The organism is Pleomorphochaeta sp. DL1XJH-081, from assembly GCF_049310885.1.
Taxonomy (GTDB): domain Bacteria; phylum Spirochaetota; class Spirochaetia; order Sphaerochaetales; family Sphaerochaetaceae; genus CAYZJV01.
The window spans coordinates 38511-96181 of the sequence record NZ_JBMDYO010000005.1 but is presented as its reverse complement, the minus strand read 5'-3'; the positions used below and the strand labels follow the sequence as shown (position 1 = coordinate 96181).

At 46.4% G+C, this 57671-nt stretch carries 56 protein-coding genes and 2 pseudogenes (1 of these 58 only partly in view); 39 read left to right on the top strand and 19 right to left on the bottom strand.

The window, feature by feature from the left end; translation table 11 throughout:
* Both ACODJP_RS09965 and ACODJP_RS09960 read left to right on the top strand, forming a co-directional pair.
* A protein-coding gene (locus tag ACODJP_RS09965) for a PTS sugar transporter subunit IIA (protein ID WP_422481042.1) crosses the window boundary here: on the top strand, window positions 1-17 show its final stretch. Its footprint begins 430 nt before the window's first position; only the last 17 of its 447 coding nucleotides appear in the window; its start codon lies beyond the left edge, outside the window; its stop codon occupies window positions 15-17.
* Between the two features lie 15 nt (window positions 18-32).
* Window positions 33-1655 (top strand): cation:proton antiporter, encoded by a 1623-nt coding sequence (locus ACODJP_RS09960; protein WP_422481040.1) that lies wholly within the window; start codon window positions 33-35, stop codon window positions 1653-1655.
* Here the strand turns inward: ACODJP_RS09960 and ACODJP_RS09955 are convergent.
* Window positions 1644-2633, bottom strand: coding sequence for a DUF2156 domain-containing protein (locus tag ACODJP_RS09955; protein WP_422481038.1), 990 nt, complete (start codon window positions 2631-2633; stop codon window positions 1644-1646). The two genes, ACODJP_RS09960 and ACODJP_RS09955, sit on opposite strands and share 12 nt — an antisense overlap.
* Here ACODJP_RS09955 and ACODJP_RS09950 point away from each other — a divergent pair.
* The 6 genes from ACODJP_RS09950 to ACODJP_RS09925 all read left to right on the top strand — a co-directional run bounded on the left by ACODJP_RS09950 (window position 2632) and on the right by ACODJP_RS09925 (window position 8478).
* Window positions 2632-3141: a hypothetical protein gene (locus ACODJP_RS09950; RefSeq protein WP_422481036.1), complete on the top strand. Its 510-nt coding sequence runs from the start codon at window positions 2632-2634 to the stop codon at window positions 3139-3141. The two genes, ACODJP_RS09955 and ACODJP_RS09950, sit on opposite strands and share 2 nt — an antisense overlap.
* 65 nt (window positions 3142-3206) lie before the next feature.
* On the top strand, window positions 3207-3755 hold the full coding sequence (locus tag ACODJP_RS09945; RefSeq protein ID WP_422481035.1) for a hypothetical protein: 549 nt from the start codon (window positions 3207-3209) through the stop codon (window positions 3753-3755).
* A gap of 14 nt (window positions 3756-3769) precedes the next feature.
* Window positions 3770-4633, top strand: coding sequence for a hypothetical protein (locus ACODJP_RS09940; protein ID WP_422481033.1), 864 nt, complete (start codon window positions 3770-3772; stop codon window positions 4631-4633).
* A 90-nt stretch (window positions 4634-4723) separates the two neighbouring features.
* Window positions 4724-5977, top strand: coding sequence for a peptidase T (pepT, locus tag ACODJP_RS09935; protein WP_422481031.1), 1254 nt, complete (start codon window positions 4724-4726; stop codon window positions 5975-5977).
* Between the two features lie 107 nt (window positions 5978-6084).
* On the top strand, window positions 6085-7071 hold the full coding sequence (locus ACODJP_RS09930) for a hypothetical protein (RefSeq protein ID WP_422481029.1): 987 nt from the start codon (window positions 6085-6087) through the stop codon (window positions 7069-7071).
* 12 nt (window positions 7072-7083) lie between these two features.
* Window positions 7084-8478: a hypothetical protein gene (locus ACODJP_RS09925; protein WP_422481027.1), complete on the top strand. Its 1395-nt coding sequence runs from the start codon at window positions 7084-7086 to the stop codon at window positions 8476-8478.
* On the opposite strand, the gene ACODJP_RS09920 is transcribed toward ACODJP_RS09925, so the two are convergent.
* Together ACODJP_RS09920 and nfo are read right to left on the bottom strand one after the other, a co-directional pair.
* Window positions 8452-9234 (bottom strand): glycerophosphodiester phosphodiesterase, encoded by a 783-nt coding sequence (locus ACODJP_RS09920; protein ID WP_422481026.1) that lies wholly within the window; start codon window positions 9232-9234, stop codon window positions 8452-8454. The two genes, ACODJP_RS09925 and ACODJP_RS09920, sit on opposite strands and share 27 nt — an antisense overlap.
* A complete protein-coding gene (gene nfo, locus ACODJP_RS09915) occupies window positions 9224-10075 on the bottom strand; it encodes a deoxyribonuclease IV (RefSeq protein WP_422481024.1) in 852 nt (283 codons plus the stop codon). Before nfo ends, ACODJP_RS09920 begins: the two co-directional genes overlap by 11 nt.
* 100 nt (window positions 10076-10175) lie before the next feature.
* Between nfo and ACODJP_RS09910 the strand changes: the two genes are divergently transcribed.
* Window positions 10176-13175, top strand: a complete 3000-nt coding sequence (locus tag ACODJP_RS09910; protein WP_422481022.1) for an insulinase family protein — start codon at window positions 10176-10178, stop codon at window positions 13173-13175.
* On the opposite strand, the gene ACODJP_RS09905 is transcribed toward ACODJP_RS09910, so the two are convergent.
* From ACODJP_RS09905 to ACODJP_RS09895, 3 genes are read right to left on the bottom strand one after another with little or no spacing between them, the layout of a single operon-like run.
* Window positions 13159-14508, bottom strand: a complete 1350-nt coding sequence (locus ACODJP_RS09905) for a [Fe-Fe] hydrogenase large subunit C-terminal domain-containing protein (RefSeq protein WP_422481020.1) — start codon at window positions 14506-14508, stop codon at window positions 13159-13161. The genes ACODJP_RS09910 and ACODJP_RS09905 overlap by 17 nt on opposite strands.
* A complete protein-coding gene (locus ACODJP_RS09900) occupies window positions 14501-14932 on the bottom strand; it encodes an ATP-binding protein (RefSeq protein WP_422481019.1) in 432 nt (143 codons plus the stop codon). Before ACODJP_RS09900 ends, ACODJP_RS09905 begins: the two co-directional genes overlap by 8 nt.
* Before the next feature lie 13 nt (window positions 14933-14945).
* On the bottom strand, window positions 14946-15290 hold the full coding sequence (locus tag ACODJP_RS09895) for a DRTGG domain-containing protein (protein ID WP_422481017.1): 345 nt from the start codon (window positions 15288-15290) through the stop codon (window positions 14946-14948).
* 103 nt (window positions 15291-15393) lie between these two features.
* On the opposite strand from ACODJP_RS09895, the gene glpK reads away from it, so the two are divergent.
* The 15 genes from glpK to ACODJP_RS09820 all read left to right on the top strand — a co-directional run bounded on the left by glpK (window position 15394) and on the right by ACODJP_RS09820 (window position 29856).
* Window positions 15394-16908, top strand: coding sequence for a glycerol kinase GlpK (gene glpK / locus ACODJP_RS09890; RefSeq protein ID WP_422481015.1), 1515 nt, complete (start codon window positions 15394-15396; stop codon window positions 16906-16908).
* An 18-nt stretch (window positions 16909-16926) separates the two neighbouring features.
* Window positions 16927-17742, top strand: coding sequence for a diadenylate cyclase CdaA (gene cdaA, locus ACODJP_RS09885; RefSeq protein ID WP_422481013.1), 816 nt, complete (start codon window positions 16927-16929; stop codon window positions 17740-17742).
* Entirely contained in the window at window positions 17729-18169 is a 441-nt protein-coding gene (locus ACODJP_RS09880) for a hypothetical protein (RefSeq protein WP_422481011.1), read from the top strand. The genes cdaA and ACODJP_RS09880 overlap by 14 nt, the downstream gene beginning before the upstream one ends.
* Before the next feature lie 5 nt (window positions 18170-18174).
* Window positions 18175-18567: a holo-ACP synthase gene (acpS, locus tag ACODJP_RS09875; RefSeq protein WP_422481009.1), complete on the top strand. Its 393-nt coding sequence runs from the start codon at window positions 18175-18177 to the stop codon at window positions 18565-18567.
* Window positions 18554-19369, top strand: a complete 816-nt coding sequence (truA, locus tag ACODJP_RS09870) for a tRNA pseudouridine(38-40) synthase TruA (RefSeq protein ID WP_422481007.1) — start codon at window positions 18554-18556, stop codon at window positions 19367-19369. The genes acpS and truA overlap by 14 nt, the downstream gene beginning before the upstream one ends.
* Complete coding sequence (locus ACODJP_RS09865; RefSeq protein ID WP_422481005.1) at window positions 19353-20147, top strand: uracil-DNA glycosylase; 795 nt, start codon at window positions 19353-19355, stop codon at window positions 20145-20147. Before truA ends, ACODJP_RS09865 begins: the two co-directional genes overlap by 17 nt.
* A 2-nt stretch (window positions 20148-20149) precedes the next feature.
* Window positions 20150-22153, top strand: coding sequence for a replication restart helicase PriA (gene priA, locus ACODJP_RS09860; RefSeq protein WP_422481003.1), 2004 nt, complete (start codon window positions 20150-20152; stop codon window positions 22151-22153).
* A 38-nt stretch (window positions 22154-22191) separates the two neighbouring features.
* Window positions 22192-22698 (top strand): peptide deformylase, encoded by a 507-nt coding sequence (def, locus tag ACODJP_RS09855; RefSeq protein WP_422481001.1) that lies wholly within the window; start codon window positions 22192-22194, stop codon window positions 22696-22698.
* A gap of 2 nt (window positions 22699-22700) precedes the next feature.
* Complete coding sequence (gene fmt, locus ACODJP_RS09850; RefSeq protein ID WP_422480999.1) at window positions 22701-23696, top strand: methionyl-tRNA formyltransferase; 996 nt, start codon at window positions 22701-22703, stop codon at window positions 23694-23696.
* Window positions 23686-26067, top strand: coding sequence for a patatin-like phospholipase family protein (locus ACODJP_RS09845; RefSeq protein ID WP_422480997.1), 2382 nt, complete (start codon window positions 23686-23688; stop codon window positions 26065-26067). The genes fmt and ACODJP_RS09845 overlap by 11 nt, the downstream gene beginning before the upstream one ends.
* On the top strand, window positions 26067-27065 hold the full coding sequence (locus tag ACODJP_RS09840) for a TIGR01212 family radical SAM protein (RefSeq protein WP_422480995.1): 999 nt from the start codon (window positions 26067-26069) through the stop codon (window positions 27063-27065). Before ACODJP_RS09845 ends, ACODJP_RS09840 begins: the two co-directional genes overlap by 1 nt.
* Window positions 27062-27502, top strand: coding sequence for a VanZ family protein (locus ACODJP_RS09835; RefSeq protein ID WP_422480993.1), 441 nt, complete (start codon window positions 27062-27064; stop codon window positions 27500-27502). The genes ACODJP_RS09840 and ACODJP_RS09835 overlap by 4 nt, the downstream gene beginning before the upstream one ends.
* Complete coding sequence (locus ACODJP_RS09830) at window positions 27499-28404, top strand: fumarate hydratase (protein ID WP_422480991.1); 906 nt, start codon at window positions 27499-27501, stop codon at window positions 28402-28404. The genes ACODJP_RS09835 and ACODJP_RS09830 overlap by 4 nt, the downstream gene beginning before the upstream one ends.
* Window positions 28397-28918 carry a FumA C-terminus/TtdB family hydratase beta subunit gene (locus tag ACODJP_RS09825; RefSeq protein WP_422480989.1) on the top strand — a complete coding sequence of 174 codons (522 nt, stop codon included), beginning with the start codon at window positions 28397-28399 and terminating at the stop codon, window positions 28916-28918. The genes ACODJP_RS09830 and ACODJP_RS09825 overlap by 8 nt, the downstream gene beginning before the upstream one ends.
* 71 nt (window positions 28919-28989) lie before the next feature.
* On the top strand, window positions 28990-29856 hold the full coding sequence (locus ACODJP_RS09820; protein ID WP_422480987.1) for an FKBP-type peptidyl-prolyl cis-trans isomerase: 867 nt from the start codon (window positions 28990-28992) through the stop codon (window positions 29854-29856).
* Here ACODJP_RS09820 and ACODJP_RS09815 read toward each other — a convergent pair.
* Window positions 29836-30534, bottom strand: a complete 699-nt coding sequence (locus ACODJP_RS09815; protein WP_422480985.1) for a YjjG family noncanonical pyrimidine nucleotidase — start codon at window positions 30532-30534, stop codon at window positions 29836-29838. The two genes, ACODJP_RS09820 and ACODJP_RS09815, sit on opposite strands and share 21 nt — an antisense overlap.
* 98 nt (window positions 30535-30632) lie before the next feature.
* Between ACODJP_RS09815 and ACODJP_RS09810 the strand changes: the two genes are divergently transcribed.
* From ACODJP_RS09810 to ACODJP_RS09765, 10 genes are all read left to right on the top strand, one after another.
* The gene (locus tag ACODJP_RS09810) at window positions 30633-31211 is read left to right on the top strand and encodes a DUF308 domain-containing protein (protein ID WP_422480983.1); all 579 of its coding nucleotides are present in this window, start codon (window positions 30633-30635) and stop codon (window positions 31209-31211) included.
* 224 nt (window positions 31212-31435) lie between these two features.
* Complete coding sequence (gene hisG / locus ACODJP_RS09805) at window positions 31436-32296, top strand: ATP phosphoribosyltransferase (protein ID WP_422480981.1); 861 nt, start codon at window positions 31436-31438, stop codon at window positions 32294-32296.
* A 13-nt stretch (window positions 32297-32309) separates the two neighbouring features.
* Window positions 32310-33632 carry a histidinol dehydrogenase gene (gene hisD / locus ACODJP_RS09800; protein ID WP_422480979.1) on the top strand — a complete coding sequence of 441 codons (1323 nt, stop codon included), beginning with the start codon at window positions 32310-32312 and terminating at the stop codon, window positions 33630-33632.
* Window positions 33629-34711, top strand: coding sequence for a histidinol-phosphate transaminase (gene hisC / locus ACODJP_RS09795; protein WP_422480977.1), 1083 nt, complete (start codon window positions 33629-33631; stop codon window positions 34709-34711). The genes hisD and hisC overlap by 4 nt, the downstream gene beginning before the upstream one ends.
* A 442-nt stretch (window positions 34712-35153) precedes the next feature.
* Complete coding sequence (gene hisB, locus ACODJP_RS09790) at window positions 35154-35738, top strand: imidazoleglycerol-phosphate dehydratase HisB (RefSeq protein ID WP_422481184.1); 585 nt, start codon at window positions 35154-35156, stop codon at window positions 35736-35738.
* A 1-nt stretch (window position 35739) separates the two neighbouring features.
* Window positions 35740-36348 (top strand): imidazole glycerol phosphate synthase subunit HisH, encoded by a 609-nt coding sequence (gene hisH / locus ACODJP_RS09785; RefSeq protein ID WP_422480975.1) that lies wholly within the window; start codon window positions 35740-35742, stop codon window positions 36346-36348.
* Window positions 36345-37136, top strand: coding sequence for a HisA/HisF-related TIM barrel protein (locus ACODJP_RS09780; protein ID WP_422480973.1), 792 nt, complete (start codon window positions 36345-36347; stop codon window positions 37134-37136). Before hisH ends, ACODJP_RS09780 begins: the two co-directional genes overlap by 4 nt.
* Before the next feature lies 1 nt (window position 37137).
* Window positions 37138-37920, top strand: a complete 783-nt coding sequence (gene hisF, locus ACODJP_RS09775) for an imidazole glycerol phosphate synthase subunit HisF (protein ID WP_422480971.1) — start codon at window positions 37138-37140, stop codon at window positions 37918-37920.
* A gap of 15 nt (window positions 37921-37935) precedes the next feature.
* Window positions 37936-38544, top strand: a complete 609-nt coding sequence (hisIE, locus tag ACODJP_RS09770) for a bifunctional phosphoribosyl-AMP cyclohydrolase/phosphoribosyl-ATP diphosphatase HisIE (protein WP_422480969.1) — start codon at window positions 37936-37938, stop codon at window positions 38542-38544.
* Between the two features lie 12 nt (window positions 38545-38556).
* Entirely contained in the window at window positions 38557-39477 is a 921-nt protein-coding gene (locus ACODJP_RS09765; RefSeq protein ID WP_422480967.1) for a cation diffusion facilitator family transporter, read from the top strand.
* 8 nt (window positions 39478-39485) lie between these two features.
* Here the strand turns inward: ACODJP_RS09765 and ACODJP_RS09760 are convergent, their stop codons facing one another.
* Genes ACODJP_RS09760 through ACODJP_RS09750 form a run of 3 tightly spaced genes read right to left on the bottom strand, consistent with a single transcriptional unit; the run spans window position 39486 to window position 42491 of the window.
* Window positions 39486-41102: a phytoene desaturase family protein gene (locus ACODJP_RS09760; RefSeq protein WP_422480965.1), complete on the bottom strand. Its 1617-nt coding sequence runs from the start codon at window positions 41100-41102 to the stop codon at window positions 39486-39488.
* Entirely contained in the window at window positions 41099-42037 is a 939-nt protein-coding gene (locus tag ACODJP_RS09755) for an SDR family NAD(P)-dependent oxidoreductase (RefSeq protein WP_422480963.1), read from the bottom strand. The genes ACODJP_RS09760 and ACODJP_RS09755 overlap by 4 nt, the downstream gene beginning before the upstream one ends.
* Before the next feature lie 13 nt (window positions 42038-42050).
* Entirely contained in the window at window positions 42051-42491 is a 441-nt protein-coding gene (locus tag ACODJP_RS09750) for a nuclear transport factor 2 family protein (RefSeq protein WP_422480961.1), read from the bottom strand.
* Between the two features lie 131 nt (window positions 42492-42622).
* Here ACODJP_RS09750 and ACODJP_RS09745 point away from each other — a divergent pair, with 131 nt between their 5' ends.
* Window positions 42623-42856 (top strand): single-stranded DNA-binding protein, encoded by a 234-nt coding sequence (locus tag ACODJP_RS09745; RefSeq protein WP_422480959.1) that lies wholly within the window; start codon window positions 42623-42625, stop codon window positions 42854-42856.
* A gap of 56 nt (window positions 42857-42912) precedes the next feature.
* Here the strand turns inward: ACODJP_RS09745 and ACODJP_RS09740 are convergent, their stop codons facing one another.
* The 3 genes from ACODJP_RS09740 to ACODJP_RS09730 all read right to left on the bottom strand — a co-directional run bounded on the left by ACODJP_RS09740 (window position 42913) and on the right by ACODJP_RS09730 (window position 45675).
* Complete coding sequence (locus ACODJP_RS09740; RefSeq protein ID WP_422480957.1) at window positions 42913-43302, bottom strand: hypothetical protein; 390 nt, start codon at window positions 43300-43302, stop codon at window positions 42913-42915.
* A gap of 214 nt (window positions 43303-43516) precedes the next feature.
* Window positions 43517-44626, bottom strand: a complete 1110-nt coding sequence (locus ACODJP_RS09735; RefSeq protein ID WP_422480955.1) for an alpha/beta hydrolase — start codon at window positions 44624-44626, stop codon at window positions 43517-43519.
* 116 nt (window positions 44627-44742) lie between these two features.
* The gene (locus tag ACODJP_RS09730; RefSeq protein WP_422480953.1) at window positions 44743-45675 is read right to left on the bottom strand and encodes a helix-turn-helix domain-containing protein; all 933 of its coding nucleotides are present in this window, start codon (window positions 45673-45675) and stop codon (window positions 44743-44745) included.
* Between the two features lie 125 nt (window positions 45676-45800).
* Between ACODJP_RS09730 and ACODJP_RS09725 the strand changes: the two genes are divergently transcribed.
* The 3 genes from ACODJP_RS09725 (at window position 45801) to ACODJP_RS09715 (ending at window position 47756) form a co-directional block, all read left to right on the top strand.
* Window positions 45801-46316 carry a hypothetical protein gene (locus tag ACODJP_RS09725; protein ID WP_422480951.1) on the top strand — a complete coding sequence of 172 codons (516 nt, stop codon included), beginning with the start codon at window positions 45801-45803 and terminating at the stop codon, window positions 46314-46316.
* A gap of 103 nt (window positions 46317-46419) precedes the next feature.
* Window positions 46420-46839 carry a GFA family protein gene (locus tag ACODJP_RS09720; RefSeq protein WP_422480949.1) on the top strand — a complete coding sequence of 140 codons (420 nt, stop codon included), beginning with the start codon at window positions 46420-46422 and terminating at the stop codon, window positions 46837-46839.
* Between the two features lie 86 nt (window positions 46840-46925).
* A complete protein-coding gene (locus tag ACODJP_RS09715) occupies window positions 46926-47756 on the top strand; it encodes an alpha/beta hydrolase (protein WP_422480947.1) in 831 nt (276 codons plus the stop codon).
* A gap of 50 nt (window positions 47757-47806) precedes the next feature.
* Here the strand turns inward: ACODJP_RS09715 and ACODJP_RS09710 are convergent.
* The 6 genes and pseudogenes from ACODJP_RS09710 to ACODJP_RS09685 form a co-directional block, all read right to left on the bottom strand.
* A pseudogene (locus ACODJP_RS09710) lies at window positions 47807-47992 on the bottom strand (JAB domain-containing protein); the annotation flags it as partial.
* 304 nt (window positions 47993-48296) lie between these two features.
* Window positions 48297-49637 (bottom strand): ATP-binding protein, encoded by a 1341-nt coding sequence (locus ACODJP_RS09705; RefSeq protein ID WP_422480945.1) that lies wholly within the window; start codon window positions 49635-49637, stop codon window positions 48297-48299.
* Window positions 49638-49950: 313 nt separating this feature from the next.
* The gene (locus tag ACODJP_RS09700; RefSeq protein WP_422480943.1) at window positions 49951-50199 is read right to left on the bottom strand and encodes a JAB domain-containing protein; all 249 of its coding nucleotides are present in this window, start codon (window positions 50197-50199) and stop codon (window positions 49951-49953) included.
* Window positions 50200-50359: 160 nt separating this feature from the next.
* Window positions 50360-51652 carry an ATP-binding protein gene (locus ACODJP_RS09695; protein ID WP_422480941.1) on the bottom strand — a complete coding sequence of 431 codons (1293 nt, stop codon included), beginning with the start codon at window positions 51650-51652 and terminating at the stop codon, window positions 50360-50362.
* 311 nt (window positions 51653-51963) lie between these two features.
* A pseudogene (locus ACODJP_RS09690) lies at window positions 51964-52170 on the bottom strand (JAB domain-containing protein); the annotation flags it as partial.
* A gap of 133 nt (window positions 52171-52303) precedes the next feature.
* The gene (locus ACODJP_RS09685; RefSeq protein WP_422480939.1) at window positions 52304-53314 is read right to left on the bottom strand and encodes a recombinase family protein; all 1011 of its coding nucleotides are present in this window, start codon (window positions 53312-53314) and stop codon (window positions 52304-52306) included.
* A 357-nt stretch (window positions 53315-53671) separates the two neighbouring features.
* On the opposite strand from ACODJP_RS09685, the gene ACODJP_RS09680 reads away from it, so the two are divergent.
* A partial coding sequence (locus ACODJP_RS09680; protein ID WP_422480937.1) for a BspA family leucine-rich repeat surface protein occupies window positions 53672-57671 on the top strand: 4000 nt, incomplete at its 3' end.

The window sequence follows — 57671 nt, the reverse complement described above, 5'->3', positions numbered from 1 at the left end:
CGGTATTCGGATTGTAAAGGCAGGTAGGTAACATGGCTCATGAAATGATGTTGTTGGCTCTCCAATTGGGAGTCATTCTGGTCGCGACAAAATTGTCGGGATGGTTCTTTTCCCGTAAATTAAAACAACCGAAGGTCCTCGGAGAATTAGTAGCCGGTATGGTCATCGGACCCTATGTACTTGGTGCAATTCCCCTAGGAACCTTGGGACCTCTTTTTCCTCCAGTTGCAGGAACAATTCCTGTTTCTCCTGAACTCTATGGAATAGCAACAGTCGGTTCGATACTGTTGCTCTTTTCCAGTGGACTTGAGACCGATCTGCCAACATTCCTCAGGTTCAGTGGAAAAGCTTCTGTTGTTGGTCTCGGTGGTGTAATCGTCTCATTCTTGCTTGGCGCTGGTGTGACTGTGCTGTTGCACCCTGAGGTCCATTCTCTCATGGATCCCGAAGCTCTTTTCCTTGGTACCATCTGTACTGCGACTTCGATCGGAATAACAGCACGTATCTTGGGAGAATCGCGGAAGATTTCTTCACCTGAAGGTGTCACCATTCTAGCTGCCGCAGTTTTGGACGATGTCATCAGTATTGTACTGCTTTCGGTCGTGGTTGGTATTTCTACAGTAGCGATGGGTGGTGGAACAGTCGCATGGTCCCAAATCGGTTCCGTCGCCCTTAAAGCAGTTGGTTTCTGGGCAATTTGTATGGTCGTTGGTATTGTGGCTGCTCCACATATCACCAAGAGGATGAAACGGCTTGAGTCTCTAGGAATCGTGGCCGAGATATCCTTTGGTATCGCCTTGCTCCTAGCCGGATTTTCAGAGATGGCTGGACTTGCGATGATCATTGGTGCCTATATTACAGGTCTTTCTTTCAGCCAGACAGATGTTTCCTCGGAAATCACCGAGCGGATCAAGGCTGTAGGCGATTATTTTATTCCAGTGTTCTTTGCCGTCATGGGAATGATGGTCGACTTTAAAGCTGTCGGTTCCGTGTTAGGTTTTGGTATCCTCTTCTCTTTGATTGCCTTCGCGGGAAAGCTCTTTGGGTGTGGATTCCCGGCACTGTTCGTTGGATTCAATATGAAGGGAGCTTTCAGAATTGGTGCAGGTATGTTGCCAAGAGGCGAGGTAACCCTCATTGTAGCTGGGATAGGCCTTGCAAGTGGTGCCATTGGACCCGATATGTTCGGTGTCGCAGTAATGACCATGTTGCTAGCCTCTGTGGCTGCACCTCCATTATTGGTACAATCCTTTAAAGGTGGTTCTGGGTACAAGAAGGAACTACAGACTTCCGAAGATGGAGATATGGTGACTTTGGAGCTGGAGTTCCCATCAGAGCGGGCTGCGGATTTTTTGAGAAGATCGATTTCCGATGCCTTCCGATCGGAGGGGTTCTTCATCCGGACGATTGAAGGTTCGGTCAGATCTTGGCAGATCAGGAAAGACGAACTGGTTTTCATTCTTAAACGACAAGGTGCGAAACTTGAACTGCAGAGCAAGCAACAGGATGAAGCATTCGTTCGGCTCATGCTTATGGAGACTTTGGTGGATTTCCAAGAGTTTGTAGATAGTCTCAAGAGTATGGAACAACCCGAAATGATGGGTGCCGGACTGTTGATGAATATGTTCGCGCAACAGTCCAAGTCAGAGAGTTGATGTCTTCCTGATCTTATATTTCATAAGTAATCGGGACGGACTATAGGTCTTCTTCGCTTGTCTAAGTCCAGGAATGCCGAGGTCTTGTTCCCGATTGATCTCAATAATTTTCTCCGGTAGCTCAGTTGCAAAAGCACGATTTATATATTGGTAGACTCCACGTAATCCTCCAACAGCTTTCTCAACGTGGATGATGAAACGAGAATACCCATCCTCTTCTCCCAGTGTGAAAGCTACCGGATCGTTTCCCGTATAGAGGACCACTCCCTTTAAACCCAATTCATTGCGGCACTCGATGGCAAGCAAAGTGGCTTTGTAGTCCTCTACCAAATCCTTTCCTTCCGCCCATTTGTCCAAGACTGCTATCATATCGGAGCTTTTGGCGATTTGGGATGGGATCAGAATCCTATCTGGATGATCCTCAACGAAATGGTGGGCATGCACGAGTTTTTTATGAAGATCTTTCCCATTCAACTCAATGAGATTTTTTCTGAGGTAGATATAATCGGCATTGTCACGATCTTCTTCCATGCTCAGATCGAGGTTGCTTTCTGATAATCCCTGCTCCCAATTCAGTTTCAGGTCTTCACTGATAGCATTAATCTCAGAAACACAAGTGAAAAGATCCGCGAGAAGGTCCTTATCGGGAAAACCGGCAGGCAACATCGCAAAAATCTCTTCCTTTTCCCCATATTGTTGGAGACCACGGAAGAGATAACCGGGTTTGCCATCCCGCTGGGTGTAGGTACTAATGGTATAGTGCCTTTTTTTGGTAAATGGGTAGAGCGATGCCATTGAGAATTCACTCACCCCATGGCGATTGTCGAGTAAGAACGGTTGTACAATATCAAGATGCCCAAGTTCCAAGGGCGTTTCAGCAGGATACGTCGGAATGGTTTGCATGATACCAAGATAACTGAAACCCCAATGAGGGGCAAGTATACACAATTCTTTACTTTTCACGTATAGTGGAATCATGAAAGCCCTACTGAAGATCCTATTGCTCGTACTTTTTGCTATCGTCATATTCATGCCGATGAACAAGATCACCCAGGGAGCCTATTGGTCGCTCTTTTTACTTATGTTTTTCGTGCTATACCTCTATTATCGATTCTCCTACTGGGTTGGAGAAGGAGATATCGCTTCAGTGGACAACCGAGAAATAAGATTTTCCGCATTTTCCGGTAAGGTTCCTCCCATGTCCAGTGAAGATCTTGTGCGTGGCCGACTTGTAGTCTTTGATGATGAAATAGCACTCTATCAACGCTCTCGTAATCCGCAGACGGGTGAGAAGGCCAAGAAAGTCTGGTCAGTTGCCATTGACGATTTAAGTGGATTTTCGATTGGTAAGGTCATCGGTATTCGTGGTGGATTGATACTCTCGCTAGTGGATGGAGATGAGGCTCGGTTCGCTATATTCTTTATGAAGAATAAGAAGATACCATTGATGGATGCCTTAGGCTGGTCCGGAGGGCAATCCGAATAAGGTAACCTAAAGAGGCGATTGTGGCTTCATTGTGGCAATGGTAGCTTGCTCCTACAGGAGCTACCATGAATCGCTATGTCCGACTCTTATGCATATGCATTCTCTCATGTATATTGATTCCCCTTCCTGCAGAAGGAGAGTCCGTCGAATTATATACGACGACCGATCTTGCTGCAGTAGATGCCCTTTGGCAGGATCATATCTCCTTCCGTGCATCCGTTGGTTGCATACTCACCGATGGTGTAGGCCTTGAACTGCCAATAGTATATACGGTTGACCGTAGCGGGGGAGAGGAAATCCTCATGGACATCGCGCTCAAACTTATGGTGTTCCCTTGGGGTTCTGGTCCTTTTATAAGCTTGTCTCTGACTCAAGCCTGTATATTCATGGGTCCCTTCATTCCGGAGGACAGAGTCCATTACTTGAATGAGATTGCTATCGGATATACCTGGAATGTGATTCCAAGGTGGTTTATAAGGCCATCAGTCATCTATCGGGATCCCTCGAACAATTATGGAGAGGACTTTGCCTACATTGAGGCTTTAGTACCTACCCGTAAGAAAGTTCGCTTCTGCTTAGAGGTCGGATGGCTGTTCGCATCACTTACACAATGAAGGAGGAGCGGAAAATGAAGGGAAGAATTCGCATCGTCATGTCCCATGCTTTGATCGTATGGACTATCATCAGTTTTCTTGGTTGTTCACTGGCAATAGAACCTGCGCAGAATCCATCGCTTTCTGATGAACAGATGGTTCCATTGGTAGCACGGGTATTAGATGAACAGTTGTCTATCGTCCAACCCATATTGGAGGAACATGGAGAGTTGTCACAGCAGACTAGGCAATTGATGCGGGATGCTGATGGAGAAAGTATCATTCTCCAGATGCTAGAGGAGGACCATGGAGCCGATTATCTACAGTTCTGTCATGCGGTGGCTTCAGGAGCCGAATCTTCAGATGTCTTGGAATCGGCGCAGTCTTTGATTTCTGACGAAGAGTTTGAAGAACTGTCAGGTAGAGTAGCAGAGGTGAGACGTTCATTTGTTACCTATGCAGAATCCCAGATGAGAGCAATTCCCCCGAACCAAAGACCAGCTTTCATGCGTGACTTGCAGAAATTGGTTACCAAGACTCTTGTACTCATGATAGCCGGCATTGTCTATGCATGTATCCCAAAAGTGATGTTCTGGGGGAAAGTAACTGCAGCAGCAGCGATATCGGTTGCTGCAGGAGTTACCGCAACAACAATTCTTTCTATTTATCGATATTACAAGTATGGAGAGGACTCGGCATCGATCTCATTCCAAGAATGGATTGTAGATGTGACAACTGATCCATCAGCATCCTATGCTGTAGCGACCTCAATGATAACGGTGGGAAGAACCATGAGCAATGGACCTGTGGTAACGGGTCTTATTCTGGTTGTGTTTGCGATTTATCAGGTCATGGACATGGTCAAGCCGATGTTGAAAAAATATAATTTCGACGCTTGAGAGTACTCATGGGTGGAGGGGATTATCTTGCTTGGTTAATGCAAATATGGAATAATGGAATTGATACATGCCATCAGGAGAAGTACAATCATGAATCGATCCCCTCTTTCCCAAACTCTTTTGGACCGTCTGCTCACCTATGTTGCTGTAGATACCATGAGCGATCCCCATATCATCGATAAAAGACCCACTACCGACGGTCAGTTGGAGCTGTTGCAGATGTTGCAACACGAACTAAATGAGATGGGTTTAGACGATATTACATTCGATCCGAATGGTTATTTGATAGCTCGGATTCCAGCGAACGCCCCGAAAGGGAGTAACATACCAACCATTGGATTCATGGCCCATGTTGATGTAGCGGATGATGTGATGGGAAATGGTGTCAAGCCTCGAGTGATTGATTCATATGATGGCAAAGACATCACACTGAATGCAGAATATGGAATTTTAGTTACCGATAATCCTGAATTGTCCAAGTATATCGGAGAGACGTTGGTTGTTACCGATGGTACTACACTCTTAGGTGGCGATGATAAGGCCGGAGTTGCTATCCTCATGTCGTTGGCGGAACGGTTGGTCAAGAGTGATTCTATGGTTCATGGTGAAGTGGAATTGATCTTCACTTCAGATGAAGAGACAGGTGGAGGCATGGATGCTTTCGATGTAAGTCTTTTGAGATCGCGTTGTTGTTATACTGTCGATGGTAATAAACAGGGTGAGGTTGAGGCTGAGTGTTTCAATGCAGCGACTGTTGAGGTAGATTTTATGGGTATTCCCTATCATTTGGGAGCAGCAAGAGGTCGTATGGTCAACAGTGTCTCAATGGCAGTATCTTTCATCGCGTCCCTTCCGAGGAACGAGAGTCCCGAAGCGACAGACGGTCGCTATGGATATTATTGTGCTGAGGAGATCGAAGGGACCAGTGCCCATACGCATCTGACCATATATGTGCGCGATTTCGAATTGGATGGGCTGAATCGTCGTATCGGTACTTTGGAAAGCCTTGCGACAACCACAGAGAAGCTATTTCCAGGTGGATCAGTTAAGGTTTCTCATAAGATCGTCTATCAGAACATGTATGAGGCCATAAAGAAGGATCCGAAAATCATGGATGCGATTTGGGCTGCTGCTGATAAACTTGGCCTGAAATTGGAGGAGAAGATCATACGCGGCGGTACCGATGGTGCCCGGCTTGCCCAAATGGGAATTCCGGCTCCCAACTTGTTCACCGGTTCCCATAATTTGCATTCACGATTTGAGTGGGTCGCACTCCCTGCAATGGAGCGTTCAGCACTTCTTGTAGAACAGATAGTCGCTTTCTGGGCGGGAGCCGTTTCTTGACACCACGTTCGATTGTTCGGTTACTAGCTATACTGGTCTTCTTATGTCCAGCGTCCAACCTTTGGTCAAACGACGGAATCTCATCCGCACGGCTGGAGGAACTCTCCATGCAGGTCATCGAAGAAGAGTTTGATTGGCGGTTCGATTTCTCTAAAGCAGAGGATGTGCTTGAGTTTTCCCTATTGGATTTCCGACAGGATAGCGAAACCTTCTCTCCCAGATTGGTTTTGGAAGTGGATATCGAGCTATGGTGGAGAGAGAATCGATTCCTTCGAACTGTAGCTGTATTGATAGATTCCCCAGAGGACTGGGAGTATTGGTATGCACAACGCCTACGATCGTTACTTCGAGCCAACAGCGGTCTGTTGCTCTTAAACGAAGGTATGGAAGCTATCACCGATTCCCATGATTGTGGTTATTGGATCGCTAACGATGGGGAAGGGCGAGAGAAGGGGGATGTGGTTTGGATCAAGAATCATCGTAAAGAACCTATTGCCCGTCTGCTGGTAGTGGATACCTTTCCTTTTACTGAGAAGGATGAAACTATTGGGATTGTCGAGCTTGCTCCTCTATGGACTACCCGTCCGATCGTTGCAGGAATGGAGACGGTCTCCCAAAAGGATATTTCAATCCGTATCGGATTTCCCCTCTCTCTTTCCCGAGCCGGGGTAGATATGAGTGTGGAATTGCCTTTGCCAAACACACTATTTCGCCTCACAACCCAAATTGGAGCCGAAAAACACCTCTCAGATGATCACTATGTAATCACTAGTGGTATTGGAATATCCAGAACGGTTTCCTTTGGCTATTTTGCCCAAAATTCTGCATCATTGGGTAGCTGGTGGACAAATCTACAATTATCGGTAGGAATGAGAATGCATGTAGGAACGGTTATCCAGGATACCGATCCGTTTCGGTTTCTCTACGGTGGAGAGGTGTATCTTGAACTAGGACACCAATCGACCGCCCACTTATATTGGGGACTTTCTGCAGGTTACCGCTACCGCGCCATGATCGATAATGGGATCGCATCCAGTATCCAGAGTAATGAAAATGGAATTACCCTATCGCCGACTCTACAGTGGGTGTGGTAGAGTGTTACCGATATGAAGAAAACTGTTTCCACGCTGATAGTAATTCTACTCCTCCTATTTTCTGGCTGTTCATCCCTCAGCACTTGGGTTCGCTCAAACTTCGAGGGAGTTCCTGTATGGGTATATGAGCCGCAGGTTTCGCGGGATCAGACAGCATTTGTTGGAAGTGGCACGGCAGACAGCCAAACCAGGGCTCGGGTGCTTGCGTATGAATCGGTTTTGCGCCAAATTTCGGATTCCATTGGTGAGGACGTCGTTGGGACCTATATAGCGGAACTTTCAACACGTGATTCTATTGAAGCTTATCGTCTCAGAATCACACAAGAGTTCGTGAAGCAAGAAGAGAATTCGACAACTGTCTACTTCCTGGCTATCGCCGATAAAGAGGTACTTGAAAGAGCCCGTACCGATGCGGAGGTGCAACTGTTAGAGAGTCAAAGAGAGATGAACCGTCTTTCCCAAGAGGCAGCCCAAGCCTTTCGGGAGAATAGGGATCTCGAGGCTGCTGGGAAATACTTGCAGATTGCGATTATCGCTAAAGCTCTTCCTGTCGATAGGGGGAGACAACGGTACGATGATGCGATAGAGAGAGTGAGGAAGATCCTATTGGCTTTACGGTTGACTGTTTCTGAGGGAGATCCAACTATCCCTACAACTGTGGTTACTCTCAGGCGCGGCAGTCGATCATTATCGCCAAGAGTTGAGCAAGCTGCCGTGATGGCTTTCTCAATGGCTCGCGATGGTATGGGAAACAGTTATCAGGACACCCAGCGTTTCGTCACCGATTCTTCTGGACAGTTCACCTTCACATCCAACAATCCTACCCTTGTCGGCCGGGGAACTATTGGATTCGAGGTGGATTTCTCTCCATCCTTGGAACAATTGGAAAAACTGGATGGCGTTCTATTCAACGAGTTCTCACAAATTGTAGCTGATACAAGAATTGAGTACCCATATGCAAGGATTTCGATACTTGGAGGACAATCCCTGTTGGTAGCCATGTCCGAATATTCGCTACAGGGAACGAGATTGGGCAGTACGTCAGCTGGTAGGGCACTTGCCGGTGATTTGTCCAAAGATGGATTGCGTGTTGTCTTGACCCAAGGTCCGCAGCCTGAGGATGATGAAGATATCTTGGATGTCTTGAAAAATACATTTGGAGATTACCGTGCTGTAGTCTATGGAAATGTCGGAATTTCCCATATTAAGGAGACCGGCGCCTCCTTCGCTGTGACTGTCACGGGAGAGAGCTTATTCGCCGATATTGCCGGTGGGAGGATCATAGGCCGAACAGGGAGTGTAAACGCAAACGCCGTTGCTACAACGTTACAGGATGCCACACAAGAGGCTTTTGCTCGGTATGGAAATATTTCAGCATCCCTACTTATGCGATACCTCTTCAAATAAGCTTGGATTATTGGAAATCAATCCATCTACTCCAAGGGAGAGGAGATTGGTTCCTGCATTACGGTCATCTACCGTCCATGCAAGAATCGGGAACCCTTTCCTCTTGGAAAATTTTGCCATCATCTTCGTATTCACGAGCAGAGAGTCTGGCTTCAAGACAGTCGCATGCGCTATATGGCGTCCCCAACCATGTTGTAATGCCTTTGGGACCTCCTCGGCTTCACTGAATATTACCGCAGAGGGAAGGGTATGATTACTTTCACGATTGAAATATCTAATTGCAAATGGGTTGAAGCTGGAGACAAGGACAGCTGACTCCATCTGTAATTCTTTTATCAATTGCCATGTCTTGCTTGCAATTCCGGTATCTCTTGTTCCTCCAACCTTCAATTCGATGTCGTAATAAAAAGCACTCCCATAGGTTTCAAACACCTGTCTGAGGGTAGGAATCCGTTCTCCAGCAAATTTTGGGTCTTTATGTGATCCAACATCAAGTCGCTGCAATTCTTGTAGTGTCAGCTCTTCGACACGAGCTGAAACACCTGCTAAGCGTTGGAGGTTATGGTCATGGATCACCACCAATTCTCCACTTTTACAGAGGTGGATATCGAGCTCAATACCGCCAATGCCCTTCTTTAAACATAGGTCGAATGCCTTCATCGTGTTCTCAGGCGCCAATGACGAGAAACCACGATGACCAAAAATCAACGGTCGTCCAGCCTCCGGGAATAGGGAGGGCATCCGATCATGCCTCATGATTGGCGAATCCACGTAACATCTCTACCTCGGCTTTCCATAGCTCAGGATCGGTGGTTTCCAGAATTAGTGGAATATTCAAGAATCTTGGATCAACCATCATAGCCTTGAAGGGTTCCAAACCTAAGTTTCCCTTTCCCAAAGGAGAGTGGCGGTCCACATGACTATCATAATCGCTTTTAGCGTCATTGAGATGCATTCCCATCAATCGGTTGAAACCGATGATCCTATCATATTCCTCCATTACCGATGAAAAGGATTCTTGGGTCCTGATGTCGTATCCGGCAGCGAAGATATGACAGGTATCTATACATACACCGACTCGATCTTTATGTTTGACCTTCTCGATAATCCGGGCGACCTCTTCGAACGTCCTTCCCAGAGCCGACCCTTGCCCTGCCGTAGTCTCTATTACGGCATATACTCCCTCGGTTTCTTGGAGAGCTTCATCTATACCCTCAGCTATCAAAGTCATACAATCATCGGGATCGATTTGCTTTAAATGGGCACCAGGGTGGAAGTTAAGCCGATCGAGACCCAATTGCTGGACTCTCTTCATCTCATCCACAAAGGCCTGTACACTGATCCTCCGTTTCTGTGGATCGGGGTTGCCCAGGTTTATAAGATAGCCGTCATGAGGCAATACCTGCTCAGCGATGAAACCTCCATCTGCCATAGCCTGCTTGAACAGCTCAATCTGCTCTTCCGTCAGAGGGGGAACCTTCCACTGTTTCTGGTTCTTGGTGAAAAGGGCGAAAGCATTAGCCCCAATTGACAGTGCGTTCTCAACAGCGTTATGTACACCACCGGCAGCGCTCACATGTGCTCCAATATAATGCATGCATACACCTCTCTTCTTGAAGGTACGGAAGAAGCGAAGGGTTGTCAATCGAAACAGCTCGTGTTAACTTCTCACAGTGTCATGCCGACAGGAGGTTTTTGTGAGTGTAGCATTAATGCCAGGTGATGAGATCCACGGTTTTGTTCTGGAATCGATCGATGTACTCGATGATTATCACGGCTATGGCTACTTTTTCCGCCATCGTATGTCGGGAATGGAGGTCTACCATGTCGCAAACGATGATACTGAAAATTTATTCGCTTTCATTTTCAAAACACCACCAGTAAACGATTGCGGCACTCCACATATCATAGAACACTGTATACTCGCTGGTTCCAAACGTTATCCGGTCCGGGATCCCTTCATGTCCCTTCTCAAGGGAAGCGCCAATACATTCATGAATGCAATGACATATCCGGATTATACCGTGTATCCCGCTGCGTCACCTTTGAAAAAGGATTTCGAGAACCTCTTCTCTGTCTACGCCGATGCCGTATTCAATCCCCTCCTACGTGAGGAGACTTTCTGGCAAGAGGGAATCAGAATCGACGCAACTGAGGATGGGTCGTTGAATTTCGGTGGTGTAGTCTTCAATGAGATGTTAGGAGAATTGAGCGACCATGACTCGATCGTAGGTCGTCAGAGTATCAGGAGCCTCTTTCCTGATACTCCCTATTTCTACGAGTCCGGAGGCGATCCCCAGGACATAATCAAACTCGATTATCGTCAATTCGTCGGTTATTACGCCTCCCATTACCATCCCTCCAATTGTCGCCTCTTCCTCTACGGAAACCAAGATATCGACGAACGTCTATCATTTCTAGATGAACAGTATCTTGCTGATATCTCCTCAATGAACGCGAGTGGACCCACTTCTTTAGCTAAGCCTTGGACCAAACCCAAAACAGTAGTTACTACAAGCCCCGCTGACGGAGATTCTGTACTACAGGAAGATGCTACGGTAGCGATTAGTTGGTCCACTTCGGTAGTAGAGGACCCGCTGGAGGTCCTGACCTTGTCTGTACTTACCGATATTCTATTGGGAAATCCTGGGGCTCCACTATATAAGGCGATAATCGACTCCCAACTGGCAAAGGATATCTCTCAGGTGAGTGGCATGGATACCAGCTTTAGACAATTGCCGTTCACAGTAGGATTCAAGGGAATCGACCCAGACAAAGCCCAACAGGCACAACAGCTGGTTCTCGATACATTGAAAGCAATCGTAGATGAGGGGATTCCGAAATCCCTGGTCCTCAATGCCATCAAACGACAGGAATTTCTTCTGCAAGAGCCGAATGGAGATATTCCGATGGGGCTACGTGCTATGAATAGGGCAGTACGGGGGTGGCTGCAGGGACAGAAACCCCATGTAACGATATCCGTTGCACCCTCATTGGAAAAGCTGAAAGAGTTGGTAGGGGCAACGAGTTCCCCAGAGGGAACGTTATTCTCTTCCGATGGATATTTCGAACAATGGATTGAGAAACACCTATTGGATAATCCCCATCGTTGCCTTTTAGTGGTAAAGCCCGATGCCAACCATAAAAAGCGTTTGGAGGCGGCGATCGAACAGCGGTTGGACGAGGTAAAGGAAAAACTTGGTAAGGATGGAATGGAAATCCTTCGACAGCAGTCAGAACGTTTTTCAAGATTTGAAGAACAGCGTGACACACCAGAGGATCTGGCTACCATACCGAAGCTTTTAAAAGAGGATTTGCCTGAAACAATCCGCAATTTGCCACAACAATTGGTCCAAGCTTCCACGGTACCTCTATACCTCCAGAGTATGGAAACCAATGGTATCGTCTATCTTGATGGTATGTTTTCTGTGGGCGATCTTGATGAAGAGGAGCAGCTTCTTCTTCCATTGTTCACGCGACTTCTCCATATGAGTGGAGTGGACGATTTATCTTATGACCAGGTAGCCGTCAAGTTGCGACAATCGACCGGAGGTCTCCATCTATTCTTGGAAAACTCCTCTATGGCACAGAGCACTAAAACAACCAGAAGCGGACTTGCCTTTCGGCTGAAATGCTTGCAACGGGACCAAGAATCTGCGTTCTCGATACTTTCCGATATTCTCCAGAGAGCCAATGTCGACGATCCAGAAAGAATAGGAGCGGTGTTAAATGATCTGATTAGCGACTATGAATCGAACGTTTCAAGTTCTGGCCAGATGTACGCATCCCAACGGGCTTCTGCTAATTTCTCCAGTATCCTTAAACAGAATGAGATGTGGAATGGATTGGACCAGTGGTTGCACCTTGTGGGAATCGAGAGGAACCATGGCGAAGTAGTAAAGGCTATCGGAATATCACTGAAAGCCTTGCAAAGACGTGTCGTTGATAGAGGAAGATTGGCATTGCACCTGTGTGCCTCCCCTGATGACCTGCATGAGAGTGAGATTTCTGTGCAAAGATTCGTCGAAAGTTTTCCCGAATCACAGACCGTGGTCATGCCAGTGATGGAAATTCATGATACTCAGGAAGACTTTGGGCAATCACTTGAAGTATTCCGTATTCCCTCATCTGTTAGTTTCAGTGCGTTGGTCTGTAGGGCAGCCGATCCTTTTTCCCCAATCCAAAGCCATCAGGCAGTGCTTGCTCATATCCTCACGACAAACCATCTGTGGGAACAAGTAAGGGGCGTTGGCGGGGCATATGGAGTAAGTGCCCATATCGACATGTTGGAACGACTCTGTGTCTTTTCTAGCTATCGTGATCCTAGGGTCGATGGAACCTTGCAGGATTTCCGTTCTGTACTTGAGCGTATTGCACAAGATGGGGTAGATCAAGAATTGGTTGATCTAGCAATCATTTCTATTATAAGCCGAGAGTTGCGCCCCCTTTATCCGAAACAGGCCTCAATGATAGCCTTCAGAAGGGCGTTGTACGGAATTACCGATGCTTTCCGAGCCGAACGACGTGCGTGGACTTTGGAGACTACCGTAGATGATGTGAAGGTAGCAGCCGCTGAGCTTCTGCGTTCAATGGATCAAAAGACCAGTGCCGTGGTGATCGCGGGACAAGAGATCCTGGAACGGGAGGCTGCAATGAGTGAGCGGATGCGTGTTGAGGCGATTAAGCTTCCGTTGTAGGACTTTGTTGTTGAGGGACTGCTTCCCCCCATATTTTGGCAAGATTGTTCAATCCATGGGGATCTTTCATTTTCAACACGAGACAACGGCGTATGCTGGCATTGCTTCTTGCGATATCCTCTGCCAAAGCCTTGCAGGTCGGACTGCCGCACAGGCCACAGTCAATACCAGGTAATACTTCTGTAATACGGCGTATCTTCTCCATCTTCTTAATTGCCAAAGAGACATCTACATCAAGCTGGAGTGATTTCTTAGCCACAATCCGATCAACCTTCAAGTTATGAATCAATTGACTCGATAGGGAGAGGATCTTGTCCTTTGTCGCATTATCAAGTTCGTTTGCAAGTGTTTGTGCGTGGTGTTTAATTCTCTCTGTAGCCAAGAAACGGTTCCTCGCGGTCAATATGCCTCCCGTACATCCAGTATCGCAGGCACGAAGCTCCAGGAAATCGATATTCTCGTGCCTTTCATCCTCTACCAATTCTAGGAATTCGATCACATTGTGGATCTCATCGATAGAGAGTGTTCTACCTTGCATGCTGGAACTTTCACCTTTCGTAAGACTCCAGAGAAAGGCCGGACCGGTGATGGTGGGGCTTTCCCAAATCTTTTTCGTACCATGGACCCTGTCGGAACGTTGGGCTAGATATCCTTGCATGAGATTGAACACAGAATCGAGGTTCAGGCCACCTTGGATAAGACCTTCGGTCGCTGATCCGGGTGTCTTAATTTGTGCATACTTGGCAGCACAGGGAGTTATGTAGAAAATTCCGATATCAGAACTGGCGATTCCCTGTTCTTCCAAGTCTGCCCTGGCATACAGGGCTGTGATTTGCGCTGGAGTACGCATGAGGTTCACATGTGGAAGCAGCGTCGGATACCGTAACTGTATGAGTCGTACAACTGCTGGACAGTAGGATGAAACCACAGGATGATCATCGGCATAGACACTTATTCGGTTTCCCAAGGTCTTCAGGATATCGACACCAAATTCGGCATAATGGACATGGGTGAACCCAATCTTGTGCAACGCCTCTATCATATCCGATTCAGATACAGAGTCTTCGAATTGTCCAATCATGAGAGAAGGTATGATTGCTACCCGATGGGTGTACTGGTAGATCTGGTTGAAATCGTTCTGTTCGATCACAATTGCGTCATGGGGGCATGCGTCCATACATTGTCCACAATCAACACAGCGCTCGGGATCGACCTTGGCCTTGCCTCCTGTAATACGGATTGCCTCAGTAGGGCACCGTTTCATGCAATGGGTGCAGCCCCGGCAGAGATCCTCACGGACCATGAGCGTATGGTGGAAAGGTTGGTCATGCATGTGCAGCCTCCCGATCAAGGAAGAACTGCATGAAAATCGACGTAGGACGATCGGCTCCGGTATCGATTCTGAGCTTGTCGGCATTCTTTCGGATATTCGAAAGTCCCATACCTGCACCGAATCCCATTTCCCTCACCTCTGGCGTAGCAGTAGACCAGCCTTCGGTCATGGCAAGTTCGAGATTGGGGATGCCGGGACCTCTATCGCTTACTGTAATATGAACGATATCAGGTTCAATCTCACACGTGATCTCCCCACCGAATGAGTGGGCGACCACATTGACCTCCGCCTCGTAGAGAGCGACGATTATCCGTTTGGTATGTGCTGGATCGATATTCAGTTGTTTCAGAAGTCCTTTTACTGTGCTAGAGACATTTCCGGCATTCGAAAAATCGCCAGCTTGAACCGCGTATGAGACATGCATGCGTGGCTCCTTTTCAGTAGACGGGTTGCAAGCCTTTGCCAAAGAGCAAACCGCTTGTACGGAACATGGAATATGGTGTTGTGATGATTGTTATGCCGTGTTCCTTTGCCAGGTCGATCATCGTTTTTGTCGGTTTCTTGTTTCTTACGAATAGGATTTGCAGGATATCGGACATTTCTGCAGTCCTGATAGCCTGGTTGTTCGATAGTCCTGTAATGAGGAGGATGTCATCTGCTAATAAGGTTAAAACATCGCTCATCAGATCGGATGCGAAACCGAGTTGCACTTCCCTATCTAACGACTCCTCACCACACAGGACCTCCCCGTGCACGATATCAACCACTTCCCTCAACGTCATAAAAGCTCCTTCCTTGCAAGTATACCATGCCAAATTACCTGTGGCGAGTTTTTCCGTTTCCAGCTATACTGTAGCATGATGTCCACGAGATGAGGAGGCCCTTGTGAAGTACGTTGGAGCGTTGGACCAGGGAACGACAAGTACACGATTCATCCTATTTGATCAGTCGGGAGCACCGAAAGCCTCCCACCAAATTGAGCATACCCAGATTTTCCCAAAACCCGGTTGGGTAGAACACGATCCACAGGAGATATGGAAAAATTGTGTCCAAGTAATAGAACAGACTTTGCTCAAAGTACGGGCTACCAATAAGGATTTGTCTGGCATAGGTATAACCAACCAACGTGAAACGGTCATAGCGTGGGAGCCGGAGACCGGAACGATCCGATATAATGCGATTGTATGGCAGGATCTGCGCGGTTCTGAATTCATAGAGAAATTGAAGACAACGGCAGATGTTCAAAAGCTGCAGGCCAAGTCGGGTTTGATTCCCAGCCCCTATTTTGCAGCATCTAAGATTGTGTGGATGCTCGATCATGTTGAAGGGCTAAGGGAGGATGCCGAAAGTGGGAAGGTCGTTTTCGGTACCGTCGATACCTTTTTGGTCTGGAATCTCACTGGAGGAGCAGGTAAGGGTGTGGTGGTTACCGATGTGACCAATGCATCACGATACATGTTTATGGATATCGAATCCCTTCAGTGGGATGATTGGCTTTTGGGGATATTCAATGTACCCAAACAGAGTTTACCTCGTATTGTGAACTCTTTTGGGGAAGTGTATGGTAACACGGTCCCCGACGGTCCTTTCAAGGGTCAGGTACCGGTTTGTGGTATCCTTGGAGACCAACAGGCAGCTCTTTTCGGTCAAGCCTGTTTCTCTGCAGGACAGGGTAAGAGTACCTACGGGACAGGTTGCTTCCTCCTGGTGAATACGGGAGAGAAACCGACCGTATCGAGCAGGGGATTGTTGACTACTGTAGCATATCGGGAAGCCGGAAAGCCGGCCATGTATGCATTGGAGGGATCTATCGCTGTTGCAGGATCATTGGTACAATGGGTGAGAGATAATCTCAAGATTGTAAAGAGTGCACCAGAGGTGGATTCACTTGCCGAATCTGTTCCCGATTGTGGAGGAGTCTATATCGTCCCAGCTTTCAGTGGTTTATTCGCTCCCTATTGGCGTAGCGATGCGCGTGGAGTCATTGCAGGACTTACCGGATATGCGACCGCCGCCCATATCTGCCGGGCAGCCCTCGAGTCGACAGCTTTCCAGACGAAGGATATATTCGATGCCATGGAGGCCGATTCCAAGATCAAGATGGAGGTCCTTAAGGTCGATGGGGGACTTACCAATAGTAGACCACTTATGGAGTTCCAAGCCGATCTACTGGGAATTCCGGTAATCCGACCCCAAGTGGTGGAAACCACAGCTCTTGGAGCGGCATACGCAGCTGGATTGTCTAGCAAGTTTTGGCAATCATTCGAAGAGGTCGCGAAACACTGGAAAGAGAAGTCCCGATGGGTACCGGCAATGGAAGAATCTGTACGTAAGGAGAAAATCCTATTTTGGAATAAAGCAGTCCAACGGACATTGGATTGGGTCTCCGATGAAGAATAAAAGAGGCAAGGGGTTTAGATGTTTGCCAATATAATGAACAGCATATGGAGCGTACTTGGTCCTATCTTAGAGATAGGGACGCTTACCTATATTTTCTATCGTTTCCATAAGGCTGTAGCGCAGACAAAAGCTCAACAGATTGCAAGGATCGTCTTTGTGCTGATAGCGGTCTATAGTCTTTCTCGCTTGCTTCACCTAGAGACCTTCCTTTGGATCTACAGATATTTAACAATTCCGGCTGTCATATTCATCTGTGTAGTCTACCAACCCGAATTGAGAAGAGCCTTTACCCAATTGTTCAGCGGTCGTAGCAGGCTGTTCAGGATGGGTACTCAGACGACTGCAGAGCAGATCGATATCATTCTCAACGCCTGCAATGTATTGGTATCTAAAAATCGTGGTGCACTTATTGTCTTTACCCGCCATCTGGGTATCAAGAACGTCCTCGATTCCGGAACCCGTTTGAATGCCGACCTTTCATCGGCACTCATCCTTACCGTGTTCGATCATGATACGCCATTGCATGATGGCGCTATGGTGGTCCAAGGGGGGAAGATTCTCTCAGCAGGTTGTTATTTACCTTTGAGTGAACAGACCGATATCAAAAAAAGCTTCGGTACCCGTCACCGGGCTGCCTTGGGTTTGGCGGAGGAATCAGATGCCATCGTTCTCGTGGTTTCGGAAGAGACCGGAGCCATAAGTCTTACCTATAATGCGAATCTTTATTATGATCTGGATAGTCCCACAGTAAAGAGGATGCTATTGGCTTTATTCAGTTATCACGATATCACTCCACAAGACATGACGGAGGTACCTGCAGATGAAGCTGAATAAGATGTGGAGGTCCCTGCTTGAGGATTGGCCGATTAAAGTATTCTCTCTCCTTATGGCAATATCGGTCTTTGTAGTGGTCAACTATGCCACTCTTGATAGTAGAACGGTGGAGATCCCTCTTCATGTTACGATGCCTGATGGCTATGAAGCCACCAGCACGATTCCTGAGTCAGTTTCCCTGCTGATTCGTGCCGATGAACGGTATATCGGGATGATCGATCCTACAGCAATCAAAGCTATCGCAGACTTCTCTGTTGTTTCCGAGGATGGAGTTACTGGCGTCCCTGTACTTCTTGAAGCTCATACATCCTATGTCGATATCGAAGTATCCTTCTCCACCGATCCCGATATCGTGCGGGTCTTCTTCCAAAAAAAGGGGCAATCGGATAGTGTAGGCGAAGAAGTGAATGCAGGTGGTACGAATTAGTGATCGTGGGAAAAATACGTGGTATCGGAATCGATGCTGTAGCAATCAATAGAATGGATTCTCAGCGGATGACCCTCCATGTGCTGAAAAGGATGTTCAGTGCAACCGAGGTAACGGAAGCTTTGGAGTTGGAAGGTCTGCTGAGAAGTGAATACCTTGCCTCCCGCTTTGCGGCAAAAGAGGCTTTTGTTAAGGCTTTGGGAACAGGTTTCAGAGGAATTTCTCCCAGCGAAATCTCTGTTACTGTCGATTCCGTAGGAAAACCTTCCCTGGTAGTTTTACAAGAGGTGAAGGATAGGCTCTGCCTCGACTCCTGTTCGGTCCATCTATCGCTTACCCATGAGAAGGATCTTGCCATTGCATTCGTGGTTTTGGAGGATTTTGATGGCTCGCTCTGATTGGAGAAGGCCTACCGAATTTTCCCTTTCGCCAGGTTACCGAAGAATCAAGTTGCTGGTAACCTATGATGGGGCTCAGTTCGCAGGTTGGCAAAGGCAGAAGGTTGATAGGACCGTCCAACAGGAAATTGAGACGGCTCTTGCAAAAATAATTGGAGTGAGAATCCATGTCCAAGGTTCTGGGAGGACAGATTCGGGAGTACATGCTCTGGGACAGGTAGCCCATTTCGATACCCCTAACCAAAGCATACCAGCTGACATATTCGCATTGGCCTTGAACAAACTGCTCCCACAAGATGTACGCATTCTCTCCAGTAGTGAGGTGAGTGATACATTCCATGCCCGGTTTACCGCAATACGACGAGAATACCGGTATTACTGTAAGGAATACCACGACTATAGCCCATTCGATCGAAATCGAGTCTATCGGTTGCGGAAATTCCCCCCCTTGGATCTGCTCAATGGATATGCCCAGACTCTTGTGGGAACCCATGATTTCAGGACTTTCGGTGCGGTCGCCGACCAGAGCCACAGTAAGGTCCGGGATCTATACACCAGTGACTTCCATCTTGAGCAATCTCGCTGGGGAGGACAACTTTTAGTATACACGGTAAGTGGCAATGCATTTTTGATGCACCAGGTACGATCCATGGTTGGAACCATGATAGAATTAGGAGAGAGGGGAGATCCAGTTGAAGAGTTTGTTAGGAGACTGGCATCGAAAGACCGTCGTCAAGCCGGAAAGACCGCGCCCCCTGACGGATTATATCTCTATAGGATAGATTATGATGAGCCAACATGAAGAGGTATCTGTGGAAGATCGCAGGGAGACAGTAAAAACGGTACTCGAAGAGGTGTGGACGCTTTTTGATGAAGTGCAAGATTTCATCACACCTAATCCTAAAGAGGCTGATGGAGCATTCCAGAAAAAAGCCAAGCCCGATTTTTTACAGCGTGCTGAGCAGTTAGTTATCCATACTGAAAATTCCTCAACAGATCCTCTGGTGCATGCTACGCTCCCTCAAATTGTCCGCATGGTGGAATCCTGTTCGCTCTGCCCATTAAGTGAAACCAGAAATCATGCAGTTCCTGGAGTTGGCATGGCCAATGCTCGCCTTATGGTGATAGGAGAAGGCCCTGGAGCAGATGAAGATGCTTCGGGGGAACCATTTGTCGGAAAGGCTGGAAAGTATCTCGATTCTTGGCTTAATGCAATACATTTGAACCGTGCACAAGATGTCTTCATCACTAATATCGTCAAATGTCGTCCACCACAAAACAGGAATCCCCATCCAGCGGAGGCAAATGCCTGCATCCCATACCTTAAAAGACAGATTTCCTTGGTCAAACCCGATGTAATCCTCTGTGTGGGAAAAGTCGCGGCGAATTATCTTCTCCAATGTGACCATGCTCTCCATACCATGCGTTCCACAATCTATCGGCATGAGGGGATTCCCGTAGTGGTGACCTACCATCCGGCTGCAGTTTTGAGAAACCTCGATTTGAGGAAGCCTGTCTGGGAGGATCTTAAGCGGGTAGCACAGTTGATCGATATCCCCATCGCAACAACGAAGGCATAGGCATGGATACCAAGGCCATGTTTGCCCAAGTGGTTCTGAGCAACCCACTCGAACAGCGATTTACCTATGCGATATCGGAAGATATGGTCTGTGAGGTTGGTATGCGGGCTGTAGTTCCTTTTGGTAATCGTGAAGTTACCGCATATGTGGTGGCATGTCTCGATAGAATCGAAGAGACTCGCTATACCATTAAACCCATAAAGCGAATGATCGATAAAGAACCACTCTATGGGGAGCGGGAAATTCTCCTCGCCCAGTGGATGGCTCGATTCTATCTCTGCTCGGAGGGAGAAGCACTCAGCGGAATGATACCGGGAGGCCGACGTGATGTCGATCCTCCGCTTATGCCAATCGACGGGCAGGAACTTGCTGTAGCTGCTGAACACTTATCGGAGGAGCAACGGGAGGCTATAACGTCTATCCTATCTAGCAAAGAACAGCTACATTATCTTTACGGGATTACCGGATCGGGGAAGAGCGAAGTGTTTCTCCAGGTTGCTGAACAGGTTATTCAGCAGGGAAAACAGGTAATCTATCTTGTTCCCGAAATAACTTTGACCCATCAGTTGGCTAGACAGGTTTCCAAACGGTTCGAGAATCGAGTCGCTATCCTCCATTCGGGTATGACACCCTCACAACGACTGACAGCCTGGAGGAAAATTAAAAGAGGCGAGGTGGAGATGGCTATAGGTGCTAGAAGTGCTGTATTCGCCCCTTTCGAGAATCTAGGTCTTATAATAATCGATGAGGAGCACGAGAATTCCTACAAGGCGGGAAACTCCCCCCGCTACCATGCTCGTCAGATCGCACAAAAACGGGCTTCAGACAGCAATGCTCTCCTTCTCATGGGTAGTGCCACCCCATCTCTTGAAGCATGGCACATGATGGAGGAGGGCCGGATATGCAAGCATGTCCTTTCACAACGAGTTGGGGGAGGCTCTCCACCTAAGATTACTGTAGTGAATATGTTGGGTGAACAGCGTCTACTCTCTCGAAAATTATTGGAGATGATGAAACAAACGCTGGATATGAAACGACAAGTGATCCTCTTCCTTAATAGACGGGGGTTTTCCCATTTCTTCCACTGTAATTCCTGTGGTTATGAGATGACTTGTCCCCATTGTAGTATCTCTCTCACTTACCATAAAAAGGAAAACCGGATGGTCTGCCATTATTGTGGATACTCACGAAAACCGATTTCTGTCTGTCCTGAGTGTAATTCGGTCGATGTCGGTTATGGTACATTCGGAACAGAGATGGTAGAGAACGAGGTCAAGCAATTCTTTCCGCTCGCCCATATAGCAAGATTGGATACCGATTCCGCAAAAGACAAGCAGCGGGTAGCCCAAGTTCTTTCCGAGTTCAAGAATGGCTCTATTGATATCCTTTTGGGTACACAGATGGTTGCGAAGGGATTAAATTTTCCTTTAGTCGATCTGGTTGGTATCGTGCTTGCCGACAGTTCCCTGAATCTCCCCGATTTCAGATCTCAGGAAAGAACCTTCTCCCTCATTCTGCAAGTCAGTGGACGTGCTGGGCGATACAATAATGCAGGTAAAGTGGTCGTACAGACCTACCATCCCGATAATAGGGCGATTATGTGTGCGACTCAGAACGATCTTCAAACTTTCTATAGTGAGGAACTGTCAGCTCGAAAGGACACCGCATTTCCTCCCTTTACCCGGTTGGTCAATTTTGTTGTCCGGGGAAGGAGCAAGGAGAAGACTGTAAAGGCTATGGTAGACTTACATAGCATGATTGAATCATTATTGCAGGAAATGGGATCTGCATATGTGGATAATGGGGATAAAAAGGATATTCCCGATATCTTAGGCAGTGCGCCGTGTCCCATCGAGAAGATTGCCGGAAATTGGCGTCACCATCTGGTATTGCGTTCTACGAATCCAGCTCGTCTATTGCAAGTGGCTACAGCTGTCCATCAGCAATACAAGACTCCTTCTTCTATCTATCTGGAGATCGATTTGGATCCATTGCAGATGCTGTAACATTGACGGTACCATGCTTTTGTCGGTATTATTGGAGCATGTTGGATATCTATACGTTAGGTGAAGAAGTATTGCGTGAGAAGGCAGAAAGGATATCTACCTTCGACAACGCTCTGGCGATATTCGTCGATGCCATGTTCGAGACCATGGAAGAGTCGGACGGTATCGGTTTGGCGGCGCCCCAAGTAGGTGTGCCCAGTCGACTGTTCGTTGTTGACACGAGAAAACCGGGTGAGCGAATGGTTTTCATAAACCCCGAAATCATTGAAACCAGTCAAGAACAGGGTGCTTATGAAGAGGGATGCTTGAGCATTCCCGGTATGTACTATGATATTGTAAGGCCGATAAAGATCTCTGTCCAAGCCCAGGATATCAAGGGGAAACCCTTTATCCTCCATGCCGAGGGAATGCTTGCCCGAGTCATACAGCACGAGAATGACCACCTCAATGGTGTGCTGTTCATAGATAGAATGGAAGAGGCAGAGAGAGAGAAACTGGTAGCTTCATACAACAGACGAAACAAACGCCGCAAGAAGGACAATTGATCATGTCATGTCCCGAATTGCGGATACTGTTTGCCGGTAATCCCGATATAGCTGTGCCTGCACTAAAAGCCTTGTCGCAGAATTTCACTGTTGTGGGAGTGCTCACAAATCCCGATAAACCAACGGGTAGAGGACGACATATGGAGCCTCCCCCGGTGAAGGTTGAAGCCCAAAGGTTAGGCATCCCGGTCTTGCAATATGATCGACTACGAGCAGATTCCCGTGCAAGTGTTTCTGACTTGGGACCCAATCTCCTTATATCGTTCGCATGTGGGCACTATTTCGGACCCAAATTTCTCGCTCTGTTCGAGTGTGGGGCCATAAATATTCACCCATCACTGTTACCCAAGTATCGAGGAAGTTCTCCTCTCCAATTCGCACTTCTCCATGGAGAGCGAAAAACTGGTATCTCCGTCCAAAGGATAGTCGCGCAGATCGATAGCGGGGATATCCTCTCCAGTACCGAAATAGATCTCGATGGAACCGAAACGACGACGACCTTGGGAGAATTGGTTGCCCCGCTAGCTGCCGATCTCATTGTCGGCACTCTCGAGAAATGGCGTGATGGTTCATTGGTGGAACGACAGCAGGATGAGCGTGAAGCGACCTTTTCCCGGATGCTGACTAAAGCCGATGGAGAAATTGATTGGAGTAAGAGTGCACGGGAAATCCACTGCATGGTACGAGCTTTCCAACCCTGGCCACGCGCATATACGACATTTGGAGACAAGACACTATTCATAACAGCAGTACATGGCTCTCTTTTTGACCTATCCAACGAACCGATTGAAACAGATGTTCAACCCGGAACGGTACTCGGTAGGATAAAGAAGAAAGGTTTTGCCATAGCCTGTGGTGATGGTATGCTCCATGTGGATAGGTTACAGTTGGCTCAGAAGAAAGAGATGGACAGCGCTGCGTTCTCGAATGGAAATCCCTCGATAATCGGAGCGGTTCTGGGCATAGCGCAAGGGGAAGTCTCAGGAAATGGGAAATAGTTCCAAAAACCTACGATTGCTCATCCTCTACATGCTCCTATTGATTCTTTCATCAATTGGATTGATACATGCAGATGAAATACCTGTGCAGAAAGGAATCATTATTGGAGACCAATTCATCGGTATGCAAGTCTACGGTAGTCGAGATGATGCTAGCGAATCATATCCGAAGATCGCTCTCGTCCTCTCTGGAGGTGGTGCTCGAGGATTTGCTCACATACCGGTAATTGAAGCTATTGAAAAAGTAGGTATACCGATCGATATGGTTCTTGGAACAAGCATGGGGAGCCTTGTTGGAGGACTCTACGCAGCAGGGTATTCACCAGGAGATATGAGACGTCTCATTGCCTCCTACAATATGGTGGAACTGTTTGCTCTTGCAGCTCTTCCTCCACTTCGTCCCGAACCGGCTCCTCTGAGAAGGGATCGTGACAACCTGTTTGTCCTTGGTTTCGATAGTGAAGGCCTTGGGGGAGCTTCTGGAATCATCGGAGATCAAAGGATTCTCAGTATGCTCAATGATTCACTTTCTCGTGTTTCACCAATAGATGATTTCGATGAACTTGCCATTCCCTTCCGTTGCATAGGAACCGATCTGGTGACTGGAGAAAGGGTCATTTTCTCCGAAGGATCGTTAGTCTCTGCAATCCGCTCCAGCATTTCCATCCCCGTGGTATTTACTCCCTATCCGACCGATGGTCGTCTGATCATTGATGGTGGACTGGTAGACAACATGCCGGTCCATCTTGCCCGCGATATGGGAGCCGATATCGTCATTGCGGTTGATGTGAATGCTGTAGACTATACTATCGAAGCCGAAGAGATGGAGTCCTTGACCGATATCCTCTCACAATTGATCGTTATCCTCACCAAGAATACGGTGGTATACCAAAGCACAGATGCCGATCTACTTATCGAACCACAATTAGATCAACATGATATTCTCGATTTCGCGGCAGTCGACGAGATTATTGCAGTTGGAGAGGCGACAGCCATATCCAGACACGAAGATATCCAGACTCTTGCACAGAAAATTGGTGCATTCCGAACGTTGGCGCCATTGGATCCGGATCGCTACGGAGCTTATTTTACTCTTCCTGATGTCTATGTGAACTCGGTTTCCCATCGAACAGTTGGTTCTTATCAAGATGAAGAAACATTCAATTTGGAACAGTTCGATCAATTCGTGGGAAAGCCACTCGACCTCGTGAGCAAGCGGAAGCTGCGTGGATTGTTCGAGGAATTACGAATCGATGGAGGGTATGCTACGGTTGCCTATGACTATACCGATGCTTTCTTGGGTAAATCCGATACGGTACGGGGAAACTTGGAGATCCAAACACGAAAATTCGAGCCAAAACGTTCCTCAGTATCTGCGGGGCTCAACGCTGCCGTATCATACGCATGGACCTCTTCGAATGAATCTCAATTTCGTATGTTGCCCGACTTCTCTGTACGGTACACCAATAATCAATTATTTGATTCTTCCTCTTCTCTTGAAGTACTTTTCGCCGCATCCGATGCCATTACCATCTCAAGCAAACTCCAATACGGTTTGACTCCAAATATTCAATTAGGGACACAGATAGGGTATGTCACGGGAGGTATCCATCCATTAAATCTTCGCTATGCGTTGACTGGAGTGGAAGATCGCGATCGGATGATGATATCGGAGTTCTTCCTGGAGTACCGGTATAATTCACACCATGTGTTGAAATTGGCAACCGATTTTGACTATATCTGGTATGGGGAACAGGTAGTGGGAAGAGATGCTTTCATTCCTTCTGTCCGCTTCGATGGTGTCTATACTACGATTCCTTTCGGGTTTTTCCCTAAGAGTGGATCAAGAGTGGATTTCTCTTTTCTGGCCGAAGCTCCCATAGAGGGCAACAATCGTTTCGGTTACCGGATGGAGACTCGTTTACAGAAGGTTCTATCCCTCGGAGCAAATGATGCACTCTGGTTCGATGCCCATGCTGGGACGTCGCATGTTTCAAATCCTCGTAAAACAGCCTATTTCGATTATGGTGGGTCTCGTGGTATTCCCTCATATCCCGCACTCTCACTGGTTGATGATATGATACTTGCAAGGGTGAAACATCTGCATCATTTCTCAACAGATATGCCAACCGTCATGCTCCAGTCGATGGTTACGGTTTCATCTCGTGGTTTGCTTGTTGGGCAATTATTGAGTGACACAGATCCATACAATGATAATCCTGGCTTGCCTTTCAGCTCTCTCGGAGGGTTTGGTGAGCTTGAATACTCGGGTTCTATCGCACTAGGTCTTTCAACAGCAACTATCGACTTTTTGTTTGGCTTAGCGTTGGACAACAATCTCAGACTGGCACTTTTCTTTGAGGTTTTGTGATGGGAGAGCGATGGAGATCCTATAAACCGTACCTTATAGAACGCTATGGGAAACCGGTGTATAGAGTAGGACTTGATGGAGGTTTCTCCTGCCCGAATAGAAGCAATGACAGAACTGGAGGGTGCATCTACTGTGATGCGAAAGGATCATCAGCTGTATACCAACGTCGTGATGAGAGCCGCTACACACGCAAGAGCGGGTTTGTCGAGAATATCGACAACCAGAACCATTGCCTGAGACCGATTACATTGGATCAGCGTAAGGCTTCGTTGGAAAACCAGATCCAGCATGGATTAGATTTCCTTGACTCACGCTATTCGGGCTGCGAAAAGAGCATCTATTTTCAAGCCTTTACTAGTACATTCGATGATATCGAAGTCCTTCAATCGCTATATGATCTGGCGTTATCCACCGGTCGGTATAGGGAGTTGATCGTGAGTACCCGTCCCGATTGCATTGGAGATGATGTTATACGACTTCTGGCTTCATATAAAGATCGTGTAGATGCGGTCTGGGTTGAACTGGGGTTGCAAAGTGGTAACGAAGAGACTCTCCGTTGGATAGGACGTGGTCACACTGTAGAAGACTATCGTAATGCATCTGCACGAATTCATGATGCGGGATTGGAGATCAGCAGTCATGTGATTCTCGGTTTTCCGTTCGAAACGGACCAACATATTCTCAATACTGCAAAAGTTTTAAGAGAGACTCATCCTCAGGCTATTAAGATCCATAATCTTCATATCGTTGCCGGTACCCGATTATATGACCAGTATAGGAGACAACCGTTTCACATTCCATCTCGAGCCGAACACGTGGCAAATACCATCCTTCTTTTACGGCATATACCCCAAGATATCGTAATTCAACGCTTTATAAGCGATACACCCTCTCATAGATTGGCAGCTCCAAGAAATTTCGGCGATAAGAATGGGTTCCTCAATGATCTTAGGGCGGAAATGGAGCAGGCTAATGCTTTCCAAGGAGACGCTTTATGATTGTCAGTACCTTTACGAGTATCAGAACAATCGGAATTGCGGGGACTCCTTTGGTTTCCGCAGTAATTGTATTTTTATCCCTGCTTCCTTCTTCCAAACTGGTGTCGACAGGTTTGTTCAGTCTATTACGAGACAAAGGCGCCCATGCCCTCGCTTATGCTGCCTTGGGATTCTTCCTCTATTGTGCGATGGTGACTAACGTGGCAAAGCCAACTTGGTCTCGGGTATTTCGCACTCATAATTGGAGAATGCTCTTCGTTTTTGGAGTTTCGATAATCTTAGGAAGCGCAATTGAGATAGTACAGCCCCACTATGGAAGAAGCTTCGAATTTCTCGATATTGTTGCAGATGGTATCGGTGCGATCATGGGAATCGCTTTCGGCTTCATCGTGGTGACCATTGCCATGCGTAGGGATGTACGGAGGAGAAAATTATGATTTTTTCCAAGAATAGCATCGTGAGAGAGGTCAAACAGGCACTTCTCCACGCTGGGACCCATTTGGAAGAGGATCTTACTGATCGGTTGCAGCAGATGGAACAACAGACAGAGGCTCTGCTGAACACGTTGGAGCAGGACGATGAACGTATTCCCTCCTATGAGACATCGCTTGAAGTGCTGAGGATGATCGGTAGGAATCTACAGCTTTCCGATGAGACCAACCTCCCCATGTGTCAGGATACAGGTATGGTCGTTTTCTTCGTTGAGATGGGTTTCGATCTTCTTCTGAGTATGCATGAGATTGAGGATGCTCTGCATGAAGCAGTCAAACAGGCTGTAGAAGAGGGTAATTTCCGCAACTCCGTGGTCCAGGATCCGGTATTTGATCGAACCAATACGGGAACGAACCTTCCTCCTGTGATACATTGGTTTCCCAAACAGGGAAGTGGACTTACCATTCGGGCAATGTTGAAAGGGTTTGGAAGTGAAAACTGCTCAGCGATGCGTATGCTCAATCCTACGGCAGGCGCCGAGGCTGTATTAGAAACCGTCGTTAGCTTGGTAAAGGAAGCTGGAGGGAAACCTTGCCCACCTATTGTTGTCGGAATTGGGATCGGAGGAACCGCCGAACGTTCTGGCCAACTTGCTAAAAAAGCCCTCTTTAGACCAGTCGGAAAGCCACACTGGGAATCCCGGTATGCCGATTTGGAGCAGCAAATTGAAAAAAAGATTCAAGATTTGCACATTGGACCTGGCGGTTTTGGTGGTCCCCTTACCGCTTTGGGTGTCGCAATCGAATATGAGCCTACCCATATAGCCGGACTACCGGTGAGTGTCGCTATCAGTTGTTGGGCCGATAGAAAAGCAGTGGTAGAGTTTGAAGGAGAGCCTGATGCGTAAGATCCAGCTTCCATTGGACCAACAAACAATCGAAACCCTGAAAGCCTATGAACAGGTCTCCCTGAATGGAACGGTACTGGTAGGTCGGGACCAGGTGCATCAGCGGCTTTATACGTTGTTGGAAGCGAACCAACCTCTACCGATCCCATTGGAAGGCCAGGTTATGTACTATATGGGTCCTGCAGCCACCCCCGAAGGGATGGTGATAGGATCGAGTGGACCAACGACGTCTGCCCGTATGGATCCTTTTACTCCTGCTCTCATGGAAGCGGGCTTAGTAGCTACGATTGGGAAGGGCCCGAGAAGTTTTTCTGTAGTCGAAGCTATCAGTCGTTTGAAAGGTGTCTATTTCGTTGCCTTTGGTGGTTGCGGAGCCCTTTATGCGACAAAAGTATTGGCCAAAGAGACCATTGCTTTTAAAGAATTGGGTCCAGAGGCTCTGATTCGCCTCGAAATAGCCGATTTTCCGGTCATCGTAGGAATCGATAGCCGTGGTAATTCTGTATTCGATTGATTTTATAGTGGACGTATGCCAAGTTTGCGTTTACCATCTAATAATGGGGTTATGGGAAAGGACGTTTATGCATGGTAGAATGGTTACAGCGAAAAATTCCTAGACAGATAATCCCGCTAGTCATTATTGCGCTGGTCTCTACTCAACTAATTAGTTGTACTCCGGAAGATCTTGGCCAAATGCAATCCACTGGAACACAATCCGTTCAAGAAGACCCGGAACCTTCTCCACAAGAGACCGCAATTGCTGGTGATGTTGACGAGGTCAGTGAAACCGAGTCCTCAGCATCGCCAATTCAGCAATCCATGGTCGAATATCTTCCCGAACCGGAAACCTTGGATGAACGTTTTAGCTATACATATGGCTATCTATTGATGGTTACCGCGATGCGTGATGTACAAGGACTCGATCCCGTCTATTTTGCCCGGGGGGCATATGATGCAGGTCTTGCGGAGACTCCTCTGATCGAGGAGAGTGAAATGAATACGGTCCTCTATGAGTATCAGGACAAATTGATTACGGAAGCAGCAAGAAGATTGGAAGAATTGGCTAGTAAGAATCTTGAAGATGCGGAAAGTTTTCTTGCTGTGAATGGGAAGAGGGAAGGGGTGACGACCACTTCGAGTGGATTGCAATATGAGATATTGGAGAGTTCCGAAGGTGTCCATCCTGAAGCAGATGATACCGTCAAAGTTAACTATCGACTTACCTATTTGGATGGAAGGGAAGGAGATGCCTCGATACGGGGGATTCCCAGTACGTTCGACCTCTCTTCAATGATTCCAGGTTTCCGAGAAGGGTTGTTGCTCATGCCAGTAGGTTCTTCTTTCCGATTCTATGTTCATCCCGACCTTGGATATGGAGAGGAGGGGTCTACAAGGATAGAACCGAATACCCTCTTGATATTCGATGTGGAACTAGTTGAGATTGTCGAGTAGTTCCAGTAGTTGTATCAGATTTTCCACCTCATAGGTTGCTCGGATCTCCGGATTTGCCGTCATACCGAATCTATTTATCCAGCAGGTATCCAATCCAGCGTCTATCCCTCCTTTAATATCACTTGAAGGACTGTCTCCAATGACAAGGGGGTTTTCCGCTGGCTTTCCAGATGCTTTCGCCATAGCTATAGCCTTGGTGAAATAGGAGGGATGTGGTTTCTGTATGCCAATTTCTTCGCTGATGATAATCGCACTGAAGTATTTGCGGGTTCCTGTGGCTTCCAAGCGACCGCGTTGGACCATGGATATACCGTTCGTGATAAGCGACATTGGTATACCTCTCGCCTTCAAGGACTCCAATACATGCATGCTGTCGTCGAAAAGATGGTAGGACTGGGAGAGTTTGCTGGTATACTGGCGAGCTGTCCTTTCTGCATCTTTAGAGACATCATATTGGGAGAAGAAACGTTTGAAACGTTCAGTCTTCAAGCGGTCCATACTCAAGAGCCCCTGCTCGAACTCGAGCCATACACCATTATTTATTCTACTATATGTTGCTATGGCATCGTCATTGGCAGGTATTCCCACCTCTTCGAACACCTGGGACAATGCCCATTTTTCTGCTGCCATAAAATCGAAAAGTGTGCCATCGGCATCAAAGAACAAGTGGTCGTACATAGTAATTCCTTTACATCATGGAAGAAAAAGGTGATACTTGCACTATAGCAGTCCAGAGGGAGTCAATGCAACGTCCCTCGAATCGCAGGAGGAACCGTATGAAAACGAAAGGTCGTTGGATCGTACAATTGATCATAGCCATAGTCATTTTCCTTATCGGCATATTTATTCTTGTACGACAGGATCTGTTCAAACAAATACTTGTAATCGCCTTGGGGTTGCTTGCGATAATTACCGGGATCACATCCCTTGCCACGATGGGAAAGTATAGTTTCGGAAAGTTCAACCATGGTTCCACCCTGCTGAAAGGAGTGCTTGGTATTGTTGTCGGTATGCTCGCCGTAATCATGCCACTGGCGACTGGAGAAGCTGCTTGGACAGTAATTATTTATGTGCTGGCCGTGGAACTGATCATATCGGCACTTATCCTGTTCATTGATTCAGTAGCCGTGAAATCGGCAGGTTTTCCCGCAGCATCCTTGGTCACCGAGGGAATCGTTTCACTAGTCTTTGCGGTGATATTGTTCCTTTTCCCGCGCGATGTCGCCAATCTTTTAGTGACCATACTAGGAATAACCGTACTGATCGTAGGTGTGACGTTGGCCATATTGGCTATTGCCTTCAAAAATCGTGGAGGCAATGCGACTATTGAAGCAGTCGATGTGGAGGTCGAGTAAACTACCAGGGCTATTGACACAACAATAGTCCTCAGATAGTCTCAGAACATGAACAAGATGATTGCACGCCATCACCATCACCACACCTCGGATTACTGATGGAATGCGTGTGCATGGAAACCTACTGGTAGCAGCTCCGCATTTCGCGGAGTTTTTTTTTGATTGTCGAGCGAGTGCAGGAAACGAAAACTTGCTTGCATACCATTCATTTTGGAGGAATAGATATGGAAACACGATTGCGGATAGCGGTACAGAAGAGTGGGCGCCTCAGTGAGAAATCGTTGAAGATCATTCGTGATTGCGGTATCAAATTCGGTTCTGATTCTCGACTATTGAAGGAAGAAGCCGATAATTTCCCGATTGAATTCCTCTACTTGAGAGACGACGATATCCCCCGATATGTTTACGATGGAGTGGCAGATATCGGTATAGTAGGCCGCAATGAATTCGATGAACAGGATTTGCCACTTGAGGAATTGAAGGACCTCGGCTTTTCCAAATGCCGGCTATCAATCGCTGTACCCGAGGGGTTCCCGTATCATGGCCTCAAATCATTAGAGGGGCTCCGGATCGCAACTAGCTATCCTGGAATACTTGCCAAAAAACTTAAGGAGGCTACAGTCGATGCAAGGATCTATGAGATCTCAGGGTCGGTTGAGATTACTCCCGCTATCGGAGTCGCAGATGCTATCTGTGATCTTGTGAGTACGGGAGCTACATTGGCTAGCAATGGACTTCGGGAGGTAGAAGCAATTTATTATTCTACCGCGATCATGATTGGTCATCCCGGCTTGTCAATGGAAAAAAGGGCGATTCTGGATCGTCTCATGCTCCGTGTTGATGCTGTCATGAGAGCCGATGATTATAAATATATTATGTTCAATCTCCCCAAGGAACATCTGGACCAGGCGGCTGCAATCATTGGAGGAATGAAGAGTCCCACGGTTACTCCTCTCTTGGATGAGTCATGGTGTGCGGTACAGAGTGTTGTGCAGGAGAGTCGGTTCTGGGATGTCCTGGAACAGTTGAAAGCCTTGGGTGCCCAAGGTATCCTTGTAACAGCCATAGAAAAGATGGCAGATTAAAGGAGGGGTAGGTATGGACCGTATCGATAGGATCGTCCGACCAAAACAGAGCGATATTGGTAAGTTGCTCTGTCGTCCTCAGCTGGAGGCAGACTCAGTTTCAGATACTGTCTCTCGGATCATTGAAACGGTTCGCAGAGATGGGGATCGAGCATTGGTTTCTTACGCAGCAAAGTTCGATGGTGCAGTGATAGACTCTGTTCTCGTATCCCGATCAGAGATGTTGAAGATGGCCGCAAAGGTCGATCCAGCACTCAAAAATGCAATTGATCGTGCTGCCCAAAATATCAGGAAGTTTCATGAAGCCCAGAAACCTACCGATGAACGTGTAGAGACGGAGCCTGGCGTATACTGTTGGCGTAAGAGCATTCCCTTGGAACATGTGGGAATCTATATCCCTGGGGGCTCCGCACCGCTATTCTCAACGGTCCTGATGCTTGCGATACCAGCTCAGCTATCTGGTTGTGAAAAGGTTGTTCTTGCAACGCCACCACGTTCCGATGGAACGATCGATCCCGCAATCTGTTATGCAGCTTCCATAACCGGAGTGACTACGATGGTTGCAGCGGGAGGAGCCCAGGCAATCGCGGCACTTGCCTATGGTACCGAGTCGGTTCCTGCAGTTGATAAAATATTTGGACCAGGAAATAGATTTGTTACTGAAGCAAAACAACAAGTAGCAGCTTCACAATGCGCAATCGATATGCCGGCAGGTCCTTCCGAAATTATGGTGGTGGTCGATCGACATAGCAATCTCTCCTTTGTAGCGGCGGATATGCTCAGTCAAGCGGAACATGGCCCGGATAGCCAGTCGATCCTGGTGGTCTTAGCCAGTACGGAAGAAGAAGGCAACGAAATTGTAGATACAGTGGAAAGAAATATTGAGATCCAAGCCGAGAATCTTTCACGGAAAACATTTGTGGAGTCTTCCCTTCGTCATGCGAAGGCGGTGATCGTCACCAGTGTTGAAGAGTGTGCTCTCGTGGTCAATACCTATGCTCCCGAACATCTGATCATAAATCTAGCTGACTTTGTCGAACTGGAACAGATGGTGAGGAATGCCGGATCGGTCTTCCTTGGACAATGGGCTTGTGAATCGGCTGGAGATTATGCCTCAGGTACCAATCATACCTTGCCTACTGCCGGTTGGGCCCGTTCCTACAGTGGAGTTTCTCTCGACAGTTTCTTCAAGAAAATCACGTTCCAGAGAATAACCAAACAAGGTCTAGTTTCATTGGGGCCATCGATAGAAACATTAGCTAAGGCTGAATCGCTCGATGCACATGCCAATGCCGTCCGTATTAGATTGGAAGCAAGCAAAAAGGATCAATCATGAATGACTTCACCATACGCGAGTTGATGCGGCCTAATATTGCAACCCTCGTTCCCTATTCATCCGCGAGAAATGAATTCACCGGGGATGCGAAAGTTTTTTTGGATGCCAATGAGAACTGGCGAGATTTTGTTGGGGATCGTGGATTGAACCGGTATCCGGATCCACAGCACCTTTCACTCAAGAAGAAGATCGCTGCGGTCATGGGAATTCCCGAATCATCTCTGGTGATTGGTAATGGTAGCGATGAGACGATCGATGTGCTTATAAGGATATTCTGTACTCCACATAAGGATAAGATTCTTCTCATGTCTCCCACATACGGAGCCTATGAGGTTTTTGCCCATATTAATGATGTCGGGGTTTCCCATTGCCAACTGAAAGATGACTTTTCTTTCGATTTGCCGAGAATGGATGCAGTATGTCACTTAGTAAACAATGGCACTCCCGAATCGGGGATGCATAAGATGCTTTTCATTTGTTCTCCGAACAATCCCTCCGGTAATAGTTTTCCTTTGGAAGAGATTGCAATGGTAGCCCAACGTTTCAAGGGAATAACCGTGGTCGATGAAGCTTATATCGATTTCTCGGAGCAAACCTCTGCTGTAACACTGTTGGATAGTTGTCCTAGGCTGGTTGTGCTGAGAACCCTTTCCAAGAGCTGGGCTTTGGCGAATGTACGTGTTGGGCTGGCCGTAACCAACTCCGAAATTGTTTCTGCCATGCACAAGGTAAAATATCCCTATAATTTGAGTGGAGTAGCCCAGCATCTGGCAGAAGAGGCTCTAGACCATGCTGACGAAGTGAAAGCGACTGTCCTAGAGATCAGAAGAGAGCGAACACGGGTATCGGAACGTTTGGAAAAGATTTCCTTTGTAGAGAAGGTATTCCCTAGCGATGCGAATTTCCTTCTTCTCCGGGTTGCCGATCCGAATCTCTTGTGCGAGCAGTTGCGGCAACAGGGAATCATTATCCGAAACCGCTCGACTATAAGAGGTTGCTTCGGTTGCGTCCGAATCACAATCGGAAGCAAACAAGAGAACGATACGTTGTTATCGGCAATGGAGAGCATGGAGAACTAACATGGATAAAAATAGACCCGAGAAGCAACTTGCACGACTGTTTATTGCATTGGATGGACCAGTCTTTCCTTTCCCCCTTCAGTTAAAGGCGGAAGAGGATCAGTGGGCTGTGAACATATTTCCTTCATTGTGTGCGATTTCTCGATCGGGAATATACGAGATTATCCTCTTGGATACTCTGTCACCCTTATCTGAAGAGTGGAGCATACGCGTTGAGTTAATTGGGCGTGTTCTTCCCCACCAGGGAATCGCTGTATCCCAGATAGTAGAGCCGACTTCCCAAGAGCTTGATCGTCTAATGGGAACGACCAGATTGGAACACTCGTTCGTCATTGCACAAGAGTCTGTATCTGCCGATTATGCGGATGCAATGGGGGTGAAGCCTCTCGTATTCACCGATTGGAATGAGATTGAACAAGTTCTCTTGAAGTCGGATGGGGAAGTGTCTAGGAGAGCCTCTATTCAACGCGATACGAAGGAGACAAAGATCTCTCTGCAGTTGAATATCGATGGTAGTGGTGACTCCCATATTTCCACTGGCTTGCCATTTTTCGACCATATGCTTCAGCAGATTTCCAAGCATGCTCGGTTTGATATCAGCTTGCACTGCGAAGGAGATCTTGAAGTTGACGAACATCACACTGTTGAAGATATCGCTATCGTCCTTGGCCAAACTATTGGTAAAGCTCTCGGTGATAAACGTGGTATCAACCGATACGGTTTCGAGATCCTTCCGATGGACGAATGTCTGGCCGAGGTAGCTCTCGATTTCTCAGGTCGTCCCTGGTTCGTATGGCATGTCGAATTTACACGTGATGTCGTGGGAACGTTTCCTACAGAGCTATTTGCGCACTTTTTCAAGTCCTTCAGTGATGAGGCAAAGTGTAATTTGCATATGACCGTGAATAGTGGAAATGTCCATCATCAGGCAGAAGCCTTGTTTAAGGCTTTTGCCAGGGCTCTTCGTTCTGCCGTATTCCGGTATCCGGGGAACCACGATCTTCCTTCTACCAAGGGGGTCCTCTAGCATGTCGGATGTCGTCATAGTGAAATACAATGCAGGTAATATCCGTTCTGTCTCATGTGCCCTCCATAGATTGGGAGTCGATCCCGTCGTGAGCGATGATCCTAAGGTCCTGGGGAATGCCAAGCGGGTGATATTCCCAGGAGTGGGTGAGGCTTCTACAGCAATGGAATATTTGCGCAAAACCCATTTGGATGAGGTCTTGCTCTCCCTTACCCAACCATTTCTCGGTATTTGCCTCGGCATGCAGCTGATGTGTTCCCTTAGTGAAGAGAACCAAACAACTTGTCTGGGGATGTATGATCTCACCGTCACCAGATTCAAGAAGGAAGAACAACTGAAAATACCCCACATGGGATGGAATACGCTAGCATGTTCGACAGATCCGCTTTTTGCAGGTGTCCATGATAATCCCTGGGTCTATTTTGTGCACTCCTATTATGTGCCATCATCTTTCCACACCATTGCTAGTTGCACCTATGGTTCAACCACCTTTAGTGCGGCCTTAGGAAAGGATAATTTTCGCGGAGTCCAATTTCACCCCGAGAAAAGTGGGCCTTTCGGTTCGGCAATCCTACAGAATTTTCTTCAGATCAAGGAGGACGCCCTGTGACATCTCAATCAAGTGGGGGCAGGAAAGCCCTTTCATCGGTGCATTTTGCCGCTATCCCGGCAATGGATATTATCGATGGATCCTGTGTCCGTCTTCGTATGGGAGACTATTCGAGTAAGCAGGTCTATCATACCGATCCATTGGAGATGGCTAAAGCTTTCGTGGACGCTGGACTGAAAAGGCTCCATCTGGTGGACCTTGACGGTGCCAAAGCTGGCCATACAGTCAATCTAAAGGTGCTCGAAGCTATCGCACGGGATACCGATTTGATTATTGATGTGGGGGGAGGTCTCCAATCACCCCGGGATTTCGCTGCGGTATTTTCAGCCGGCGCATGGATGGCTACGGTAGGTTCATTGGCGGCGAAAGATAGGGAAACAACCCTCTCAATTTTGGAGAATTGGGGCGCTAAAAGACTCATACTTGGAGCCGATTGCAAAGATAGAATGATCGCGGTCTCAGGTTGGACTGCTACCACATCTCAACATATACAGGATTTCGTCGTATCGTATGTCAAGGCAGGTTTTTTCCAGGTCGTAAGTACCGATATCGGACGGGATGGTATGCTAAATGGTCCTGCGGTGGAGTTGTATCGGGAAGTACTTCAGGCTGTGGAAGAACAGGCATTGAAGATTGATCTGATAGCAAGCGGAGGAATCAGGAGTCTTGAGGATTTGGAGATCCTCCGTGGCATGGGACTTTCAGGAGCCATTGTTGGAAAGGCTCTCTATGAAGGCTATATCGATCCCAAGGATTTGTCCGATTGGCAATCCATGAAGGAAGCTTGAAATGTTGGCGAAACGAATAATTCCCTGCCTCGATGTACGTGACGGTAGGACGGTGAAAGGGGTCAACTTCATTAACTTGCGCGATGCTGGTGATGCCGTCGAATTGGCATCGCTGTATGCAAGACAAGGAGCCGACGAACTTACATTCCTCGATATCACCGCCACAGTAGAGGATAGGGGTACCTTCAGTGCATTAGTGAGAAGGATTTCTGAGGTTATCGATATTCCTTTTACGGTTGGGGGTGGTATCCGCAGTATTTCAGATGTCGGTGTGCTACTCGAAGCTGGAGCCGACAAGATCTCCATAAACAGCATGGCGGTTAAGAATCCCTCGATCATCGACTCCCTTGCACGTGAATTCGGTTCACAATGTGTCGTCTGCGCAATCGATGCTCGTTCGAATGTAACCTTCGATAAAGACGGACAGCAGGGATGGGAAGTCTACGTCGCTGGTGGTCGTATCTCGACAGGGAAGGAGGCCCTCGCATGGGCGATAGAGGCTCAGGAGAGAGGTGCTGGAGAGATTCTTTTGACTTCGATGGACCATGATGGAACCAAGGGTGGTTTCGCATGTGATCTGACTAGGCGATTCGGCGATACTTTGGAAATTCCGATAATTGCATCCGGAGGAGCTGGAACGATGGAAGATTTCGTGGATGTATTCACCACTGGAGGTGCGGATGCGGCTTTGGCGGCATCGATATTTCATTTTCATGAGATAGACATTCCTGAACTGAAGATTTTTTTAGCGAATCATGATATACCTATACGTCTGAACCGTTGAGGTGGAGGAAGATTGATGCAGGTAGATTTTAAAAAAGGAAATGGCCTTGTTCCGGCTATCGTACAGGATGCTATTACCCGTCGTGTACTCATGCTCGGTTATATGAATGAAGAGGCCTTCAATATTACACAAGAGCGGGGTCTGGTTACCTTCTATTCAAGAAGCAGACAAAAGTTGTGGACTAAGGGCGAAACCAGCGGAAATTTCCTTACTGTCAGGGATATCATCGTGGATTGCGATAACGATACCCTCCTGATTAAGGCCGTACCTTCTGGCCCTGTATGCCACACAGGTTCAGACACTTGTTTCGATGAGACAAATGACCCTGAGCATATGACTTCAAGTGAATTCCTCAGATATTTGGAGGATGTTATCATCGATAGAAGGGAGCATCCAATCGAGGGATCCTACACCAACCATCTATTTTCCCGAGGCATCAATAAGATTGCCCAGAAGGTGGGTGAGGAGGCTGTAGAGCTGGTCATTGAGGCGAAGGACGACAACAAATCTTTGTTTCTTGGTGAGGCAGCTGATCTCATGTACCATATGCTGGTGTTGTTGGCACAGAAGAACATTAGGATGGAAGAGGTTGTGGAAGTCCTCAAAGGCCGTCACTCCCGCTAACGGAGCCCCCCGATGGCGAATTCAACTAGGAGTGACCATGCCAAACAAGGGATGAGGACCTCGCTCATCTCCATAATCGCAAGTGTCGTACTCTCTTTTCTCAAACTCGCCTCAGGTATCATTGGTAACTCCTCTGCTCTAATTTCCGATGGAGCGAATTCTCTGAGTGATGTTATAAGTTATAGTGTTGTAATGGGAGGTTTGGCAGCCTCTGACCGTAAAGCTGACCGCAACCATCAGTATGGACATGAGAAGCTTGAGAGTGTAGTTTCCGTCCTCCTTGCAATTGTGATTTTCTTCACTGCAATCGGTATTGGATACAGTGGGTTGAAACAAATCTGGTCAAGACGTGCTCTTCCTATTCCCACCATATTGCCTCTAGCAGGCGCTCTCGTATCCATTGCTACGAAGCTCTTCTTGTATATCTATACAAAACGGAAAGCTGCAAGTACGGGCTTGAATTCCCTCAAAGCCCTCTCTTCAGATCATATTGCTGATGTTCTTTCCTCCACTGGAGCTCTTCTTGGCGTCGTAGGAGCAAGGTTGGGATTCCCTGAACTCGACCCTGTCGCTTCGGTTGTAATTGCTGTGCTTATACTTCGTTCATCTTTGGTGGTGCTCAAGTCTGCGGTGAATGTACTGATGGATGTATCGGTCGACGATCTTACAAAGGGACATTTAGAACAGGCCATTCTCTCAAATCCCCACGTTCAACGAATCGATTTACTGAGAACTCGTAGTGTTGGTGCAGGATTCTACGTCGAAGTTGAAATCTGTTGCTGTCGACACCTGAGATTGCATGAAGCTCACGATGTTGCAGAAGAGATTCATGATAGGATAGAGAAGGAGTTCCCTAAGGTTCGTCATGTCATGGTTCATACCAATCCTTGTCCAGGTGATGCCGAATTCTGCAAGTGGTGCAAAGACAAGTAGCTATACCGTCATGCCTTCTGTTTCTTCTTGGCTTGTGTACAAATAGTATCTGCTGCATACCATCCTGTCAGTATTGCGGTAGGAATCCCTGCTGGACTATAAGCCCATTGTCCACACTGATAGATATCTGGGATGGGCGTCTTTACCGAAGAGGCGATTTTTGGAAGCTTGTTTACCACTGGAGAGGGCAATTCAAAGGTCCATCCAGTAATACCCCCCTCGCTACTACCAAAGCGTTTCTCGATGCCCATGGGAGATGAGGAAAACTGGACTATCGGGGAGTTGAGAAGACCATGAAAAATCGATCTGTCTAATATTTTGATCATACTCTCTTCCAAGTAGCGCTTGAATTCATCATACCAGTGTGTTTCAGAGACGAGTCTTACCAAATCATACTCAAGCAAAAAGCTCACTACCAAGCCTGTCTTTCCGGATGGAGAGAGGTCAGCATCACGTAATGACGGAATTGAGATCTCATAGGTTGTCAAACTGCAATACTTATCAACCCAATCAAGGATCTCCTTCTTCGATGCTGTTTTCCCTTTCGCCAACAACTTTTTCAATTCAGAGAGGTGGGTTTCCCCCAGACCTTGTCTACTGGGAGTATAAAAAAGGTGTCCATGAGTGATATCGGCAAATGCTTTAGGAGGTTTGTCCACTCCCAAAAACAACGAAAAGACCGAATCTCCCCCCCTGCTTGCGAAAATCCTTTTCGATTCGTGGGCAATTGAGTCGTTGACAACGGATGGCAGATTCCGAGTATCCAGAGAACGATAAAGCGATTTCAAATCTGCACACCACAGCAGCTTATCATAGGTGTACTGTTGTCCAGCTACTGTCGAGACTATTCTCTCAGCAGGTCGTATGGTGGCCACCTCGCTATTCACAACTATCTCTCCTCCTTGTGAACGAACCTTTTTTACTAACTCTTGAGGGAGTTCCCCGGTTCCACCTTTTGGGTACAGGTAATCGAGATAGACATAAAAGTATCCCAAAGCGAAAAAGGTCGGGGTACGTTTGAAGAAGTGTTGTGCTATAAGATCAGCGAGACTCTGATTTGAAGTGAGTCCTGCCAGATACGATTCGATTGGTTTTTGCATTCTCTCCATACGCAATATGGCAAGGAGGAACCTTCCCATCCAAGGGAGTAATTCCTTGAAAAGATAACGCCTGTCCTGACGGAAATTTTTGAATACAGGATTTTCGAATCCATAGATTACATCCATTTCCCGATAGGTCTTATCGATTACACGGAAAATTTTTTGGACATCTTCTTTATGTTCCGGATATAAGGTTTCCAGGGTTTGCCGATACTGGTCAATGCTTTGTTTGGATTCCATATCAATGATGTTAGATTCGATTCCAATTGATACCCGACTCTCAAGCAGTTTCAGCTCTATATCAAGGTCCTTCAGCATGGGTTTGATAATACCCGAATTTTCTATCGATCTCGCTCCGGCATCAAATACAAAGCCATCTTTAGAGAATGAATTCAACAATCCTCCATATGAAGGGCTCTTTTCCAATATGAGCACTCGATATCCCGCTTTCGTCAGATAAGCTCCAGCAGTTAGTCCAGATAGGCCAGCACCCACGATTACCATATCGTAGTGTCCAGGATTCATAGCAGTCCTCCCATCTTTAAGCTGATATGCCAAAGTTTCTCTGCTACAATGGTATCCAATGCATGGGGAGCTGGGATTTCCTCTGTGGTGAAATTGAAAAATTTCCCATTAATCCCATCTACCTCGTGAGAAACACCCAGGTAATAGAGTGCTTTGGCAGAGAGAACGGGAGATCTGGCCGAGGGATTTATCAACAGGTGTTTAAAGAATCTATAGATCTTCCCGTTGTTCTCCCCCATATTTGTTCTTACATCTCCCGGATGCATGGCGTTGATGGTTACTCCACTTCCTGTGAAGCAGTGTGAGAATCTATACATGGAGAGCAGCTGAGCGGTTTTTGCTGATCCATAACCTTTGAGTCCTGTATAGTGATGATGATCCCAGCGAAGATCATCTGTTCTCAACCCAGCGATGGCGAATCGGTGGCCTTCTGAGTTTACATAGAGAATTCGAGCCGATTCTTGATTCTTCAATTTTTCTATGAGACGGTAATTTATAATGAAAGATGCTAGATAGTTTACTTGAAAGACCTCTTCAATAGAATCTTCTGTGAATCGTTTCTTCGTATTATAAACTCCTGCATTGTGAATGAGGACTGCAATGTCACGTTCAAGCTCGGCTAACATCGTTGCTGCAGCATGTACTTGTTCTAAAAGCGAGAAATCAGCAATGAAATAGTTGCAACTTACCTGGTACCGCTGTTCGATTTCTTGTTTCAACTGTTGGGATTTAACTTCGTTTCTATTGATGAGGAGAAGATCTGCCCCATGAGAAGCGTAGATTTTCGCCGTCTCATATCCGATACCCGAAGTGGCTCCGGTAATGACAACGAGATTTCCACTAAAGTTTTTATCCTCCTCTTTTGGGAAGGATTTATTGTTCTTGAGCATGGCTCCTATGTTCGACCAAGTATACTCTTTCAGATATTTATTCATTAGTGTTCTCGCTTTATCCGAATTTCTTATGCATGAACTTCCTATAAGCTTTGCCAAAACGAGGGATGTTGTCGAAAATGTCTCCCCAAAGGTCGTAGTAATCACGTTGTTCGATGATTTTTCCATTTTCATCAAGTGTTACCCGACTTGATCCATAGATGGATGAATTCGGATATTTCTTGAAGCTCAAGGTCATCTCCCATTCAAGAAAAATGGTGTTGTCGTTCTGTGCAGTATGGTTTATTTCCATTTTTAAGTCGTTTGAGCGGGCAATCAGACGTTCAGTCATAGCCTTGAATTCTTCTATCCCATGGATAATCTGTACGCTATCTCGAAATAGGATATCTTCATGATAGTAGGGAAGGATGTGCGACCAGTCGGGTTTTCCCTCGGTATTGTAGATATTGGTCCATAGATCTTTCAACTGCTCTTTGCTCTGTATTGTATGTTCCATACTATTTCAGTTATACCATAAATTATTTAAGGGCGGTTGTAGAATTGGCAAGAATGTTGACAATGTACACTCATGAATCCATAATATCAATATTAAGAACGATATCAACCTGAAAAGCGGGGAGGCTGAAAATGGATGATGTGGCTGCGTTGTTGGATTCGGCGATAAAAGAGACTCAATCCCTGAGGCGTGGAGAGGTCTTCCTTGTACGAGATCTGTTTAAAGGATACCTGTGGAATCGGATATCACGTGGAGACCGTTTGCTTATTGGCTCTTTATTTCTCAGTTATGTCAGCAGTCATGATTGTGGCGTTCTTGCGATAGAGAAGGGTGTATCCGGTCAACAACGGTATAAGAGAATCTAAGCGTCTGAAAACCCCACTATGGCGTCATTATGTAATCCTTGAAAGTTACTTGAAGATTAACCCTGAGGATGGGGATTGGCCGACTGTCTTAGAAAGTCCTTCGCAACTATGACCGTTGAGATGATTGTGAGGATGCAGAGAATTGCGAACATTGCTACAAACTCCCACTGACCCAACTGGGCGAAGTATCCAGGGCTGACGATTACTGAGTAGAGCAACATGCCGCTGAAAAGAAGGTAAATCGCATGGGCATAGGTACTTTTTTGCAGCAGGGAAACTCCTGCCCAAACTAGACCCATGGCGGTTATTCCCTCTCCTACAAGATGAAATAGTATACGTAGGACTTCGCTTTCCAATTCAGGAACTTGTCCGGTAGCAAGAAAGACAGACCACTGGCCAATCATCATGATCCCTACGACAATAGCGTACCATGCGCAAAATTTCATACATTACCTCCATGCAAATGAAAGTATATCTCTTTTTAATACAACAACCTGTTCTACAAGTCAAGAGAGTGGATCACCTTTGGTCATACATATATGGATCGATTTCCTGATGAATTCTCAGGAGTCAGGAAGCTGTTCGAATTGTATAATGGTAAATTCTAATATGAACTTGCCGCTTTCAACAAAGCGGCAGTGAATTACACAGGAATTTTGATTAAGGATTCTTGATACCCGCAAAGTCGCCATTGGACTCTGAAAGAGGTCTGACTGTCTCTACCATGTACTGCATGAACTTATCTGCTTCGGAGTATACTGCGTTATGTCCTGAATTTTCCATCCAGAGTAATCCTTTTATTGGAGCTTCCACTTTTTCATACCAACGTTCGCTGATAGTTGCAACGCAACTAAAGTCGTAGCGTCCATTTATAAGAAACAAAGGACATTCCAATTCAGTAATATCACGTTCGAAGTCCAATTCGGACAATTGCGGGTATATCTTTTTCACCCCCCGAATCACGCCCCGTATCAAATTGATTCGGTCGAAAAATGAGTGTTCTGGAGCGAGGAACATCTTCTCAGAACGATAATTCACATCAGCAGGAGCAGTTGGACTATAGTGATATAATCGGCTCAAGATTTGGTAGTAGGCATCCCCATCGGGTACAACAGTTCCATCTGAGAGAGTCTTCTTATACGGAGGATAACCGATGCGTTCCATGATTTTTACGGTTTTTTCATCTCCTGCCGACTTTGCACCATTGAGGATCATCTCATAGCCAATAGTGTCATTCTCTACTGCATTGACTTGCTGGGCTGCCCCAATGTATGCATAGAAGAGTTCTGGTTCCTGATGCGCGGCGAGTAAACCGATTACCGACCCCCAAGAATGGCCAACAAGGAATATTTTCTCCTGGTTGAATCGATCTGCCAGCAGTTTCGATAGGGCGATCACATCCTCTGTAAATTGTTGTACAGAAAGTCCATCGCGACCAGCTCGATAACTCGCTGCAGTTCCCCGTTGATCCCAACACACTACCGTAAAATGCTCATGGAGGGGACCTAGATACGGTCTTACCCAACCGACTTCAGAGCCTCCTGGACCTCCATCCAGCCAGAGAATCACTGGATTTTCCCTCGATGCGCCAGCCAGATAGATGGTTTGTCGGGTTCCATTGATGACTACCGTATCTCGGGTATCCACTTGAAGTTCTATTTCATCTCCCTGCGCATTATACACTTTTCTGGTATGCGAACATGAAGCTACGGTAAGAAGTGATAGTACCGCCAATACAATCCACAATGTCCATTTCAAACGTCGTCTCATTTTCATCTCCTTTCCAACTGATGTCGGTATGAAGATGATGTACTCCGATACGGATACATCCAATCCGACTTTCGTCGTAATCGAGATTTATGTGGCTACGTAATGCTTCGTACTATTCAGTCGTGGAGAAGGTTGAGCAGTTCAATCCGACTTTGTGCCCCTACTTTTTGGAACAGATTGTATATGTGTGTACGCACGGTTGCTTCCGAAATTCCAAGATTTCCGGCTATCTCTTTATTGGATAACCCTTGGGCGATGAGAGTTGCCATTTCTCGTTCCCTCGCGGTCAATGAGAATCGTGACCACGCCGATTCATTGATGGTACCAAAAGCTGACGCGTTATTCGGATCTTTTGCCAAAGATCGGATGGATGATACTAGAACAATCACATTGATACCAAGATAGAACAAGTACTCAAGTGAAAGTGGGTATAATGAATTTTGGGTAGATCTGTTCAACAACAATTCTAATAGGCTTAGGGGAACAAAGGCCAGCGAGCAATATCCGATACCGTGAACCAGTAGCCGATAAGCACCATGTTGTTGTTTCATATCGGCTCTCACCAATGTAAGGCCAAATAGCAAGAGGGTTACAGCCACTGTGAGATATACGAAAATTTGCCAGAGGGTCCTTGGAGTCATAGTATGGAGGAAACTGGTAGGTAAGAAGGAACCGATCAGTGCAGAAGCCATAATCCCTACGGAACCCAGACAGCTGATACGTGCATACAGGGAGATGTGTCCCTTTCGTAATTCCCGTATACCCAGAATCCACCACATACCAATATACAGTCCCATATTCAGCAATGTTCCGATGGTACCGAATACGTTCTCGACTTGCTCTTGTTTTGGTCCCACCAGTTCCAACACTTGCATGAGATAGTAATAGATTGCTACCAAAGCAAGACTCGCGATGAAGAGGCTTTGTACCACTGCCATACGCTTGGTGAACGGTTGTTTAAGTCGTATGGAGAGCACTAGTAATGCAGCGAGGGCTCCAAAACCTGTCGAGAAGATGATGCTGTAGGTGAGCAGTATCACATGTTTCATTGGATAAGACTGTATCATCCTGGTGGTTGTCAGGCAAGAAGATTGTCGTGTTTTCAAGTAAATACGAATATGTTCGTATGGTTACTTTTGCCCCCTTGCGGCATGAATTGTCGCAGAGGTGCAGTATGAAATATATTGGATGTAACGGTAAGCTGATTTTGCTTGTAGGAGTTGTGATGTTATTTGGGTTCTCCTGTTCATTGGTTTCAGATGGTTGTGGGCAACGGTTTTCAAAGGAGTATTGTGATGATCCGTTCTGGATTTCCCAAATAGGTGATACCTATACCTATCGTATCCGTAACGCGTCAGTTGATGGTGATTCCATTGCTATCGAATTCAAAGGGTTCTGTGGTCGTGACACGGTGTGGGAGTTGATTTCAAACCGTGATGTCTTATTGCCGTATGAATTGGATATCTCACATGTGCAAGCTGAAGTATTGAAGTTGGTTTTGATACATGAGGGGACGGGTGGAATCAGAACAATTTATAGTAATGGGATGGACAGACTAGCTCCTATAGAACTCACTCCAGGGAAACACACGATAAAACTCATCGGTTATAGCGCACAGGGTAACTTGAGGATGAAAATGGATATTCCCCTTGGCGTGTTGGCTATCGATCGTTTCACAGACCGCTGGTAATCTGATACTCTGGAATTGAGAATCCTTCTTAGTGCATAAATGACTTCGCATTGCGTTCATGTCTGCCTGATGGTATATTGGCAGGCTAATCTAGGGGGTAACCATGAAACACTTTGGCTCGTGTCTTTGTAGACGTATCGCTTTTGAAATTGAGGGGGTGTTTGACGATTTCTATCTTTGTCACTGTTCCCGTTGTCGAAAAGATACAGGATCATCCCATGCTTCCAATTTATTTTCATCTTCAGCAAAGCTCACATGGATTTCGGGGGAAGATCAAGTGCAAACCTATAGAGTTGAAGGGACTCATCATTCAAAGAGTTTTTGTCCGCATTGTGGATCTGCACTCCCTACATTGCAAATGGGAGGTTCCTTATTGGTGGTTCCAGCAGGATCATTGGATTCAGATCCCCGTATTTCACCTAAAGGACACATATACATGGAGAGCAGAGCTTCATGGGACAATGATTTGGAGAATATCCCAAAGTATCCACAACAGCCTGCACTTCCGAAAACCACAGGTTGACTTTCATCAGCATGGGTTCATACTTAAACCAGTTATAAGCATCTCGTACGACAAGAAACTACCATCCATTCATGAGGAGGTATCGTATGAGCACTCGTTTCAAGTTAATTCTTACCGGCATATTTTTGTTATTGTTCACACAGGGTGCATTCTGTCAGATTGAAAAGGTTCCGTGGGAAGAGCATTATAGCGTTGCCCTTCCGGACGGCTTCGATCCGTGGTGCGGTTCGGTTGTGGGCGTATCAGGCCCAACAGACGTTGTCGTCGCAACTTCACAGTTGCCGAACGGAAAACCAATTGAAATATACTATCCATCGGATTCGAACATTAGCGGTCAACCTGGTACCGTTCTGTTCGTCTCGGGAAATTCGGACGCTCAGATTCGACGTGAAGAGGGTCGTCCCTGGATGCATTCGAACCAGGTGCTGGGCTGGGGACGGCTTGTTGCAGAACATGGTCTGATCGCTGTTGCATATGAAAACGATGGGCATCCCGGGGACTGTCTCGTTATGATAGGGGAATGGCTTTCTGAACACGGAGCGGAGTTCGGAATCGATCCTTCCGACATTGGTACATGGGCCGCATCGAACAGCTGTGCTGTTGCAGCCAACGCGTTTCGCGCCGGTCACGAACAGTTTGGCGGTGTGGTACCAAGATTCGGTGTGTTTTTTTACGGTGATATCCCATTGCGCTCTGATCACGACACTTCGATTCCCTTATTCGTTTCATATGCAGAGAAAGATGTCTGGGCGGACGGAAACAAAATTTTACGCTTCGTCGAGCGTCTGCGGGAACGGGGTGGAGAAGTTGAGCTAGAGGTTCATACCTCCGGGAACCACGCATTCGATCTGACGGGAGAAAACGACGAGACCTCCCGGATTATCGACGCTTCTCTATCATTTATGGTTGCAAACTAACTGTCTGATTAACTCTGCGATAAGGCATAAAATCAAGTCAACTAATTCTCTTACAATTTTGATGTGAACGATTCATCACTGAAGATCAAGTGATCTAACACCCGGATACCGAGCAGTTCGCTCGACTGCAATAACCGTTGCGTGACATTGATATCGTCTGTACTGGGGTTGAGCATGCCACTGGGGTGGTTGTGTGCTACGATGACCGCTGTCGCCCTTTGTCTCAATGGGTCCGTAAAGACCGCTCTCTAGGCTTGGTTAGAAAGATAATAAGTAGTTTCTTGTAAGAGAGATATTAGCGATACACAGTAAGTTTGATTGATCCAAAATAGCAAATATACGTTTAGTAATAAATTAGCCTAAGCTACACCTTTTCGGTTGGACTCTCCTCCTTGTCTTCGATCCGTTTCATGCTGTAATGGGTGCTTTTTCTGACCTTGTTGCCGTGCTCATCGAGCCCGATGTTGGGCTCTTTAATATGTCATCTTATTGGTGTGGGAGAATCGGCACGCCATCTTGCAAAGGTATGATTCAAGTCAGTCACGAGATGGCCTTCTCCAAAGCAAGGTTGATGAGCCGCTCGCTCCAATCAACCATGAAGAGCGGTATGTTCAGAACATCCCCATCAAGTTTGAGATTCTGCAATGAATATCGAATGCGAAGCGGAAAGTCTTCACCATGGAGACGCTTGATGGCTTTGAGCGAGGGGCTGGAGATGTTGGTTTCAGCTTTAACTTCGATGGGTATTACCAGATTCTTGTATTGCAGGAGGAAATCAACTTCATAGCGGTTGTCGCTACTGGTCCAATAGCGTAGCGATGCGGGAAAGGAAGCTGACAATGATTGTAGGATGTAAGTCTCGGTGAATGCCCCCTTGAACTCGGTGAACAAGCGTGAGGGGTGCAAGAACGCGGAATTATCAAGCTGGGCAAGCCTTCGGAGCAATGCGACATCAGCCGTGTACAGCTTGAAGGCAGACAGGTCCTCGTACGCAGAGAGAGGCAGTGCAGGTTTGGTGCAACGAGAGACCTTCGTGACCACGTCCGACGAAACCAACCAATGGAGCGCATTCTCGTACTCTCTGGCTCTCGCTCCCTCACGCACGAGTTGATAGAAGAATTTCTTATTCTCCTTTGCCAGCTGGGAAGGAAGCGAACGCCAAATTTGAATCAATTTCGGGTACTCCCTCGGTTCCGGATGTTTCGCAAAATCGTGTTCATACGCTTGGAGGATTGCATACAGGATGGAATCAATTTGACCGCTATCCCGTTCGTTCACCCAACGTGCAACCGCTTCGGGCAGCCCTCCCATGAGAAAATACCTCTTCAAGTGTTCTACTAGAGGAGCAAAAAATGCCTCCGGGATCGGATCGAAATCAGATTTGGCATCCAGATAGTCCAGCAATCCCTTTTCATGGTCCGCACCCAACATCTCGCTGAAAGTCATTGGATGGATCTTCAGAAAATCCACTTGCCCGACAGGGAAGGATGAGGGCGTTGCCAAGGTTACCCCCAGCAGGGATCCTGCACAGGCAACATGATAAGATTTTCCATTCTCATGAAAATATTTCAATGCATTCAGCACGTTGGGAGCTTCTTGGATTTCATCGAATATGATCAGGGTGGTACCTTCGGTGATAGGAAATCCGATGATGAACTGAAGATTGTCCAGAATCCTGGTTACGTCCTTGGTCGATTCGAAGAATTGCCGGTATTCAGGATGCTCGTCAAAATTGAAATAGGCGACTCTTTCATAGTACCTGCGGCCAAACTCTTTGAGCAGCCATGTTTTCCCCACCTGTCGGATCCCCTGGAGAATCAGGGGCTTGCGATACGGGGATTGCTTCCATGCGATCAAAGACTGCATTGCGTCACGTTCCATGCGAGGCCTCCCTGAGTTCCATCGTAGTATAGGAGATACGTTGGAGAGAAGTCAAGTGAGATCACATAATAACATCAAACATTGTGATATAGATCACATAATATGCAGAAAATATGTGGAAATATGGTGACGAACTGTGAATCTGGTTTAGAGCAATAATTAGACAAACATAGGTACCAGGAAGAATTTTCACTATGTTCACGTAAATAGGCAAAAATGTGCTATGCGTACGTTTTAGTAGACACTATTTGATGGGCAGGAGCTCGATTTGGAGATACTTTTACGACTATTACCATAGGTACGGTCTGCTACATCATGACAATTCATTCTCCTCAAGCAGCGATCGATATGATTCATCGCTGAATATAAGATGATCCAATACCCTGATACCGAGGAGCTCCCCTGCCTGTATCAATCGTTGAGTCACTCGCATATAATCAGTACTGGGATGTAATATGCCACTGGGGGGGGGTGCGCTAAGATGACTGCTGTTGATCGCTCTCTGAGAGGATTGCCAAATACCTCCCTCTCGACGCCAATGGGGATGAAATAAGTACTTCAATTTTAAAGAAATAGGTAGGATATACCGTTAGTTTTACTGTTGCAATCCAATAAATATATGTAATGTAGTAAAATACCTTATATCATGTATTCAACCGATTCGACGGCCTTATTATCGATCTATTTCATACTGTAATGGGTGCTCTTTCGGATCTTGAAACTCAAGACATGATAACATCTTTATCCAATAGGAACTGATAGAGACCTATATGGAGAATGCCTGTTTCATCAGTCCATGGTTTTGCGTGAGTTTTGGTAATGACTATTTTCTTGAATGAATCATTGACTCCGAGTAGAGACCTTAACTCCTGTTTCATCTTTGTTTCAGTATCCATGATCAGCGCTGACTGGATATAGTACTTCGTCAACCCTTTGTTAACCACGAAATCAATTTCATATTGTTTCTGATGCCGTATACCGTCTTTGGCTGTCTCTGTAAGCTCCACAACACCAACATCAACACTATAATTTCTACAGACCAACTCATTGAATATGATGTTCTCCATGATGTGGCTTTCTTCTTGCTGTCTGAAATTAAGCCGTGCATTTCTCAACCCTACATCTGCACAGTAATACTTGTATGGATACTGGAAGTAACGTTTCCCTTTTACATCAAAACGCTTTGCTTCCCGAAAAAGGAAAGAATCTGACAGGTATCCGATATATGCAGCTATCGTCTCAGAAGAAACTTTTCTGCCTCCAACACTGGTTAACGTGTTCGATATTTTGTTTGCATTAGTCAAAGAGCCTATTGATGAACAAAGTGTGTCTGTCAACTGGGCAAGGATATATTCGAGATCAACCCTATATCGCTCAACTATATCCTTGAAATAGACTTCGGAGAACAGGTTGGAAAGATATTGAGCTTTCTTCTCATCCGTATTTTTCGATAGAACAAACGGCATCCCCCCGAACATTGCGTATTGTTCGTATGCCTCTGCTTTTTCTCCGCCAACATAGTCATAGTATTCTTTAAAGGACAATGGATAGATGTGGATCACATCACCACGTCCTCGGAACTCTGTCATCACATCTTTGGAAAGGAATTTTGAGTTGCTTCCTGTCACATAGATATCGACATTGCCAAGATGAATCAACCCGTTCAGAACACTATAGAGCCGTATTGGCGTGTCAGAATTTCTTGTTTCCTCCTTGGGAATTGCATACTGTACCTCGTCGATGAACACATAATATTTTTGATTTTTTTCAGTTACACGTGAGCGGATATACTTGGAAAGCTCGTTTGGGTCACATAACTGAGTATAGGCATCATCATCCAAAACAATTTCGATTATGTTCTCTTCCTTAACACCGTCTTCTATCAGATAATCATGGTAGATTCTGAAAAGGAGAAAGCTCTTCCCACATCTTCTGACTCCCGTGATTACCTTTACCTGCCTATTAAATCTGCTATTTTTGAGCTGTTCTAGATACGTATCTCTTTGTATATACATAACTCCTCTTTAGAAAGTGACTCAACATGTCGACCGACTTTCTTCTCAATGCTATCCCAACGAATAGTAAAATGCAATAAAAAACTGAAACTTAGTCGACTTGTCGACCAAGTTTCAAATATTATGGGTTTGGGAATCTTTTCCATGAGCAATTCGTCGCATTCTTCAGCGTCCAATGTCTTGCTTTTCCCCATCTGAGCTAGTTTTTTTTCCTAGATTCTTGAAAAACGGGTTCTGGATAGATAATCCTCGTTCCCCACATTCTGTCATATGATAAGACGAAAAATAGTGTGATAGGTTCCTCCTCATGACTAGCAATTCAGCTCATTCTCCTCCAGCATCGATCTGAACGATTCATCGCTGAAGATGAGATGATCCAATACACGTATACCAAGCAACTCACCAGCTTGGATAAGACGCTGGGTTACCCTAATATCGTCCGTACTGGGAATGAGCATACCACTGGGGTGGTTGTGTGCTACGATGACCGCTGTCGCCCTTTGTCTCAATGGGTCCGCAAAGACCTCCCTCTATGCTTGGCTGGAAAGACAATAAGTAGTTTACAGAAAAAGAGATACAAGCGATACACCTTTAGATTTATTGTTGGAGAATATGTAAACATATGTAAAGTAATAAGTTGTTTTTTCACCTCTATTCGACTAGCTCTTCAATCTTGTTATCACTTTGCTTCATGCTGTAATGGGTGCTCTTACGGATCCTATTCCCGTGTTCATCAAGCTCGATATTGGTTTTCGATTTCTTCATCTGCTGGACACGGTCGAAGGTGTTTCTTTCGATGATGTGAGGGTGATGATTTTCGGACCTTTGGATTTCTTCCGGATTGTTGCTGACCCTCTTCATCGCAGGATACTCGGATCCCACTGTCAGTCCATAGACCGAGTTTCCCGTATACTTTTCATTGGAGAGGATGTCATCTATGGTGCTGACCGGCCATCTCCGTTTTCCCTTGGGACTCGGGATGCGTATTATTTCCAGTTCCTTCTTGATCCGCACGATGCTCCATCCCTGCACATACCATCCGAAGATCCTTCTCACGATATCGGCCTCGTGCTCATTGATGACGAGGTTCTTCTGCTCATCACGATCATAGCCGTAGCAGGTGCGGGAGAAGGCAGGGGAGTCGGGATGCGTGGTACTTCTCTTGATACCCCATTTGATGTTGGTACTCTTGTCCTCGCTCTCTGCTTGAGCGAGGGCCGCATGGAGTGTCAGTATCAATTCACCCGCTTCACTGGATAACATCACATCCTCATTATGAAAGTATACATCCACTCCGAGTTCCTTCAGTCTCCTGAGCACCACCAGGAAGTCGACGCAATTGCGGCCGAATCTACTGATCGATTTAGTGTAGATGAGATCGATCTTGCCAGCTTCGCAATCGGCCATGAGGCGCTTGAAGCCGGGGCGAGTCTGGATGCTGCGACCCGAGCTGATATCGGAGTAGGTGTCGACGTATTCCCAGTTCGGATGGTCCAGGATGTCCTGCTTCTCAATGTCCATCTGGGCGGAGAGGCTGTCCAGTTGTCGTTCCATCTTAGAGCTAACTCGACAATACAAAGCGACACGCTTGAAAGCCTGAGGAGGCAGTTTGGTTCGAGGGATGGCTCTAATTGTGGGCTTAGGTTTTTCTACATAGGGCATGATTGGTCCTGTATAGCATGGAGCGTATGGGGCTGGATAGATTGCGGTTATGAAAAGAATACCTTTTAGAGAGTTGCCCTTGATCTAAGCCTTCAACGATTTCTTGCAGCGGAAAGGGTTTTACGTCCATGAGTACTGTATTTACGATGTTTCTAGCAGAAACCCATTACCTTTCTCCCGAAGAATGAAGCTAACTTAATATGGTATAACAAATATCCCCTTAAGAAAATTATTGAGCGAGGAATTGTCATCGGTTACTATCGATTACAGAAAGGCACAATCCGATATGTCATGAAGTAACGATAGGGGATTGTTGAGCAAAGCGGACGGTACGACGAAGCGGCACACCATGGAGTCTTGCGCGAGAAAAAGGAGAACGGTTTGGAGCGGGGAAGCAGCAAGTTGATGGTGGTAATGCTGGTGGTGTGCGTGTTGGTGATTGGGCTAGTCTTGTCATCCTGTTCGAATGAGATCGAAGTATATCAAGTGACTTATGATGCGAATGGAGCTACCGGAGGTACGGTACCCCGAGCACAAGAGAAAATCCACGGGAAATTATTAACATTAGCAGGAAATACCGGTGGGTTGGAAAAGACTGGATATTCGTTTGGTGGATGGAACACCCAACCGGACGGAAATGGTCGAACCTATGAGGCCGGTTCTAGCTATAGCGTGAATGCTTCAATTATGTTGTATGCTAAGTGGACACTGGAAGACTATGCGATAACTTACCATTTAGATGGGGGAACGAATCACGAGGGAAATCCTAGTGGATACTGCGTTGATGATCTGCCTAAAGTGTTCCAAACACCGACAAAGACGGGATATCAGTTTGGCGGGTGGTATACTGATGCAGGTTTCGAAAATCCAATAGAAGAGATACCACAAGACACTAGCGGTGATTTGGTGATTCATGCGAAGTGGACACCGGTAGACTATACGATAACCTACCATTTAGATGGTGGAACGAATCACAAGGGAAATCCCAATGGATATTGTGTTGAAGATCTGCCTATAGTGTTCCAAACACCGACAAGAGCGGGGTATCAGTTTGACGGGTGGTTTTCTGATTCAAGTTTCGAAAATTCAATAGAAGAGATTCCACTCGGTACTACCAGTGATCTGGAGATGCATGCGAAGTGGACACTGGTAGACTATACGATAACTTACCATTTAGATGGGGGAACGAATCACGAGGAAAATCCCAGTGGGTATTGTGTTGGTGAACTTCCTGTGATGTTCCAGGCTCCGACAAGGGCGGGATATCAGTTTAGCGGGTGGTATACTGATGCAGGTTTCGAAAATCCAATAGAAGAGATATCACAGGACACTACTGGTGATTTGGTGGTTTATGTGAAGTGGACACCGGTAGACTATACGATAACCTACCATTTGGATGGTGGAACGAATCACGAGGGTAATCCCAATGGATATTGTGTTGAAGATCTACCTGTGGTATTCCTGGCACCGACAAGGGCGGGGTATCAGTTTGACGGGTGGTTTTGTGATTCAAGTTTTGAAAATCCTACACAAGAGATTTCTCTTGGCACTATCGCTAACCTAGAGGTACATGCGAAGTGGACACCGGTAGACTATGCGATCACTTACCATTTGGATGGTGGAACGAATCACGAGGGAAATCTCAATGGGTACCGCGTTGCTGATCTTCCTGTGGTGTTCCAGGCTCCGACAAAGACGGGATATCAGTTTGACGGGTGGTATGCAGAACCTGCATGTGAATCGCTGGTTGAAAAGATTACCACAGGAACAGTCGGCAATGTTGAAGTCCATGCAAAGTGGACTCCAGCTGAATATACAGTCACGTTCAACCTTCAAGGTGGAAGTGCTTCGGAACAAATAATGAAGAATGTAACGTACGGAATGGAGTACGGAACACTTGAGGATATCTCGAGAGATGGGTACACCTTCGAAGGATGGTACACGGAATCTGATGGGACCGGAGAAAAGGTGGAAAATGACACACTGGTAAGCGCCACTGCTGATCACACGTTATACGCGAAATGGACACCAATTGTTTATACCGTTATATTTGATGCACTGGAAGGCGATGCTTCGAATCCTGTTAGTAAGACGGTGACCTTCGGACAAACCTATAATACGCTGGCGACAACTAAACGTGATGGGTACATCTTTGGTGGGTGGTACACAGAAGAAAATGGAACGGGAGCTCTGGTAGATAGTGCAACGATAGTAAAAACATCGTCCGATCATACACTATATGCGAAGTGGGTCGCCAGCTATACAGTGACGTTCGACAGTCAGGGAGGAAGCGAAGTCGATGATGTTGCGGTACCTAGGGATACGGGGTTTGTAGAGCCCAGTCACCCTGAAAAAGAAGGATATTCATTTGGTGGATGGTATAAGGAAAGTGAATGCCTTAACGCATGGAATTTTGATATAGATGTGGTGTCTTCAGATATAACTTTGTATGCGAGGTGGGGCATTACCCGAACAGAACTACAACGAATGATAAGGAATGGGGATGATGTAACAGGTGTCGATACCTTTCTGATTACCGACATGTCTAATCTTTTTAGTTCCAACTATACATTCAATCAAGATATTTCTGGTTGGGATGTGAGCAATGTTACGAATATGAGGTATATGTTTTATGTTGCAAAATCCTTTAATCAAGATCTTTCAGGTTGGGATGTAAGTAACGTTATAGATATGAGCCACATGTTCAGATCTGCATGGTCCTTCAATGGTGATATTTCAGGGTGGGATGTAAGTAGTGTTACGAATATGAGCTATATGTTCCATCATGCATATTCCTTTAATGGAGACCTTTCTGGTTGGGATGTGAGTAAAGTGACTGATATGAGAGGGCTATTCTATGAAGCCAGACGTTTCAATCAGAATATTTCGAGTTGGGATGTAAGTAATGTCACACATATGTACGTTATGTTCTGGAATGCATATTCATTCAATCAGGATATGTCAGGATGGGATGTGAGCAACGTTACAGATATGCACAACATGTTCTTTTTAGCAAAATCCTTCAATGGTGATATTTCTAGCTGGGATGTCAGTAATGTTAAGGATATGGGGTTCATGTTCGAATCTGCAACATCCTTTAATGGAGACCTTTCAGGGTGGGATGTCAGTAATGTTACGAATATGAAACGTATGTTTCATTTAGCAACATCCTTTAATGGTGATATTGGTGGATGGGATGTTGGTAATGTTACGAACATGAGCATGATGTTTGTAGGACCAAGCTATTGGGGTTATTCTGGGTCTTCTATCTTTAATCAGGATATCTCAGGCTGGGATGTCAGCAACGTTACAGATATGTCAGGTATGTTTGCTGGTGCAACAGAATTTAATCAGGATATTTCGAGTTGGGATGTAAGTAATGCTACGAATATGGCAGGGCTATTCTTAAAAGCAACTAATTTTAATCAAGATATTTCGAGTTGGGATGTAAGTAATGCTACGAATATGAGATATATGTTTGCTGAGGCATATTCATTCAATCAGGATATCTCAGGCTGGGATGTGAGCAACGTTACAGATATGGAATGCATGTTTCTTAGAGCAACCTCCTTTAATCAGGATATTTCAAGCTGGGACGTGCGTAAAAAAACTAATATGTACCGTATGTTCTATGGCGCAACATCCTTTAATGGTGATATTGCTGGATGGGATGTCAGCAATGTAACGAACATGGAAGAAATGTTTTCTGGAGCAACATCCTTCAATGGTGATATTTCGAGTTGGGCTGTAGGCAATGTTACGAACATGGGAGAGATGTTTTCTGGAGCAATATCCTTTAATGGAGATCTTGCTGGATGGGAGGTTGGCAATGTTACGAACATGGGAGAGATGTTTTCTGGAGCAACATCCTTTAATGGTGATATTGCAGCATGGGATGTAAGTAATGTCACAGATATGTACCGTATATTCTATGGCGCCACAAGCTTCAATAGAGATCTTGCTGGGTGGAATGTAAGTAGTGTTACGAACATGGAAGAAATGTTTTCAGGAGCAACCTCCTTTAATGGTGATATTGCTGGATGGGATGTAAGTAGTGTTACGAACATGGGAGAAATGTTTTATGGCGCCACAAGCTTCAATAGAGATCTTGCTGGGTGGAATGTAAGTAGTGTTACGAACATGGGAGAGATGTTTTCAGGAGCAATATCCTTCAATGGAGATCTTGCTGAATGGGATGTCGGCAATGTTACGAACATGGGAGAGATGTTTTCTGGAGCAACCTCCTTTAATGGTGATATTTCAGGGTGGGATGTGAGTAGTGTTACGAACATGGGAGAGATGTTTTCTGGAGCAACCTCCTTTAATGGTGATATTTCAGGGTGGGATGTGAGTAGTG

Bases quoted from the DNA above. Each gene is read 5' to 3' on its own strand.
- ACODJP_RS09960 (WP_422481040.1), top strand. From the start codon at position 33: ATGGCTCATGAAATGATGTTGTTGGCTCTCCAATTGGGAGTCATTCTG.
- ACODJP_RS09950 (WP_422481036.1), top strand. From the start codon at position 2,632: ATGAAAGCCCTACTGAAGATCCTATTGCTCGTACTTTTTGCTATCGTC.
- ACODJP_RS09955 (WP_422481038.1), bottom strand. From the start codon at position 2,633: ATGATTCCACTATACGTGAAAAGTAAAGAATTGTGTATACTTGCCCCT.
- ACODJP_RS09945 (WP_422481035.1), top strand. From the start codon at position 3,207: ATGAATCGCTATGTCCGACTCTTATGCATATGCATTCTCTCATGTATA.
- ACODJP_RS09940 (WP_422481033.1), top strand. From the start codon at position 3,770: ATGAAGGGAAGAATTCGCATCGTCATGTCCCATGCTTTGATCGTATGG.
- pepT (WP_422481031.1), top strand. From the start codon at position 4,724: ATGAATCGATCCCCTCTTTCCCAAACTCTTTTGGACCGTCTGCTCACC.
- ACODJP_RS09930 (WP_422481029.1), top strand. From the start codon at position 6,085: ATGCAGGTCATCGAAGAAGAGTTTGATTGGCGGTTCGATTTCTCTAAA.
- ACODJP_RS09925 (WP_422481027.1), top strand. From the start codon at position 7,084: ATGAAGAAAACTGTTTCCACGCTGATAGTAATTCTACTCCTCCTATTT.
- ACODJP_RS09920 (WP_422481026.1), bottom strand. From the start codon at position 9,234: ATGAGGCATGATCGGATGCCCTCCCTATTCCCGGAGGCTGGACGACCG.
- nfo (WP_422481024.1), bottom strand. From the start codon at position 10,075: ATGCATTATATTGGAGCACATGTGAGCGCTGCCGGTGGTGTACATAAC.
- ACODJP_RS09905 (WP_422481020.1), bottom strand. From the start codon at position 14,508: ATGCATGACCAACCTTTCCACCATACGCTCATGGTCCGTGAGGATCTC.
- ACODJP_RS09900 (WP_422481019.1), bottom strand. From the start codon at position 14,932: ATGCATGTCTCATACGCGGTTCAAGCTGGCGATTTTTCGAATGCCGGA.
- ACODJP_RS09895 (WP_422481017.1), bottom strand. From the start codon at position 15,290: ATGACGTTGAGGGAAGTGGTTGATATCGTGCACGGGGAGGTCCTGTGT.
- cdaA (WP_422481013.1), top strand. From the start codon at position 16,927: ATGTTTGCCAATATAATGAACAGCATATGGAGCGTACTTGGTCCTATC.
- ACODJP_RS09880 (WP_422481011.1), top strand. From the start codon at position 17,729: ATGAAGCTGAATAAGATGTGGAGGTCCCTGCTTGAGGATTGGCCGATT.
- truA (WP_422481007.1), top strand. From the start codon at position 18,554: ATGGCTCGCTCTGATTGGAGAAGGCCTACCGAATTTTCCCTTTCGCCA.
- ACODJP_RS09865 (WP_422481005.1), top strand. From the start codon at position 19,353: ATGATGAGCCAACATGAAGAGGTATCTGTGGAAGATCGCAGGGAGACA.
- priA (WP_422481003.1), top strand. From the start codon at position 20,150: ATGGATACCAAGGCCATGTTTGCCCAAGTGGTTCTGAGCAACCCACTC.
- def (WP_422481001.1), top strand. From the start codon at position 22,192: ATGTTGGATATCTATACGTTAGGTGAAGAAGTATTGCGTGAGAAGGCA.
- fmt (WP_422480999.1), top strand. From the start codon at position 22,701: ATGTCATGTCCCGAATTGCGGATACTGTTTGCCGGTAATCCCGATATA.
- ACODJP_RS09845 (WP_422480997.1), top strand. From the start codon at position 23,686: ATGGGAAATAGTTCCAAAAACCTACGATTGCTCATCCTCTACATGCTC.
- ACODJP_RS09840 (WP_422480995.1), top strand. From the start codon at position 26,067: ATGGGAGAGCGATGGAGATCCTATAAACCGTACCTTATAGAACGCTAT.
- ACODJP_RS09835 (WP_422480993.1), top strand. From the start codon at position 27,062: ATGATTGTCAGTACCTTTACGAGTATCAGAACAATCGGAATTGCGGGG.
- ACODJP_RS09830 (WP_422480991.1), top strand. From the start codon at position 27,499: ATGATTTTTTCCAAGAATAGCATCGTGAGAGAGGTCAAACAGGCACTT.
- ACODJP_RS09825 (WP_422480989.1), top strand. From the start codon at position 28,397: ATGCGTAAGATCCAGCTTCCATTGGACCAACAAACAATCGAAACCCTG.
- ACODJP_RS09820 (WP_422480987.1), top strand. From the start codon at position 28,990: ATGGTAGAATGGTTACAGCGAAAAATTCCTAGACAGATAATCCCGCTA.
- ACODJP_RS09815 (WP_422480985.1), bottom strand. From the start codon at position 30,534: ATGTACGACCACTTGTTCTTTGATGCCGATGGCACACTTTTCGATTTT.
- ACODJP_RS09810 (WP_422480983.1), top strand. From the start codon at position 30,633: ATGAAAACGAAAGGTCGTTGGATCGTACAATTGATCATAGCCATAGTC.
- hisG (WP_422480981.1), top strand. From the start codon at position 31,436: ATGGAAACACGATTGCGGATAGCGGTACAGAAGAGTGGGCGCCTCAGT.
- hisD (WP_422480979.1), top strand. From the start codon at position 32,310: ATGGACCGTATCGATAGGATCGTCCGACCAAAACAGAGCGATATTGGT.
- hisC (WP_422480977.1), top strand. From the start codon at position 33,629: ATGAATGACTTCACCATACGCGAGTTGATGCGGCCTAATATTGCAACC.
- hisH (WP_422480975.1), top strand. From the start codon at position 35,740: ATGTCGGATGTCGTCATAGTGAAATACAATGCAGGTAATATCCGTTCT.
- hisF (WP_422480971.1), top strand. From the start codon at position 37,138: ATGTTGGCGAAACGAATAATTCCCTGCCTCGATGTACGTGACGGTAGG.
- hisIE (WP_422480969.1), top strand. From the start codon at position 37,936: ATGCAGGTAGATTTTAAAAAAGGAAATGGCCTTGTTCCGGCTATCGTA.
- ACODJP_RS09765 (WP_422480967.1), top strand. From the start codon at position 38,557: ATGGCGAATTCAACTAGGAGTGACCATGCCAAACAAGGGATGAGGACC.
- ACODJP_RS09760 (WP_422480965.1), bottom strand. From the start codon at position 41,102: ATGAATCCTGGACACTACGATATGGTAATCGTGGGTGCTGGCCTATCT.
- ACODJP_RS09755 (WP_422480963.1), bottom strand. From the start codon at position 42,037: ATGAATAAATATCTGAAAGAGTATACTTGGTCGAACATAGGAGCCATG.
- ACODJP_RS09750 (WP_422480961.1), bottom strand. From the start codon at position 42,491: ATGGAACATACAATACAGAGCAAAGAGCAGTTGAAAGATCTATGGACC.
- ACODJP_RS09745 (WP_422480959.1), top strand. From the start codon at position 42,623: ATGGATGATGTGGCTGCGTTGTTGGATTCGGCGATAAAAGAGACTCAA.
- ACODJP_RS09740 (WP_422480957.1), bottom strand. From the start codon at position 43,302: ATGAAATTTTGCGCATGGTACGCTATTGTCGTAGGGATCATGATGATT.
- ACODJP_RS09735 (WP_422480955.1), bottom strand. From the start codon at position 44,626: ATGAGACGACGTTTGAAATGGACATTGTGGATTGTATTGGCGGTACTA.
- ACODJP_RS09730 (WP_422480953.1), bottom strand. From the start codon at position 45,675: ATGAAACATGTGATACTGCTCACCTACAGCATCATCTTCTCGACAGGT.
- ACODJP_RS09725 (WP_422480951.1), top strand. From the start codon at position 45,801: ATGAAATATATTGGATGTAACGGTAAGCTGATTTTGCTTGTAGGAGTT.
- ACODJP_RS09720 (WP_422480949.1), top strand. From the start codon at position 46,420: ATGAAACACTTTGGCTCGTGTCTTTGTAGACGTATCGCTTTTGAAATT.
- ACODJP_RS09715 (WP_422480947.1), top strand. From the start codon at position 46,926: ATGAGCACTCGTTTCAAGTTAATTCTTACCGGCATATTTTTGTTATTG.
- ACODJP_RS09705 (WP_422480945.1), bottom strand. From the start codon at position 49,637: ATGGAACGTGACGCAATGCAGTCTTTGATCGCATGGAAGCAATCCCCG.
- ACODJP_RS09695 (WP_422480941.1), bottom strand. From the start codon at position 51,652: ATGTATATACAAAGAGATACGTATCTAGAACAGCTCAAAAATAGCAGA.
- ACODJP_RS09685 (WP_422480939.1), bottom strand. From the start codon at position 53,314: ATGCCCTATGTAGAAAAACCTAAGCCCACAATTAGAGCCATCCCTCGA.